The organism is Gillisia hiemivivida (assembly GCF_007997295.1).
Lineage (GTDB): Bacteria > Bacteroidota > Bacteroidia > Flavobacteriales > Flavobacteriaceae > Gillisia > Gillisia hiemivivida.
This window is the reverse complement of the sequence record NZ_VORY01000002.1, coordinates 115,344-173,014: the sequence shown is the minus strand read 5'-3', so window position 1 is coordinate 173,014 and position 57,671 is coordinate 115,344. Positions and strand designations below refer to the sequence as shown.

The following is a 57,671-nucleotide window of genomic DNA, read 5'->3' as shown; positions in this document are numbered from 1 at the left end:
ATTCTATTTAGAAATTCTGGTGCAAAAGCTTTCTTCAATGCATTTTGAATTACACTTCTTGCATTATCATCTATTTGAGATTTTTGTGAAGCAGTTCCAAAACCAACTCCTTGCCCAAAATCTTTAAGTTTACGAGACCCAATATTAGAAGTCATTATTATAATGGTATTTCTAAAGTCGATCTTTCTTCCTAAACTATCCGTAAGGTATCCATCATCTAATACTTGTAAAAGCATATTGAAAACGTCTGGATGGGCTTTTTCTACTTCATCCAACAGGATAACTGCATAAGGCTTACGTCTTACTTTTTCAGTTAACTGTCCACCTTCTTCATAACCAATGTATCCAGGAGGTGCACCAATTAATCTTGAAATAGCAAATTTCTCCATATACTCACTCATATCAATTCTTATGAGGGTATCGTCGTTATCAAAAAGTTCTCTTGCAAGTACTTTAGCAAGTTGTGTCTTACCTACTCCTGTTTGACCTAGGAAAATAAAGGAGCCAATTGGCTTATTAGGATCTTTTAGACCAGCCCTATTTCGTTGAATAGCCTTTACAACTTTGTTAACTGCATCATCCTGACCTATCACTTTTCCTTTTATACGATTTGGCAGTTCTGCAAGTTTAGTTATTTCTGTTTGTGCTATTCTGTTTACTGGAACACCAGTCATCATAGAAACCACATCTGCAACATGATCTTCTGTCACAATTTCTTTATGCTTTTTAGACTCTTCTTCCCATTTTTCTTGAGCAATACTAAGCTGCTTTTCAAGATTTTTCTCGTCGTCCCTTAGTTTTGCAGCTTCTTCGTACTTCTGTTTCTTAACAACAGCATTTTTCTCTTCTCGAACCGCTTCTAACTTTTGTTCCAGATCTAAAATTTGCTTCGGCACTTCAATATTAGTAATATGAACACGAGCACCAGCTTCATCTAGAGCATCTATAGCTTTGTCTGGAAGGAATCTATCTGTAATATATCTGTTAGTTAATTTTACGCAGGCATTAATTGCTTCTGGAGTATAATTAACATTATGGTGTTCTTCGTATTTGCCTTTAATGTTGTTTAGGATCTCTAAAGTCTCATCTACAGTGGTAGGTTCCACAATAACTTTTTGGAACCTTCTTTCTAAGGCACCATCTTTTTCGATATATTGTCTATATTCATCTAGCGTAGTGGCACCAACACATTGTATTTCACCTCTTGCTAAGGCTGGTTTAAACATGTTACTTGCATCTAAACTTCCTGTTGCTCCACCTGCGCCTACAATGGTATGAATTTCATCTATAAAAAGAATAATATCATCATTCTTTTCAAGTTCGTTCATTACAGCTTTCATGCGCTCTTCGAATTGTCCTCTATATTTTGTTCCTGCAACTATACTTGCAAGGTCAAGAGTTACCACACGCTTATCAAAAAGTATTCTAGACACTTTTCGTTGCACAATTCTCAATGCTAAGCCTTCAGCGATTGCAGATTTTCCAACACCAGGTTCTCCAATTAAAAGAGGGTTGTTTTTCTTACGTCTACTAAGGATCTGACTAACTCGTTCTATCTCTTTCTCTCTACCAACAACCGGGTCTAATTTATCTAACTCTGCCATAGCAGTAAGATCTCTTCCGAAATTATCTAAAACAGGGGTTTTAGATTTCTTGTTGGTTTTTCCAGCGTTGCTAAAAGGATTGTCCTTGGTAGCATCATCGGCATTCGCATCTTCATCTGAAAATGACTCTGCTCTTGGAGCTTCTAGATAATCGTCATCATTTGTAATCATATATTTAAATTGATCTTTGACTCCATCATAATCAATCTTTAATTTATTTAAAAGTTTGGTTGTAGGGTCATTTTCATTTCTTAGAATGCACAATAATAAATGTGCCGTATTTATAGAGGTGCTTTGAAAAAGCTTAGCCTCCAAAAATGTAGTTTTTAAAGCCCGCTCTGCTTGTCTAGTTAGGTGTAAATTCTTTTTTTCATTAGAAATCCCTAAAGATTCTGGGTTTGCAGGGCTTAATATCTCTACTTTTCGTCTTAAATGACTCAAGTCTATATCTAGGGCATTCAATATGTTTATGGCTTTACCATCTCCATCTCGCAATAGCCCTAGCATTAAATGTTCTGTACCAATAAAGTCGTGACCTAGCCTAAGAGCTTCTTCTTTGCTATAGGCAATCACATCCTTTACTTTGGGAGAAAAATTATCATCCATCTTATTTCCTTTCTCTAAATTATTTATTAACAACATATCAGGTAGTTCAAAAATTATACCTATTAAGTAATATGTCGCTAGCTAATTGACAAAATTACTTTCAATAATCAAAATATAAGATAGCTAACTTATTAACGAAGCTGCGCTAATTTTTTGTTAATAAAATTTATACAAAGCCTTGTCAATAGTGCTCAAAACAACTGCGAAATCCGTAAATTGGCACGTTATATTTTCAAACTAAATTAAAATATTTAATATGGCTGAAGGAGAAAAGTTAATTCCTATCAACATTGAAGATGAAATGAAGTCGGCTTATATCGATTATTCGATGTCGGTCATTGTGTCACGTGCTTTACCTGATGTTCGTGACGGATTAAAACCTGTTCATAGAAGGGTTTTGTTCGGCATGCATGAATTAGGAATTAGAGCTACTGGGTCTCACAAGAAATCTGCAAGAATTGTAGGGGAAGTATTAGGTAAGTATCACCCACACGGGGATACTTCTGTATACGATGCTATGGTGCGTATGGCTCAAGAATGGAGTTTACGATATATGCTTGTAGATGGTCAAGGTAACTTTGGATCTATAGATGGTGATAGTCCTGCAGCAATGCGTTATACTGAAGCCAGAATGCGTAAGATCGCTGAGGATATGTTGGCAGACATAGACAAAGAGACTGTAGACCACCGATTGAATTTTGATGATACTTTAGAAGAGCCTACCGTATTGCCTACGCGAGTTCCCAATTTATTGATAAATGGAGCGAGTGGAATTGCAGTAGGGATGGCAACCAATATGCCTCCTCATAATCTATCTGAAGTTATTGATGGTACGGTTGCGTACATTGAGAACAATGATATTGATATAGATGAGTTAATTACTCATATAAAAGCACCAGATTTCCCGACGGGAGGTATTATATATGGTTACGATGGTGTTCGTGAAGCCTTTAAAACGGGTAGAGGTAGAGTGATGATGCGTGCAAAATCTACTTTGGAAGAGGTTCAAGGTAAGGAAGCGATCATTGTAACAGAGATTCCATATCAGGTGAACAAGGCCGATATGATCAAGAAAACCGCCGATCTTGTTAATGAGAAGAAGATCGAAGGGATTTCTACTATCCGAGATGAATCAGATAGAAATGGAATGCGTATCGTTTATATTCTTAAGCGTGATGCGATTCCAAATATTGTATTAAATACACTTTTTAAGCATACCTCACTTCAAACCAGTTTCAGCGTTAATAATATTGCCTTGGTAAAAGGTCGACCTGAAATGTTGAATTTGAAGGATATGATCGTTCATTTTGTGGAGCACCGTCATGAAGTTGTTGTAAGACGTACTCAGTATGAGTTGCGCAAAGCTGAAGAGAGAGCACACATTTTAGAAGGATTAATTATTGCTTCGGACAATATAGATGAAGTGATTGCTTTAATTAGATCATCTAGTAATGGAGAAGAAGCTCGATCTAAATTGATTGAGCGTTTTAGTTTATCTGAACTTCAGGCAAAAGCAATCGTAGAAATGCGATTGAGACAACTTACAGGTCTGGAACAAGATAAATTACGTTCAGAATATGATGAGATCATTAAAACTATTGAAGACCTTAAGGATATTCTTGATAGAAAAGATCGTCGTATGCAGGTTATTACAGATGAGTTGTTGGAGATCAAGAGCAAATATGGAGATGAGCGTAGATCTGTTATAGAATATGCAGGTGGAGATCTTAGTATAGAAGATATGATACCAGATGAACAAGTGGTAATTACTATATCTCATGCAGGTTATATTAAAAGGACATCACTTACAGAATACAAAACTCAGAATAGAGGAGGAGTAGGTCAAAAAGGATCTACCACTAGAAACGAAGATTTCCTAGAACATTTGTTTACAGGAACCAATCATCAATACATGATCTTCTTTACTCAGAAAGGGAAATGTTATTGGATGCGTGTTTATGAAATTCCTGAAGGAAGTAAAACATCTAAGGGTAGAGCTATTCAGAATTTAATAAATATTGAACCAGACGATAAGGTGAAAGCATTTATTAATACTCAAGACCTCAAAGATGAAGAGTATATAAATAGTCACTTTGTGATCATGGCTACCAAGAAAGGTCAGGTTAAGAAAACTTCTTTAGAGCAATACTCTAGACCTAGAATAAACGGTATTAATGCAATTACCATTCGCGAAGATGATGAGCTTTTAGAAGCTAAGCTTACTACAGGAAACAGCCATGTTATGTTGGCAATTAAAAGTGGTAAAGCCATTAGATTTGAGGAAGAAAAAACCAGACCAATGGGGAGAAATGCCTCAGGGGTTAGAGGTATTACTTTAGCTAGTGATGATGATGAAGTTATTGGTATGATCGCTGTAAACGAAATGGATACTGATATTTTAGTAGTTTCTGCCAATGGTTATGGAAAACGTTCAAAACTTGATGACTATCGAATTACAAATCGTGGTGGTAAGGGAGTGAAAACAATTTCAGTAACAGAAAAGACCGGGGAATTAGTAGCTATTAAGAACGTAAGTGATAGCGATGATCTTATGATCATTAATAGATCTGGACTTGCTATTAGAATGAGTGTAGATAATCTAAGAGTTATGGGTAGAGCTACACAAGGGGTTCGACTTATTAATCTTAAAAGTAATGATGCTATTGCGGCGGTTGCCAAAGTAATGAAGGATGATGAAGAAGTAGTAGAATTACTTGAAGAGCTGACAGATACTGATATCAGTGATGAAAATTCTGATGGCACAACTATTGCAGACAATAATGAAGATGAATAACTAACAAAAATCTAAATTAGAATGAAAAAGAATATTTTATCAATAGGCTTATCTTTACTTTCAGTAGTTGCGATAGCCCAGAAAAAAGAAGTTCGCGATGCCGGTAAGGCGATTGAAAAAGGAAGTTATGCGGAAGCAAAATCTTTATTAACTGAAGCAGAATCTATGTTAGGTGATGCTAATGATAATGTTAAAGAAGACTTTTACGTTTATAAAGGTCAAGCATATTTAGGCACAGGAGAAGGAACTTCTGTAAAAGACCTTATGACTGCTTCAGAAGCTTTCAAAAAAGCTGAAGAGTTAGGAAATGCGGAAGCTGCTGCTCAAGGTTTAGCTGGTATTACTAATAGTTTAATCCAAAGTGCAATCAATGATCAGAATGCTGAGAAATATGATATGGCTGCAGAGAAACTTTATGCAGGATATCAATTGAACCCTAAGGATACCTTATATCTATATTTTGCGGCTTCTAATGCAGTAACTGCAAAAAATTATGATACAGCTCTTAAATACTATGAAGATCTTAAAGATCTAGGATATACAGGTATTGAAACCGAATATTTAGCAATTAATAAGACTACCGGTGAAGAAGAGGCTATGCCAAAAACACAACGCGACTTAATGGTTAAAACTGGTGAGTATATCAATCCAGAAGATAGAGTTGCACCTTCTAAAGCAGGAGAGATCACTAAGAATATCGCTTTAATATATATTGAGCAAGGTAGAGAAGAAGAGGCAGTTAGCGCATTAGAAGCTGCAAAAGAGGCTAATCCTGACGACACTTCATTAATGCAAACCGAAGCGGATATGTATTACAGAATGGGTAAAAAGGATAAGTATAAAGAACTTATGGAACAAATTGTTGCTAAAGACCCAACTAATGGTAATCTATATTACAACTTAGGAGTTACGGCTTTTGAAATGGGAGATAGTGATGGGGCAATTGCTTATTACGAAAAAGCTTTAAAATATAATCCAGAGATGACTGAAGCTCGTTTAAATATTGCTGCTGCAATATTAGCTAACGAAGCTAAAATTGTTGAAGAGATGAATACCTTAGGAATGAGCAAGGCTGATACTAAGAAATATGATGAGCTTGCTGAAAAACGTAAAGATGTTTACAGAAAAGCACTTCCATATTTAGAAACAGTAATGGAAAATGATGCTGAGAATATAGAAGCTATTAGAACTACTATGAATATCTACTATCAATTAGGAGAAAATGAAAAAGCAGATGCATTAAAAGCAAAATTATCTGCTCAAGAAAATAAATAAGAATTTATATTCTGCATAAAAAAAGGCTGTCATAATTGACAGCCTTTTTTTATGCTTAAGTTTTTAGACACTTTAAAAGTTTGCAGATATTGCAGGGAATAAATAATGACACTTTATGGCGCACCTCATCCTGAATTTATTTCAGGATCTCATTTAGATTTTAAAATGAAACATATATAGTTTTTGAAGCAGCTTATAACAATGTGAAATTAAAATGAGATTCTAGAATACACCTTATCAATAGCCTAAGATGTTTAAATGATCTTTTTAATTACTCTCAGTTGATGCGTATGCCTTTTCAATTCAGTATTAAAAATACCAGAGTGATCTATTCTATCTATTCTTACTTTTCCATTTACATGGATAATATAATTATCATGCATAATAATACCCACATGAGTGATCTTCCCCTCAGAATTATCGAAAAAGGCAAGATCTCCAGGTTCACTTTCCTCTATAAAACTTAAGGCTTCTCCTTGTGCAGCTTGTTGGGAGGCATCTCTTAATAAAGAATAACCATTAAGCATATAAACCATTTGGGTAAGCCCACTACAATCTATTCCAAAAGGAGTTTTCCCACCCCACATATAAGGTGCGTTGAGGTACAAAAGCGCAGTTTTTACCAAATTGGTTTTTTCTTTTATTCCGGAAATACTACTACCATCAAAAGTATTTTTAAGTGGCTTATTACTATTAAGTACAGATCCTAAAGCTATGGTTGTAAGACCTTCAGATTCATCTGTAAGGAATTCGATGAGGTCTGCGGAATACCTTCTTTCTTCAGAAGAAAGATCAAAATAAATTGATTCTTCTACCTTAATAAATTGTCGGTTATCTATCCAACCTTCGTAAGAATCGAAAGCAATACGAATTCGGCTCCATTTACCGCGTTCTTCAAGGACTTTAAAATATTCCCCATACAAGAGCTGGGTAACCATTTCGGAAGCATCGGCCGGTTGGATTCTAACCGGCACAATACTTAAGTTGCATATTCCGTATTGCATTAATTAAAGCTTGCTAATTTAACTTAGTCTCTCTGAATTACAATTGCAGATGCTCCACCACCTCCGTTGCAAATTGCAGCAGCTCCGGTTTTAGCGTTATTCTGTTCTAAAACATTCAGTAGAGTTATAATGATTCTAACCCCAGAACATCCAAGAGGATGTCCCAAAGAAACAGCTCCACCATTTACATTGGTATTTTTATCTGTAAGACCTAAGATCTTCATATTTGCCAATCCAACAACGGCAAAAGCTTCGTTAAATTCAAAAAAGTCTACATCATCTTGAGAAATACCAGCTTTGGCTAGTGCTTTTGGAAGTGCTTTTGAAGGTGCAGTTGTAAACCATTTTGGTTCATGTGCTGCATCTGCAAAGCTCTTAATGCTCGCTAATACTTTTAATCCTAATTCATCTGCTTTTTCACGGCTCATTAAGACAACTGCTCCAGCTCCATCATTAATAGTTGACGCATTTGCTGCTGTAACAGTCCCATCTTTAGAAAATGCAGGACGTAAAGAAGAGATCTTATCCATTCTTACATTCTTGAATTCTTCATCTTCTTTTATTACTATAGGATCTCCTTTTCTTTGTGGAACTTCTACAGGAACAACTTCATTATCATATTTCCCATCTTTCCACGCTTTAGCAGATCTCTCATAAGATTGAACTGCAAAAGCATCCTGATCTTCTCTACTAAAATTATGCTCTGTAGCACAAAGATCGGCACATGTTCCCATGGCATTGTGATCGTAAGCATCTACCAATCCATCTTTTTGCATTCCATCTATCATAGTAGCTGGACCAAATTTATGTCCAGATCTTAAATGCATATAATGTGGTATCAAACTCATATTTTCCATTCCACCTGCCACAATAATATCGGCATCACCTAACATAATGGCTTGTGCTCCTTGCATTACTGCTTTCATTCCGCTAGCACACACTTTATTTATAGTAGTACATGGTACGGTATCCGGAATTCCGGCACCTAAGGCAGCTTGCCTAGCTGGAGCTTGTCCAACTCCGGCTTGCACCACATTTCCCATTAATACTTCTTCAACCATTTCTGGCTTTAAGCCTATTTTATTTAAAGCTCCCTGAATTGCGATAGAACCTAACTTTGTGGCTGATACTGTAGATAATCCACCTAGGAAACTTCCTATTGGTGTTCTTGCAGCGCTTACAATTACTACTTCCTTATTCATAACTTAAAATTTTAATTTTCTCTTGATGCGAATTTAGTGATTTTATCAAGAACAAACCAAGGCTTCTAGGTGCACCATGTTTTTTTACTACATTTGAAAAATAGTATCAAAATACATGAAGAATTTCGTAAACAACTTTTACAAAAATCAGGCTTTATTCTACAAGATTTTTCTATTTATAGTCACGGCGTTTTTAATTGTTTATCTTCTTCCAAAGGGAGGCAAATTTAAATACGAGATCACTAAAGGCAAGCCGTGGCAATATGAAAATTTATATGCGCCATTTGATTTTGCTATCTTAAAAAGCGATGCTGAAATAGTTAAAGAAAAGCTTCAGATAAACACTAACCATATTCCTTATTACACGGTTAATGGAAATGTGTTAGATCAAGTGAAGTCTAAAGTCCCAGAACAGTTAAAGAAAACTTTTACAGATAGTATTTTAAAAAGAAAAGGAAGGCTGTTGTCTGATTTTATTGAAAAGGCCTTAGATGATATATATGAATATGGAGTTTTACTTGAAGCCAAACCAGGCGATGTGAACAAATTGGTCTATTTGAAGAGAGGGAACGAAGCTTTTGAAGTTAACTATGATAAATTATTGCTTCAAGATGAAATTCGCCCATATCTGAATGTTCAAATTAACCAGAGTAGTTTATCTTCTTTAAAGCCAGAATTATTAGAATTCTTTTATAATACTATAAAACCAAATGTTACTTACGATGCCAAACTTACTCAGAAGGAACTGGATAGTAAATTAGGTTCCATTTCTTATACCAGAGGAAGTATAGAAAGAGGCACTATCATAATTTCTAAAGGGGAAATAGTAGAAGGTGAAACTTTAGACATTTTAACTTCGCTTAAATCTGAATATGAATCTCAAGTATGGAGTGATTCCAGTTATAATTGGATCTTATTTGGTTACAGTATCTTAGTTTGTCTCGCTTTGCTGATGCTACTATTGTTTATAAGGAGAAATAGAAGAGATATTTTTGATAACAATGTAAAGGTTTCATTTATTTTCTTCAATATTTTTTTGATGGTGTTTCTAACCACACTAGTTGTAAATTTTGAAGCGAAATACGTCTATATTGTTCCGCTTTGTATACTGCCATTAACCTTAAAAGCTTTTTTTGATTCCAGATTGGGTTTATTCACCCATGTAATTACTGTTCTTATTTTAGGTTTTGTAGTTCCCAATAGCTACGAATATATGTTCCTTCAGATCATCGCTGGGATAGTAACTATACTTACGGTTTCAGAATTGTATAAAAGAGCTAATTTGTTTATTTCAGTAGGGCAAATAACCTTTATTTATATCCTTGTTTATTTTGCTTTTACTATTATTCAGGAGGGAAATATACAGGACCTCAATTCTGAAATGTTCCTTACTTTTATTTTAGGCGGATTGGCAACCTTGTTCGTGCAGCCGCTTATTTATATATATGAAAAACTCTTCGGATTGGTTTCAGACATGTCACTTTTAGAATTATCTGATACCAATTCTAAACTTCTTAAGGAATTAGCAGAGAAGGCACCTGGGACTTTTCATCATTCTCTGAATGTTGCAAACTTGGCTGAAGCTGCTGCAAATGAAATTGGAGCAAACGCTATGTTGGCTAGGGTAGGAGCCTTGTATCATGATATTGGTAAAATGGAAAACCCTACTTATTTTTCTGAAAACCAAACCAGTTCTGTGAATTCTCATGACGAACTATCTCCAGCAGAAAGTGCTGAAGTAATTATAGATCATGTGATACATGGAATTGAAATAGCCAGAAAAAACAATCTCCCAGATAGGGTTATAGATTTTATTAGAACCCATCATGGAACTTCTTTGGTGTATTTCTTTTATATGAAAGAAAAGGAAATGAACGATAAGGTTTCTACATTAGATTTTAGATACCCTGGTCCAATTCCTTTTAGTAAAGAGACTGCAATTTTAATGATGTGTGATAGTGTAGAAGCAGCTAGTAAAAGTTTAAAGGAGCCAACCGCTGCTAAAATCGATGATTTTGTAGAAAGGATCATCAATAAGCAAATGGATGAAGCTCAGTTCTTAAATGCAAATATCACCTTTAAAGAGATCCAGCTAATTAAAAAGATATTAAAACAAAAACTCAAGAATATTTTTCATTTAAGAATAGAATATCCGGAATAGCTAGCTAGCGTACTTCAATAATTTCTATTTCCTTTTCATTTAACATAAAAGTGTCACCGGCTTTTTTACCTTTTATTTTTTCATAAATAGGAGCTTCAGTAGAAATCACATAGACACTACTGCCATCTTCCATTTTGATTTCTCCTAAGGCACAGGCAATAAAATAATATCTTTTTTCAGTTTCGATAATGCTCCCAAATTTTATTGATTCACTGTAGTGTTCCCTATCTATTTTAGTGAGAGTGAGTTTCATTGTTTGAGCAGTATCTAGGTATTTGGCATACTTTTCAAAGTCACCTAATAATTCTCCTTTACTTCCTTCTTCATCATAATCTGTATGTACATCATTCGCTACCATAGATTCTTTTATAGTATCCATTTCTGCTTTGTAACGTTGTATTTGCTTGTTCACAGCATCCAAGCAATTATTGAATAATTGGGTTTTATTTGGTATCATTTTTATAGTTTTAATTAAAAGTAAGTATCAGGTTTTAACTGATATAATTATTTGCAAAATTTTAATAAATAGCTGAACTTTCATTGTTTATAATTATAAGTCTGTAAGCTTATATTGATACTTTATAAGTCTGCAGACTAATATTTTACATTTATAAGGTTTCAGACTAATAAAATTTATATATTTGAAGTTATGATAGCAGTTTTAACAGCAGATTTGATAGATTCTTCTCTTTATGAAGAAAAAGTGCTACAAGAAGTACTAGATACTCTTAAGCAAGAGTTCGAAGCCATTACACAGGAATATAAGCAAGAGGAGGTACGGCTTCAGATATATAGGGGAGATAGTTTTCAAGGAATTATTAAAAATCCTGAAGATGCCCTCAAAATAGCACTACAAATTAAAACAGCCATAAACAGAATTCATTTCAAGGAAACGCTTAAGAATAAAGCATATTCTAAAATAGCCGATTTTAAGATAGCCATTGGAATTGGAGAGCAAGACTTAGAACGAGAAGCAATTTCTGAATCTAATGGTCCCGCTTTTCAATTTTCGGGACGCAGTTTAGATGAAATGAAAACTGAAAACAGAAAAACTAAATTAAAGACAGATTCTGAAGAGATAAATGACGAGTTTAACACCTCTTTATTGCTATTAGATACCATTACTGATAAATGGAGTACAGCATCTGCCGAGGTGGTTTACTATCTTTTAAAAGATCTTAAAGAACGGGAAGTGGCTGCAGCCATCAATATTAGTCAGTCTGCCGTAAATCAACGTAAAAAGGCAGCAGGTTGGGATGCGATTTCAGTTTTATTAGATAGGTATAGAGCCGTGATCACAAATAATTTAGTAAACAGAAGATAATATGCTCATTTTAATACAATTACTACTGGCCCATCTCTTAACAGATTTTGTATTACAACCAAATAGTTGGATAAAACATAAAAGAAAGTATAAGGTAAAATCTTATTTTTTGATTATCCATGTTTTGCTAGCAGGAGTATTAACAGTACTTTTTCTTCAGAAATTGGAATGGTGGTATATTGGATTAATTATTAGTAGCACCCATTTTTTAATAGATTGGTGGAAACTAAATCAGAAAAAAGATAACCTCAAGTTTTTTATTCTAGATCAGCTCTTTCATTTAATAATAATAGTGGGGGTATGGCTATACCTAATAAATGGATTTTCTAATATTCTCCCATTTCTAAAAGAAATTTTTAATTCTATAACTCTACTAGCAATTATTGGAGTTTATATATTTGTGATCTTTCCAGCGGGTTTCTTAATAGGAAAAGCAACCAAGAAATGGCAAAACGAAATTAAAGAAACCAATAATAAGAACAGTCTAGATGATGCCGGACGATACATTGGTATTTTTGAACGGATCCTGGTACTCACCTTTATTCTAACCAATAATTTCTCTGCAATAGGATTTTTGATCGCTGCCAAGTCCATCTTGAGATTTAGCGATAAATCTGAAACCGGAGCTCGAAAGCAAACAGAATATGTGCTTATAGGAACTTTAATAAGCTTTACAATAACTATCCTTTTAGGACTGTTAGTACGCCATTTCTTGTTCTAGTAGTTGGATATTGCTAAACATTCGTTCTTTAACAATATTCATCATCCTCTTATTTAAAGCAGAAGAATTTTCTATATAAAGTAAATATTCTTCCACAGTAAATTGGCCAATAACGATACCTTTTAGGTTATTTCTGAATTTGATATCCCTCTGAATAGCATTTTCAATAAAACTCAATTTCTTTTCCACAGAATATGCGTGAAAACTGTTTTTGTGTTTCTTAATGTAGTTCCTGAATACTTCTACAAAAAGTTCGTTTTGAAGTTTAATAACTGGGCGGAGCGTTTTGTTTTGGAATTGTTCCTCCAGACTCATTTTTTCTGAAACTCTTGCCGATGGAATTTCTGGTCTAAGACGAGGCAATTCATTATCTCGATGATTCATAGTTTTTAAGTTTATTAAATTTAATTAAAATAAATGCTGTTTTTTTAATTGCTTAGTCAACTTTTGAACCGATTTATAAACAAATACACAGTTAAAAGTCTCTTAATCGCTTATTCCTTTGCTTGGTTATTTTTTATCTTTAATCAAATTGAAAAAAAAGTTATGATTGTATCCAGAAACCCCTATAATGGTGAGGAAGTAGCCAGTATCAAAGAATTTACCAAGAAAGATATAGATGAAGCATTAGATGTTGCTGATAAGAGATTCCAAAGCTGGAAACAAACTTCATTCAGTGAGCGCTCTAAATTAATGATGGCTGCAGCAGCAGAACTAAAAAAGAATAAGCAGGAATACGCCGAAACCATTACTTTAGAAATGGGAAAGCCAATTACTCAGGCAATTGCAGAAGTTGAAAAATGTGCTTGGGTGTGTGAATATTATGCTGAAAATGCAGAAAGGCATTTATCCAAAGAAACTATTAAAACAGATGCCAGAAAGAGCTATACTTCTTTTGAACCCATAGGAATTGTTTTGGCTGTAATGCCTTGGAATTATCCTTTTTGGCAAGTATTTAGGTTTGCAGCTCCTGCATTAATGGCAGGGAATATCGGAGTATTAAAACACGCCAGTAATGTGATGCAATCTGGAGAAAATATTCAGAAGATATTTGAACGCGCAGGTTTTCCAAAGGGATGCTTTCAAAATTTACCAATCGGCAGTAATAAAGTAGAAGATATAATCAGAGATAAAAGAGTTAAAGCGGTTACATTAACAGGAAGTAAACCCGCAGGTAGTTCTGTGGCTTCAGTAGCAGGAGAAGAGATAAAAAAATCTGTTTTAGAGTTAGGAGGTAGCAATGCATTAGTAGTTTTTAAAGATGCCGATATTAAAAAAACGGTAGCTACTTGTGTACAAGCCAGATATCAGAATACAGGACAAAGTTGTATTGCGGGAAAAAGACTTTTATTACAAGATTCTATTGCAGAAGAGTTTTTGGAGCTTTTCTCCAAGCAGGTAAGAGAGTTGAAAAGTGGAGATCCTATGGATGAGAAGACTTATATTGGAGTCTTAGCACGCGAAGATCTTGCAGAAGATCTTGAGAAACAAGTGTCAGAATCTGTAAAACAAGGAGCAAAGATTCATTTAGGAGGTGTTAGAAATGGTACTTATTACGAGCCAACAATTTTAACGGGTGTTACTAAAGAAATGACGGTGTTCAAAGAAGAGACTTTTGGACCTGTAATTTCTGTAACTATATTTAAAGATGAAAAAAAGGCTGTAGAACTGGTGAATTCATCAGATTTTGGATTGGGAGTGTCGGTATTTACAGAAGACCTAGAATTCGCTGAAAAGATATGTCCTCAATTTGATGATGGAGCAGTGTTTATAAATGAGCTGGTAAAAAGCGACCCCAGATTGCCTTTTGGAGGAACCAAAATATCCGGGTACGGGAGAGAGTTGTCTATTCATGGAATAAGAGAATTTGTAAATAAGAAAACAGTTTATATTAAGTAATCAGGACAAAGAGTCCTTAGAATATTTAATTTTAAAAATTCAAACCGGAATTCGTATGTGTTATAAGGGAAGTATAGCGGCTGAGGAGAGGAGAATAGAGGATAGGATCTCTAGAAATTTCAAAAAGAAGGTCCAATATACTCCGTCCTATAATATAAATGCTTTCGCGAATCCCAAGGTATATATTGTTGCCCAAGATGAACCCAATGTAATTAAGGAAGCTATTTGGGGATTGGTTCCAGATTGGAAAAAAAACGACTCTCAAGGATTTTTAAGCGGAAAACAATATACCAATAATGCAAGGGGAGAAGATTTATATGAAACCAAATCTTTTAAAGATCACGTGATCAATGAACGATGTTGGATCTTGTTTGATGGTTTTTTTGAGCCTCATTATTATTCTTCGAAAATTCAACAACCTTATTTCTGTTATATTCCTGATGGGAACTCTGTTTTTGATAGGGAAATACTAACTATAGCTGGAATATATTCCAAAATCCATGATGATTATTATGTGAGTTTAGTAACTACCGAAGCAAATAATTTCTTTGCTGAAATTCATAATAAACAGAAACGAATGCCCTTAGTACTTGATCCTCGTTTACGGGAAGAATGGATATTGATGGATCAGTCTAAAAGTGTGATTTCTGATTTGGTAAAAAAGGGATTTATAAGTGATGAGTTTCGTGCTCATCCAGTATCAAATCAATTATATAAGGGAAGTAACGATGAATCAACAATACAAGCAGTAGAACCATTTCAATCGACTTCTTTATTTAATCCCTCATTGAGTGTTTAATTCCCTGAGACCTGCCCCGAGGTTCTTGATTTAACCAGCTATGCTAAACACAAATTAATCTAAATGAGACAAGAAATAGCAATTACTGTAGATACAGTAATACTTAAGGATTTACTATCTTCAGCCAGAATTCTATTAATTAAACGGAAGAACGACCCTTTTAAAAATAGCTGGGCTTTGCCTGGCGGTTTTCTTGAAGAAACCGAAAATTTAAAAGAAGGAGCAAAACGAGAATTACTGGAAGAAACAGGATTAGAAGTAGAAGTTTTAAATCAACTGAAAACCTACGGCGATTTGAATCGGGATCCACGGGGCAGAACAATTTCAATTGCCTTTATTGGCAAACTAAATAAAGAAGTTAAAATAAAAGCGGGGGATGATGCCAAAGAAGCAGATTGGTTTAGTTTAGATGAACTACCAGAACTAGCTTTTGATCATTCCAAGATTATTGAAGATGCAAAGAAGTATCTTCAGGATTATAATTTATAAAAAAAATAATATGAGATTTCATACTAGAAAATGGGTAAAACCACAAGATCTTAATCCTAATGCTTCCTTATTTGGGGGTAGATTGTTAGAGTGGATAGACGAAGAATGTGCCCTATATTCTATTATTCAACTAGAAAACCCAAAAGTAGTTACCAAATTCATGAGTGAAATTAATTTTCAAAGTTCAGCAGTTCAGGGTGATATTATTGAAATTGGGATAGATGTAGTGAAATTTGGCAATGCCTCTTTAACCTTGCGTTGTGAGGTGCGTAATAAGATGACAAGAGAAACGATAATTTCTATCGAAAATATTGTTATGGTTAGCTTGGATAAAAATGGAAAACCACAAGCTCACGGGAAGTCTGAGATCGAGTTTGTAAAAGACAGGCTTAAGGATTAGTCTTTTTTATCTCCAATTTTATCTTTTGGTGGATTGGAAAGTCTTATTGGAAGATCCACATCTTTATTACCTCCATAGATCTTGATCTCTTGAATATCTGCAGGCATATAATATCCATTGTCTTCCAAAGCTTCTTTTACAGCTCTAACTACATTTCCTTTGGTTATAAGTGCCATTCTTCTAAAATCGAACGTATCTACCCAAAAGAACACTTTTAGATTAACAGTGCTTGTAGCTAATTCGTCTTCAATCACAAAATTTATATGCTCTTCATCTTCAATAACATTGGGTTGTTTTCTCAAAGCCTCCATTACGGTTTTCTTGGCTCCTTCAATATTATCCTCATAAGCAATTCCAATTACAAAACTCCATCTAAAGAATCCATCTTCCGTGTAATTTGTTACAGGCTTGGTTAAAACATCACTATTTGGGATATATACATCTTTTCCATCGAAGGTTTTTAGCTTGGTGTATCTAAATTCCAAGGTTTTTACCTTTCCAATGTTTTCTCCAATTTCCACGGTATCGTGAACATTAAATGGTCTATTAAAAGCTAGTATAACCCCAGCTATAAAATTCTCTCCAATATCCTTAAATGCGAAACCAAATATTATTGCACTAGCACCAGCAGCAGTAAGAATAGCGGTGGCTATACCACCTAAACCGGCTACTCTCAAAGCCAACATTATAGCAATAATGAGTGCTATAATTTTAATTGTTTTCCCTAAGAATTTGCTCATTAAAGGATCGTTTGTACGTTTTGAGATCCTTGTTCTAGCAAAATTCCCGATCCAAGACCCTATTAAAACCCCTAAGATTATAATTAATAATCCCAATCCGATTCCCGGCAATTGCGCAATTAAACCATCATAAAAGTGAGTGAATGATTCCTGTAAGCTTAAGGTGTTTTTAGTACTTTCTTGCATTTATTATAGAATTAAATGGCTTATGCTATCAATTAGGGATTGAAGTTAATAAAAAAACCACATTCATTTATTTTTTCAAATAAGTGAATGTGGTCAATTTGTTATAAAAGAGATTATTCCCCGTTCTTTTTCTTCTCTTTTTGTTCTTCCTTAGCGTCCTTAATTTGGTCGTTCGCATTTTCCAATTGACCTTCAGTTGGTTTCTCGGATTCTTGTTCTTCGGCATCCTTTGGTTCAAGACTTAATTCCACATAAAACGGAAGGTGATCTGAATCTATATCTTTTCCTTTTTCAAGTTTAATTACTTTAAACTCTTCAGAAACAAAGAATTGATCTAGGGGCCATTTCATTATAAAACTGGTAGCATCAAAAGTGTTATAAAAACCTCTTCCAACCCTCACATCCAAAAGGGTGCTTACCTTTCTGAATAATTTGCTGCTTCCAGACCAAGCAACATCATTAAAATCTCCAGCTATAATTACTGGCATTTTGCGATTTAAGGCCTTTTTAGCAACTATCATCATTTCTCCATCTCTATCTGTAGAATTTGGATTTTCCTGTGGCATAGGTGGTGTAGGGTGAATTGCATACAACATGATCTCCTTACCAGACCTCAATTTAACTATAGTTTGAATTGAAGGAATACTATCATCTACCAAAAACTTTTTCTGTGGATTTTTTAATTTAAGCTTAGAATATAAAAGCATCCCATAAGTATTATCTATCGGAATTTCTACTTTATACTTATACTTGGAAACCACATCTGCAACATCATTCATCCAACGAGTATCTGTTTCAGTAAGAAGAATAATATCTGGATCTATTGTTTTGATTTCTTCAATCAAAAGATTTGGATTCGTATTCTTTTGCAATACGTTAGCTGCATAAAATTTAAATGCATTTTCATTGTCAATAGTGTTTTCTGCTTCCCCAACTTCATAAGAAGTGTGGGGTAAATAGGGATATACTTTGTATAACTGAAAAACAAAACAGGCAAGCAAAACACTAACAAAAACATAATCCTTTATCCATTTTACATCAAACCTCATAAAATAAACAACCAAAGCCACAAAAGTAAGTATGGTTAATTGCGTATGTGGATAATCGAACATTCTAATCCACCAGAAATCTGCCGCAGCGATTGGTATTAGTGTTAACAAGATGGCAAATAGGCCAAAACCTTGTAAGAAGGGTTTTAATTTCATTAGTTAGTTTAGATGTTTGGTTGTACTTGTTTATTGGTAGTTGTATTCTGATGCATATTATTTGCTAAAAACTTTAGATCATCTCCAGAAGGGGCTTCAAAAAGTTGAAGACCAAAATAGGGTAATGCTGCGATTAAATGATCAAAAATATCGGCAGCAATATATTCATAATTTTCCCAACGTTTATCACTACTAAAACATAGGATCTCTAAGGGAATTCCCTGAGGAGTTGGAGATAAGTGTCTAACCATTAGATATAATTCTTTATTTATACCCGGATGATCATGTAAATACGCATCGGCATATTTTCTAAAAATCCCTAAATTAGTTTGATTTCTTCCGTTTATAGGAAGCGTGGTGTCTACATTATTTTTTTTGTTGTATTTATTTACTTCCTTTTGGCGATGTTCCAAATAAGGGGCAATAAGAGTAATTGATTTAAGTTTCTCTAGATCTTCTAAAGTCACAAATTTCACGGAATTTTGTTTGATATTGATAGCTCGCTTTATACGTCTACCAGGTGATTCTAGCATTCCTCGCCAGTTTTGAAAAGAATCTGCAATTAAACTATAAGTTGGAATTGTGGTAAAAGTATTATCAAAATTCTGTACACGAACTGTTGCAAGATTAATTTCGGTTACATCTCCATCTGCTCCATATTTACTAAAGGTAATCCAGTCTCCAATACGCACAATATCATTTACTGAAACCTGAATAGACGCAACAAATCCCATGATTGTATCCTTAAAGATCAATAAGATAACTGCAGATGCAGCACCTAAAGAGATAGCAAAATTAATAACAGATTTCCCTGTTATTTCAGAAAAAACAAACATAATACCCACGATCCAAATAAAGATCATAAGTACCTGCATGTAACTATCTAGGGGTTTATCAAAATATTCTTCTCTGGTCTTTAGATAATTCTTACTGGTACGAAGTAAACTCCTAAAAATCCAAACCACCAAAATTATTATATAGAGGTTGGTTAAGAAAATGACAACTTTTAAGACGAATTGATGATCTATAAGAATAACAGGAATAGTAGCATAGACGACGAGAATAGGAATAATTCTCCCTACATATTTTGGGAAATTACTCTTAATTAAGAAATCATCGAAAGTGGTTTTAGTTTTATTGGTAAAGGCTTTAAAAGATTCTATTACAAATCTTCTTAAGATATAATTTATAAAATGGACTAACCCAAAAAGGATGAGAAGATTTATTGCTAGATTTAAATAACCCGCTGCAACAGTATTCATTCCTTGATCAATAAAATAACTTTCAAGAAAGCAGCTAATAGGTTTTATATCAAAAATGTCTTTAAACATATTATAAATACTTTTTTTCTATATAGAACGGACCAAAAGGAATTACCGAACAAGCAACTGCAAGTAGTAAGGTTTTAAATTTCCAATCCAATATATTATAAACTATTACTGCGCCCACAAGGTAGGATATAAAAAGGATTCCGTGAGCCATTCCAACCACTTCAACCATTTGAGGACGATTAAACAAATACTTTAATGGCATCGCTATAAAAAGTAATAATAAAAAAGAAAGTCCTTCTAAGATACTTACCCATTTAAAAACTTTGATTTGAATATGTTCATTCATTAATTTGAATTTTTGCAAAGATAAATTTAATACTTAGAGTAGGTAAAAAATACTTTCATTAAATAGCTATTGAAAGGATTAGCTTGTTAAAACTCTACCAAAAATTCTCAGGAATTTTATTTAAAGATGCTTCTTTTTTTACAATTTGACTATTTTGCGGGGAATTAGAAAAAGAAAAAATGAAATCTAAAATATTAGTTACCGGCGGACTTGGGTTTATTGGCTCACATACGGTAGTTGCACTTCAGCAGCAAGGTTTTGAGGTTGTTATAATAGATAATCTGTCAAACTCTTCTCTAGATGTGCTAGCGGGAATCACTAAAATTACCCAGATTACTCCGGAGTTCGAAAATATTGATCTTCGGAATAAAGAAGCTGTGATCGATTTTTTTGAAAAATATCAGGATATATCTGGAGTAATTCATTTTGCAGCTTCCAAAGCGGTGGGCGAAAGTGTGGAGAATCCGTTGTTATATTATGAGAATAATCTATCAACCTTAATCTATATTTTACAGCAGTTAAGTAAAAAAGATAAAGCGAGCTTCATATTTAGTTCTTCATGTACAGTATATGGTCAAGCCGATAGTTTGCCGATCAATGAAAATGCAATGATCAAAAAGGCGATGTCTCCTTATGGTAATACCAAACAGATTGGGGAAGAGATAATTATGGACACCTGTAAGGTTTATCCAAGCTTAAAAGCGATCTCTCTCAGATATTTTAATCCTATAGGAGCTCATCCAAGCACAGAAATAGGAGAGTTGCCTATAGGTACACCTCAGAACCTTGTTCCTTTCATAACGCAAACTGCCATTGGAAAAAGAGAACAACTTTCAGTTTTCGGAAATGATTATCCTACCAGTGATGGTACATGTGTACGGGATTATATTCATGTGGTGGATCTTGCCAAAGCACATGTGGTAGCACTTAAAAAGTTGATGGATGAAGCTTTAGATAAAAATTATGATGTTTTCAATCTGGGAACTGGAAAAGGAAATTCTGTTCTGGAAGTTATAGAATCTTTTGAGAGATCTACCGGTAAAAAATTACCTTATAAAATTGTTGATAGAAGAGAAGGAGATATTACTGCAGCTTACGCAGATACTAATAAAGCAAATACAGGATTAAACTGGAGAGCAGAACATACTTTAGATGAAGCTTTGGAAAGTGCTTGGAAATGGGAGAAAAAAGTCTTTAAAAATGAAGAGTAGGAAATAAATTTAGCTCTTTAGATAACAAAAAAGCCACTTAATTATAAGTGGCTTTTTTGTTTTTCTATTTACCATTTACATAAAAGGCATGAATAACTCCTGGTATCCAACCTAAAGCAGTAAGTAGTAGACTAATTAAAAAAGTAACTCCTAGACCGTGTTTTAAGAAAACGGCTAATGGTGGTAATAGTATATTTAAAATAATAGTAATTAAAGACATAATATATGTTTTTTGATTTAAATCGAAATTAACTAATCTCTTATAAAGACTACTATTTATGAATTTGGTTTAGCTATAAATTAACTAATTATAACTTAAGCTTAAGAATACTTAATCTGAATTAGAAAAGGTATCTTTGCAAATTCAAATAAGAATTATGAGTTTTACTGCAATTGGTGTATCCAAAGATATTGATAAGGGATTAAATGAATTAGGGATAATTACACCTACTAAAATCCAAATGGCTGCAATTCCTGTATTATCTGTAGAGAATATAGATTTTGTAGGTCAGGCACAAACAGGAACAGGTAAAACTGCTGCATTTGGTTTACCATTGTTGGCAAGAGTAGATACCAGTAAAGATTATATTCAGGCACTTGTTTTAGCACCTACCAGAGAATTAGGACAGCAAATTGCAAAACAGCTATTTAAATTCACTAAATATTCTGAACAGGTTTTTACTGAAGCGGTATATGGTGGTGAAAAGATAGATATTCAAATAAACAGATTAAATAGACCAACCCATATAGTAGTTGCCACTCCGGGGAGACTTATAGATCTTATGAATCGAAAGGCTTTGGATATTTCTAAAATAAGCACTTTAGTTCTAGATGAAGCAGATGAAATGCTGAGTATGGGGTTTAAGGATGATCTTACTAAGATTTTAAGTAAAACAAAAGGGGATCGAAATGTTTGGTTATTTTCTGCTACTATCCCAAAAGAATTAAATGAAATTATAGAAAACTATGTGTCCAAGGATGCATTAAGAATTTCAATAGATAAAAATGATTCTGTTAATACAGGAATTGTACACCAGTATGTTTCTGGAGATGATAATAATAAATTAGATACGTTGGCTTCTTTCCTTAAATCTCAAGGAAAACAAAGAGGTATAATTTTCACAAAAACTAAAGTAGCCGCCAAGGTACTTGCAAAGCAGCTTCATGCTAAGAATCATGAAGTTGGTTTATTGGAAGGAGATATGCATCAAAAAGACAGGGATAAGGTAATGCGTGCTTTTAAAAATAAAAGTTTACGATTATTGGTTTCTACGGATGTTGCAGCCAGAGGTATAGATGTAGACAATTTAGCTTTTGTAGTTCATTATCAATTACCAGATCAAACCGAATATTACACGCATAGAAGTGGTAGAACTGCCCGTGCAGGTAATACCGGGGTTTCTTTAGTATTAGTCAATCCCAAAGAAGCCAGAAAAATATTTGAACTGGAAAAGGAACTTGGTATTAAATTCACCAAAATAAAATAAGAAGATTAATTGAACCGTCTATATTTTGCTAGCATAAAGGTAAATATGGCGTAAGCTATTAATCCTGCAGCAACAATCCCTAATAACCAAGAGCCATACGAGGAATCTTCTAGAAAGGAGAATACATCTGTAGTAGTTTTTATTTTATCTGGATCGGAGGATATTGCCGCTTTAACACTAAAGAAACCGATTATAAGGAATATAACTCCCCGAGAAGCTAATCCTAAATATGCGGAATTATAAATAGTTTTTCTACGTTTTTCTTCACTTAGAGCCTTGGAACTAAAGTACTTTTCAAATTTATCTTTATTAACCTTTGTAAATTGATATATACCGATTCCAATTAAAATCACACCAACAATCCCTAATGCAATCAATCCGAAATCCGATGCTAGGAGGCTGGTCTTCTTACCAGAACCTCCGGAACCTGAAGATGATCCAAATCCACTTATTAGGGCTAAAACCCCAAAACCTAGATACAACAAACCGCTAATAAAAAATCCTGCTCGTTTGATCTTCCCTTTTTTCTGATTTCCAATATTTTCAGGATCCTTAATGCTTTGGAATATGCGCCAAAATGAATAGCATAATAATCCTAATCCAATGATTATTAAAAGTATATTTCCAAAGGTCTGTTTTTCTAAAAAATCCAATACCTGTAATTTTCCTGATTTTTGACCGCCCATATCAATCGCTGCTAAAAAAGTTAACACCCCAATTATGGCATAAATGATTCCTTTTGCAACAAGCCCGGTTCGAGCTATTTTTTTGATATTATTATTCATGATATTTTTAGTTGGTGCTTAAATATATCAGAAAATATAGAATGCTCGAGGACCTTTATAATATAATTATGATTTTAAAGAAATTGTGTGGTAGACTATAGGTTCTATCCTTAGGAATTAATTATAAGGTGCTAGAGTATTTCAAATCCTAGAAGCTGCGATATTTAGCAGAAAGAAACATATAAATTGCATAGCAAATAAAACCAAGGGCTACTACTCCTAATAGAAAAGACCCCCAAAAGGAGGTTTCGATAAAAGAGAATACATCTGAGGTGTTTTTAATTTCATTAAGATTGGCAGTAATAGCACCTTTTAAGGCAAAATAACCAATAATTAAAAAAATCACTGCCCTTGCAGACATTCCCATGTAGGCAGAGTTCTTTATAATTTTTCTTTTCTTCTCGTCTGTCATAGATTCCAGGTCGAATTTTCTATTGAAATTTGTCTTGAATAATCTAGTGATCTGATAGACTCCTCTCCCAACGAATATTAAGCCGACCCCAGCCAAAACCCATAAGCCAGCTTCTGTAGTTAATATACTGGAATGCTTCATCTCAGAATTTTCTGTAGATCCACCCGCTATTAAAACCGAAAGTCCAGCTAAACTTACATAGGTGATTCCACTTATAAATAAAGCGAAACGTTGACCTTTATTCTTACTTTTACCATGCCTTTTTTGAGGGTCTAAAAAGGCTTGTGCAAATCTCCAAATAGCATAGCAGATAAGGCCAAATGACAATAAGATTAATAAAGTACTACCTAATTCCTGTTTTTTAATAAAACCCAAAGCTTCTTCTTTCCCTGCTTTTTGTCCGCCTAATTTTATAGCAGCCATAAAAGTGAGAATACCTGTTATTAAATAGATTAGCCCTTTAGCAATGTACCCAGTTCTAGCAATATTTTTTAAAGCACTCATCAAATTTAAAATGAATTAAAGATCATAATTTCGAGAAAAGGAAATTCAGATTAATTTAAGAAGAAATCAAATTACGAACACATAAATTTTAAACCATTTCGAAGATCACTAAAGCATATGCATAGAATCTTACAAATCTTAATAAACCGTACATAAGAAAGCTCAAAAAAGGGAATCGGATAATTCCTGCAGCAATACTTGTCATTGCGAAAGGTATAGGAAGTAAGGCTCCAACAATTATTAAAAAACCACCCCATTTCCGGGTGTTTTTAATGTGTTTTGCCATATTGGTTTTGATCTGTTTATGTACCACTGGAATTTTAGTGATTCCAACACCAATAAAATAAGAAACAATCCCACCCATATATGATGCCGCTGCCAATAAAGATAAATAGAAAATAGGGAATTCAGACTTTCCTGCCCAAGCAATAAATAACTCTGGAGGGATAATTCCAAGTAAAGATTCTGAAGCAAAGAATACGCCAAGAATACCAATTGGAGAATATGTTTCTGTAACTGTAACTAGTAATTTATCAAGATCAAGGACAAAATAATCCACGGCAAAAATAGCTGCGATAAAAAGGAGTATTGGGATAATGGCCTTTTTTACACTTTTGGCTACAAACCTATAAAAACCGGTATAACTATAATACTGATGAAGTAAACGCGCTCGCGATTTCTTTTTAGATTTCGCTTCCTTTTTCATTCATTGTTAATTTAATTAGGATATTAAAATGCTATTATAAAAACAGTTTAATCCCTCATTGAGGGTTTAATTCCCCGAGGCTTGCCTCGAATTTTTAGAAGTATTTTCCTCCCGAACCATCGGGACATACCTCGTCGGCTTGCACTGAGGCTCTTGATTTACTTTTATAATAGCACTCAAATTCAATTAATTATCTTCAGCAAATTCAGCTAAGGCACTACTGTATTCACGTAGATCGCTCACATTATTTTTTATTGAAGTGTCATGCATCAAGGATAAAAGATAATCTAAACTTTCTTGTGGGGAAGATTCAATAGCTGTAGCCTGATCTTCATTCTCCTCTAATGGTTCATCATCAGGAATAGGAATTTCAAAAGAATTTGTAGCTTCAAGATGTTCAAAGGCTAAACGGATCACTTTTGCTAAAAGAGGGTTTTCTTCTTCAATGGCAAAAGGTCTTAATTGTTTTAGATCCTCTACAAGTGTATTAATAACTAATCCGTTACGCATTAAATCGCGTTGAATTTTATCTATTAGTTTTTGAGCTTTTGGATTTTTCAACTTATATAAATTTTGTGTTATTGTCAAATTCTAAGACCCTATATCAGCTTATTCTAAAGGCTTTTTTGGGTTGATCGCAAAGTTACTGCTTTAAAGTTTTTTTGAAACCATTTTGGCTAATATTTATAAAAGATTTTACGAGGTTATTTAAAGTGTTCATTCATAGATAGCTCGCTTTATTTCTATTAATAATTAACAATTATTTAGTCTATGATATTTTTAGTAGCAATCTATGTTTAGTAGTTTTAAACTTATTCTAAAAAACACTGAAAATGGAAAATGATAAACAGAAAGTAGCATTAATAACAGGAGGAAGTAAAGGAATAGGTTTTGGAGTAGCAGAAGCTTTATTAAAACTTGGAATGAGGGTAGCTATTACGAGTAGAAAATTGGATTCCGCAGAGAAGGCGGCTACAGAGTTGAAAAAAACAGGAAGTGGAGAGGTCTTAGCTTTAGAAGCAGATGTTAGAGAATACAAAAGTCAAGAAAAGGCAGTTAAGAAAGTGATTGATACTTGGGGCCAACTTGATGTGTTGGTAGCAAATGCAGGTGTAGGTCATTTTGCTCCCATAGAGGAGTTGAGTATAGAAGATTGGCAAGCAACCATAGATACCAACTTAACAGGTGTGTTTTATAGCATAAAGTCTAGTATAGAAGGTTTAAAAAAATCTGAAGGATATATTATTACCATTTCAAGTCTGGCAGGCACAAATTTCTTCGCTGGAGGAACTGCGTATAATGCAAGTAAATTTGGGGTAACAGGATTTACTCAAGCCGCCATGTTAGATCTAAGAAAACACGGAATTAAAGTTAGTACCATAATGCCGGGATCTGTAGCAACTCATTTTAATGATCATGAGCCAAGTAAAGAAGATGCGTGGAAAATTCAAAAAGAGGATATTGGAGAGCTGGTTGTAGATTTATTAAAAATGAATCCTAGAAGTTTACCTAGTAAAATTGAAGTACGCCCATCGATGCCCCCAAAATCTTAGTTTTAAAATATTCTGAATTGGGATAAAAACAATTCACAAATAGAAAATTTAAAGAATACCTGCCGAATTTATTTAGCAGGTATTTTTTTATTGTATATCCGTTTATTGTCCTAAAAGTATCTCGTCACCCTGAGACCCTATTCAAAAACTTTGAAAAACGGCGATATTGACGTTCCAAAGCAGCGCTTTGAAATCTTTTTCCGCAGTATAAGTTTTGTTTTGCGTTAAAAAATCTTGAAGCCTTGGCAAATGCTTAAACGAGTTACTATTGACGTAATTCCAAGAATATGGAATGCACTCCCTCTCGAAAGATTTTGGGAATTAAATAAAGATTTGTTTAATTTTTAAGATTGTTCATTTTTTTGTTTGTCCAAAAAAACGAACCAAAAAAAGGACACTTTTTTGTAGGTGTTTCCAAATACGCTAACGCATAATTGGAACCGTACTTCCACGGCTAAATTTTCTCCAAGGCTTCGAAAATTTTACGCCGTGGAAGTACTACACTTGCAAAAAAGAAGTTCTTAAGAACATAAATCTACTAAAAACCATAATACGTCAAAAACCTACGCTAGATAAACTTTTTTATCACGGGTCTCAGCATGGCGGAAGTGAAAATCAGTATCGTCACCCTGAACTTGTTTCAGGGTCTCTTATTCGGAGTAATTTTCAAAATACGTCAATGGTAATTTATTTCAGGGTTTCTGTTGATTATATTTATATACAGTATTATGAGATTCTGAAACTCCCGAAGTATCGAGAAAGAATGACGTCTTTTGTCAGTTTAGGATACTTTACGGACAAATACTTTTTTTTAAGCTTTAGATCATATAGTTAAAGATAAGCTAAACCTTCAAATGGATTACTTATTAGCTCCTCCCTTTTTGTAACTTATTGAATAAAAAAAAATAATTATGAGTATTAAAGGAAAAACAATTATTATTACGGGAGCCTCAAGCGGAATAGGGGAAGCAACGGCGTTGAAACTTTCTAAAGAAGGAGCAAATGTAGTATTAACAGCGCGTAGGGAAGACAAATTAAAAGAACTAAAAAAGAAAATAGAAGCTAAGAAGGATCATGGAAAAGCATTAGTAATAACGGCTGATGTCACAAAAAAGCAAGATTATAAAAAGATAATTGAAGGCACTTTGAAAGAATTTAAAAGCATAGATGTGATTATTAATAATGCAGGCTTAATGCCATTATCGTATATAAAAAATTTACATACAGATGAATGGGATAAGATGATCGATGTAAACATTAAAGGTGTTCTAAATGGTGTAGCAGCTGTATTGCCAAGCATGATGGAACAAAAAAGTGGACATATTATTAATATTTCCTCAAGTGCAGCTAGAAAATATTACCCAGGAGGTGCGGTTTATTGCGCAACCAAATCTGCAGTAAAAATGTTTTCTGAAGGATTACGTCAAGAATTAGCTCCAACTTATGGAATTAAGGTGACTTCCATAGAACCAGGATTTGTTTCAACAGAACTTACAGAAACAATTACCGATGAAGAAATCAAAAAAGAGCTTATGCCAATGGTTAAGGATCTTACTACTTTAGAAGCGGAGGATATTGCAGAGGCTATTTATTATGCGTTGTCTCAGCCTGATAGAGCTAATATAAATGATGTTTATATTATGCCAACCGAGCAAAAAGAGTAACAAATACTTAAATTCAAAAATTAAAGATGCTGTGCGATTAATAGTTCTCACAGCATTTTTTTGTTTGATCATTTTATTGAATAAGCACTGATTTTTTAATCTCAAAATAGTTGAATTTATTTGGTTTTATTTTGAGGATAATTCGTTGATATTTAGTAATTTAAATAAGCCTTAATTTAAATGTTACATTATGAAAATAAAGCTACTATTTTTGTCCTCGCTCTTTTTGATGGCAAGTTTTTGCGAGAGAAATGACCTTCCCAAGGATAAGGTTTCTGTTGAAAATGAAACATTTATTTATCTTTATTTTAAAACTGAGCAGGATTGTTTAGATGCACAAACAACAGATTTTTTTATTAACTGCCACTCCGAAATAAAATTCTTGGAAAATGGTTTAGCAGAAATAACTCTTACAGATATTATTTGGCGTGGAGAATATACTGTTAAGAAGAAAAATATCATTGTGACTTTTGAGGATAATCTTGAAGTGCCTGAAGGAACCTTAGTCTTTCAGATCATAAATAAATCCAAAATAAAAAGATTAGATGATGATACAATATGGAAAAAAATGACAGGAGATTCTATTTGGGATTGAGTAAAATTTAAAATTTCAATTAGTATTTAAAATGAATTTCAATTGTTCTTATAAAATTATCAAATAATAGTTTCAACTTCGTTTACATATTAGTATTGTCTGGGAAAAAAAATCAGGATTTCGGTGAGGCTAGAAGTAACGCGGATTAAGACTGTTTTCAATGTTTAGGAGCTTGCTATTGGAATACAGAATTATTTTTCCTTTTTGAAAAATCTATACAGATTAAAATATTGATTTTCAATTAGTTGGAATAAAGTCTTGCGTCTTGAATCTAGCAGCGCAGAGATCTTATATCTTTTGTCGGACGACAATGTTTACATATTTATAAAATGGAGTTTTTTCAGAAAAGTTTAACGCTCTCCATAGCTTTTGCCGTTACCTTTGTATTTCAAAATTTTAACTAGAATTTGAATTATTTGAAGATTAATTTTAAAGAATCCTATAAGGAGTCTATTCTTTTCTTAAAAAGCACCGACTTTACCAAGGCTATAATTCTTGCTTTGGGAATTGTTGTTCCTATTGGCATTGGTATTTATGTGGGTTATTTTGAAATTGGTCTTGCCTTGGCTCTAGGAGCCTTATTAAGTTCTCCAAGTGATGTTACAGGAAGTTTTCGAAATAGAAATTTCGGAATTCTCTTATCCGCAGTGTTTGCGGTAATTGCTAGTTTAATTGGGGGGCTTTTAGATCCATTAGATTGGATTACAATTCCAATTTTAGGCGTGATCATGTTCGCGTTCTCTTATTTTGCGGTCTATGGGTTTAGAGCCTCGCTGATAAGTTTTTCAGGATTATTTGCTCTTGTACTTAGTTTTGCAAATATTTCCAATGTGCTAGAATTTTATGAGCGAGCACTTTTCATAGGTTTAGGTGGAATTTGGTATTTGTTTTTAACAGTATTTTATCATAAGATTAATCCAAAGGCAGAAACTGAACAATTTCTATCGCAAGGTTTAGAGCTTACATCAAAATATCTGGAAATTCGAGGAAAATTATGGGATTCTAATTCCAATAGAGAGGAACTACAAAAAAGAATCTTGGAGCTTCAAGCAGATCTGAATGTGAATCATGAAAAATTGAGGGAGATCCTAATTACTTCTCGAAAATCATCTGGAAGCTCAAATTTTGAACGTAAGCGTTTACTGATCTTTATTCAGCTTATAGATATTTTAGAATTAGCGATGGCTAATCCTGTAGATTATGAAAAGATGGATGAGATCCTTTCTAAGCATCCAGAAAAAAGGCAATTATTTCAAACTTTGACTTTTGAAATGGCTTCAAGAATGAAGCATATTTCGGACTTCTTATTACAATCCAAAAAATTAAATAACACTAATTTACTTGAAGAATATCTTCATAAAATAAAAGAACATATAGAAGAGGTTTCAGCTTCAGAAGAAATTGGAGCTTTAGAAAGCTCAATTTTGCTTAAAAATTTATACGGTTATCAATGTAAACAAGTAGAAAAGATCGTTAAGGTAGAACGTGTCTTAAGTAATAAGGATTTTAAGGATTTAAGCTTTGTAAAAAGTGTAGATGCTCAACGCTTTATATCCCATCAGGAATATGACCTCAATATACTGAGTGAAAATTTTAGTTTAAAGTCAGCAATTTTCAAACATTCATTAAGGCTTGCCCTTGTTGTAATGGTTGGTTTCACTATTGGGGCCTATTTTTCTTTACAAAATGCCTATTGGATACTGCTTACAATTATAGTTATAATGCGTCCTAATTACGGGCTTACTAAAGAACGATCTAAACAGCGTATTTTAGGGACATTAATTGGTGGGGCAATTGCAACAGGTATTGTATTATTAATTCAGGACACTAAAGTATATGCTGTTTTGGGAATATTGAGTTTGATAATAGCCTTTTCAATGGTTCAAAGGAATTATAAGACTTCTGCAACCTTTATAACATTAAGTGTGGTTTTTATTTATGCACTTTTAAAACCAGATGTACTTAATGTTATTCAGTATAGAATAATAGATACTATAATAGGAGCTGGTTTGGCGGCGATAGGAAATGCAATACTTTGGCCTTCTTGGGAGTATTTCAGCATTAATTCAGTTATTGGGGAAAGTTTAAAAGCAAATAAAGAATATCTGTTTTCTATACAAAAGTATTATCAAGAGAAAGGATCGGTTCCCACGTCTTATAAATTGTCTAGAAAGAGAGCTTTTTTAGCTAGTGGAAATTTAAGTACTGCCTTCCAAAGGATGACTCAAGAACCAAAATCCAAACAAATGCATTTGGATAAATTTTATGAAGTAGTGGTTTTAAATCATACATTTCTTTCCTCTCTTGCCTCTATGGGTACCTATATTCAAAACCATCCAACTACGAAGGCTTCCACTTATTTTAATGATTATATAGAAGGAATATCACATAATTTAAATATTGCAAATGGTCTTATTACTGAAAAGGGATATGCTGAAACTTTAGATTCTGCCAATAGAATTGAAGCACAGCATTATTTTGATCATCGCTTTGAATCATTGAATAGCACTTCTGAAGATACAGATGGCAATAATAAATTAAAGTATATTAGTAATACAGAGCAGTTACAAGAGGCTCAATTAATTACCTCTCAATTAAAATGGTTATATTCCTTAAGCGAAAAGATAATTAAAAGGGTCTCAATAATTGAGTTAGCAAAAGAATAGAAATATAGTTTGAGCCGTCATTGAGGGTTAATTTCCCGTATTGATAACAATCGGGATAACTAGAATTTTGAAATGTATTTTCCTCCCAAGCCATTAGGACATAACTCTAGGATTTGCCTTGAGGCTCTTGATTCAATATAATGCCCAAAACAAAAAGCCACCTGCTTAAAGTGGCTTCCAAAATTAATTAGAATCTTTCATCTAATTAATGCTTAGGCTGTTGTGTTTTCTTCTGATCCTGTTTTTTTGGTTCAGATTTTTTTTGATCTTGTTTTGCTGGTCCCTTTTGAGGATTTTGTGATTGTGCCATGATTATATATTTAGTATGATTAATACACTAATTTACAGAAATTTAAGCGACAGTGTTTTTCCCTTAATATATTTTTAACGTGTATAAAAAGTTAAATTTCCGGGTTATTATTTTAAGAGTTTCCCTTAACATAGATCTATAATTCTTCATTAATAAATCCATAACTTTGGTATTAATCGGCACAAATAATAATGCCTTTCTATAAAGCATTATTCTTACTATTCAGGATTTAAAAATTATGAAGAGAGAGACTATTATTGAAAAAATTCAGGAACAAAAGCAATTTCCACATTTGAAGTATGCTATTCGTGAAAAATCTGAAGCATTCACCCATAAATTATTCTATACTTTATTTGATGAAGCAACCCCGGTGGAAAAGAATATAAACCAGCTTGAACTAGATTTTCAAGAATTGGTAGATCTTGTTTGTTGGGAACCGGGAAAACCTTGCAAAGAAATATGGCAGTCCTATTTAGAGAAATTACCAGAGATCTTGGAGAAATTAAATAAGGATGCAAATGCAATTATGAGAAATGACCCTGCAGCGAATTCTATTGAGGAGGTTTATCTGGCTTACCCAGGATTCTTTGCAATCGCTATTTATAGGCTAAGTCATGAGCTCAATAAATTCGGATTACCTCTGGTTCCACGACTAATGTCTGAATGCGCACATAGACAAACTGGAACAGACATTAATCCCGGAGCTCATATAGGAGTTCCTTTTTTTATAGATCATGCAACAGGAGTTGTTATTGGCGAGACTACTATTATTAAGAATAACGTAAAAATATATCAAGGGGTAACTTTAGGTGCGCTCTCTGTTCACAGAGATCTTAGAAATATAAAGAGACATCCTACAATTGAAGAAAATGTGACCATCTATGCAAACGCAACAATTTTAGGAGGAGAAACGGTAATTGGAGCAAATAGTATTATTGGAGGAAATGTTTGGTTAACAGCTTCAGTACCTTCAAATTCTATGGTATCTCATAATCCTCAAATCAAAATTAAAAATTCAGTAAAAAATGAATAATTCAATATTAGGTTTAATTGGTAATACGCCATTGGTTAAGTCGGAAACCTTAATCAAAAACCCTAAGGTTAGTCTTTTTTTAAAATTGGAAGGGCAAAACCCAGGAGGTAGTGTGAAGGACCGTGCTGCGTATAATATGATAAAAAGTGCTTTGGAGCGGGGAGACATCAACAAAGAGTCTAAGCTTATTGAGGCTACAAGTGGGAATACTGGAATCGCTCTAGCAATGATAGCTGGAATCTTTAAACTTGACATAGAACTGGTAATGCCAGAGAACTCTACGATTGAGCGGGTACAAACGATGAGAGCCTATGGCGCAAAAGTTACTTTAACTGATGCAGATGGAGGTATAGAAAATGCCAGAGATTATGCAGAAGAGAAATCGAAGACCGGTGATTATTATATGATTAATCAATTCGCTAATAACGACAATTGGAAAGCACATTATAAAACCACAGGGCCTGAAATTTGGAGAGATACCAATAATGAAGTAACTCACTTTGTTTCTTCAATGGGAACCACAGGAACTATTATGGGTACTTCAACTTTTTTGAAAGAGCAAAATGATGGTATTCAAATAGTGGGTGTACAGCCCACGGATAATTCTAGAATTCCCGGGATAAGAAAATGGCCTAAAGAATATTTACCAAAAATATTTAATCCCAAAAAAGTAGACAGGGTTATAGAGGTGAGTGATGTTGAAGCAAAAATAATGACCCAACGACTGGCTAAAGATGAAGGGATATTTGCAGGAATGAGTAGTGGAGGTTCTGCTAGTGCAGCGGTAAGATTGTGTGAAGAATTAGAAGAAGGAGTTGTAGTAAGTATTGTTTGTGACCGTGGAGATCGCTATTTATCATCAGATCTATTTATGTAAAAAATCAAGGAACTTGATGGTTTATCAAGTTCCTTGAATCCTCTTGTCATTTCTATAAAAGAATCCCGTTTTTTAAATATTTAGCTTAACACTAGCTAAACCTGCATCTGATGTAGAACCTGGAACAACTTTTATGTTTTTTAATTTGTTATTATTTGCAAGTTTAATTTTATAGAATTCTTTATCAATTCTATCAAATCTTCCACTGGCAACATATTTATTACTCACCATGGTCCATCCTTGATTCTGTGTATAAACTTGTCTTCTTATATCTAATGGTAAGGTTTTGTTACTAAACTTTTGATAGGTGTTTACTAACTCACCCTCAATATTATAAGTAGCCTCTAAATAGCCTTTTTTACTTTTGAAGGTCACTAAAAACTCATAAAAATCATCTGAACCTTCAAGGGATGACAATAAGCCTTTAAAATCAAAATTTTGTTTCATGAACTGAATTGGATTTTTTGAAAATTCTCCGTTATATTTTTCTTTAACTGTAAAACTTAGAGAATTTAAATCAGAATCTACAACAATAGCATCGGGATTATAGCTTATACGCGCTTCACCCAATTGGATCACTTCTTGTGCCTGCATTGCACCCATACTTAAAAGCAGAATTACAAATAAAAGCATTGTTTTCATGATAATATATTTAAGTTATTTATACTATAAAGATATTGTGAGGGTTTTTTATTTACTAGCACATAAGTAGCATTCAATTTTTTTCTTTTCTAATTGTCTTGTTTTGTTGCAGTGAGTAGTTTTCAAATAAATCAGGTTAGGTGGTTTCCGCTATGCTGAAACCAGTGATAAAAATTTATCTAGTCTAGGAAATTGAGGTGTTTTATTGAATTTCTGACTGAAGGTAGCAATACTAATATTGAAGCCAAGGATTCACGAATATTTTCAAGGATATTTTTAATATTTAATTTGTGAATTAGTGGCCATTTATTGCTGAGGTATACTTGTTAAATATTACCAATTTTAGAAAAACAGGTAAATACTAACTTTTTTCAGCATCTCATTTATTTTGAGATGAGACCCTGAAATTATTCTGATAGTCATTGGAACATTGGAACGCAGCTATTTCAAAAAGGTTAATTGATTATTGGACTTAAAATAGATATATAATATTTTTTACGTTATTTTATATAATGGCTTTGGAAATTTGTCTTCTTTTTTGCTTGACTTGAACTAACAATCGTATTTCGATCATAGATATTTGTAGCAGGCTAGTACCTCCCGAAATCATTATTTGAGGTATGGGATGGATCATTGTTCACTTGAGTTTTATATCAAATAATAAATATTGATACATCTGCCTTGGGGACTTTGGAGGAAGATCTGCCATTTGTTACCATTATCTGTATCGGGATTATAGCTCCAGAAATCTGAAAACACTGTCACCTTAACTAACCAATGGCGTAAATAGATCTTCCAAATCTTCGATATATATTATTTTGAATCGAAAACACCTCAGATGCTACGCTATAAAAAACCGGATAATTTTTTTTAGGCTGAAAGGGTTTTAAGATTTTTTCAGAAAAGCCTTTTTTCTAAGTGGTATTAGCAAACTTCGCAATTTATATTTTACGTTCATTATGGCTTATTATGTTGGAGTAATTCAATCTTGCATGTTAATAATAAAATCGGGCTTTAAATGAGAAGGACTTTGTAAATTGATTGTGTTGAAGCCTCAATAACAAAGTCTTTTTAGTCTTTATTCAATTAAAAAACGAGTAATTAATTTACGGTAATATTGCGTTCCTCAGAAATTAATGTCCCGTCTGCGGCGAAACCCTCTATACGAACTCTTAGATCCTCCTGCCCCAATTTTGGAGCCTGGAATTCAATTTTTCCCTCGTCGTTAGTTAGCACAGTTGGAATCCAATGTACAAGTCCGAAATTTTTAAACCCCCGATCACTAGTACTATAATAAAAGCTGTTTTCAAATGGTTTTTGTATAGCAAATCCGTTCACTACCTGGAAGGGAACCACCCCATCTTTTGCAGCCGTTACATATCCGGCCTTGGTATATATTTTTACGATCCCAATATTATTTCGAACGGAAGCAACAATTGCCTGGGCATTGATATAGACTTCGGCTACCTCGTACATGCGCATCACCGAAAGAATACTGAGATCAAACAGCTGTATATTATTAAGGTAAACTATTGGGGTGACCCTTGCCGAACTGATTGTGCTGGATTGCCTACTGAAGATAGACACTCTACCTTGACTGTTTTCAACCGTAAAAGTACTGTTAGCCTCAATAAATTGGAGTACATCTCTGTACATGGACTCATCTCGTTCACTCACTTTAAATGCCGTAAGGTTTCTATTCCCTGAATCATTTTGATGTTCAAATTGTTCTACCTTTCGACCCTGCAGTTCTACTTCATCCAATTGCACAAATTCTTCAGCAAAAGCAGGAAGCGCGAAGGTTTTTTTCTCTACTAACTCATTGCAGCTAACCAATTTGGGCTGGAAGGCATGGACGTATTTTCCCTTTCCGTTTATAACTTCTGGAAAGACGCTGGTTTTTACAAGCATGTTTCTCTTGTCATAGACCCCTAAATTAATCCAAGAAGAATCTGCCAGAATAAGATTGTCAAAATAAAATTCGCGGTTTTTGTTCGCTTTGGTAGCTTCATCAATATCTGAAGTAACAGAAAATAACTGAATACGGTGATCTTCAAAATTCTTAAGTGTTGGATTCAGACTACCTTTAATTTGAACCCCCAAGTCAAATTTATAAGTATCTACGGGCGCATTGGTCATAATGTTTTTCCAGGTATATTTCCCCGATTTTTGATTCAGCAGAAAAAGGTCCAGCTCATAATGCTCAGCTTTTGTCGGATTGCTGAACACATAATTATTATGCCATACTTTTTCATTGACGTAGGGATGTAGCAAGAAGGAGCTAAAAATACCACTGCTCTCCCTAGACGCTATAGATTCCCCGGGCAAGACCGAAATGCTCAAATTCATATTATTTCCAGGTGCCCCGGAAATAGTGACAGAATCTTTGGCGTGTTTGGTCACCTTTAATGCTGCCTCAGTATTTTGCTCAATGGGTTGAAAAATCAGTCTTTCTGCCAGTTGATTCAGTTTCCCGTCTACCAGCCGAAGGGTGTTAACGCCTTCAGAGAGTTCAGCATTAGAAAAGACGAGCTGCTGTTTTAAAGTTTCAGGATCCAGTTTTACATCAAAAATTGCGCTATTGTCATCTTGATGTACCACTAGATAAATATCCTCCCCATTGAGAGTGCGCATAGTTTCTTTATTGCTGCTCAAATTTACTAGGGTCTTACCTGGCAAAGAATAATTGTTCACATCCAGTGCAAATCCGCGGGTCTGTGCCTTGGGAAGTGGTTTTTCAAAGCCCTTCCCATCAAAATTATAACGTAGGATATATTGCTCCTCTCCCCAGGGAAGATCAAATTTTCCATAACCCGACTTATCGATAAAAACTTTTTTAACCTGTTCTCCTTTGGAATTAAATATTCCGGCTTCGGTAACACTTGTCACCTGGTTGTTGCAATCCTGAATTCTTATTCCCAGCACACTGCTAGTTCCCTGCACAAGTTGTCCACCTTCAGGGTGAAATGCTACCACGGGAGAACCTGCAGGCGTATCTACACCGGCAAATTCTGAATCTTTTTTGTTGAGGATTTGTATTTTCTGAATAAATGCTTCACTTTCAGCAAAATTATTCATCCAGTTGGTGTAAACCTGTATATAATAGGTGCCCGATTTCAACGATGAATCGGCCTCAAAATTTCCTGAAAAGGATCCATTTTGTGCATATACCAATTGATCTTTGATTTTTGTTCCATTTTCCCCAATAAGACTTAAAAATACATTGGTAGTAACTTTAAATGGGGTTTTGGTTTTCCTGTTGTACACGTAACCCTTGAACCAGATATCTTCAGAGGTAAAGAAAACATCCTTGTTGAATTGCACATGAATGTTTTCCCTATCCATAAGAAAGTAGTTGTTGATATTGTTGGAAATCAATTCTTTGGAAGTTTTGTTTGCCTGAGAAAAGGAGGGCATGCTAGCCATTAAAAAGGCGGATAATAGAAAGCCGTAAAAGACAGAATTCTTTAATTTCATTATTTTAATATAATATCATGAATAAATATAAATTTTCTGTAGGGATCGTGGACGAATCTACAAAAAAACATACCATTTTAAGGATATTTTATGATAAAAGCGAGTTAAGGTCTAGTACACAGATGGTAAGTAGTGTAAATTTAAAAGATTAAATGTGTGACTGCGAGAGTAATGCAATTCAAATCCAAATACGGCTAGAACCAGTATACTATTGTTAAGCAATTTAAAAATAGGATAAACCCAGTTTTATGAGAGGTCTCGGTTCCGCAGCTACCTTAAAAAGGTGTCGGAAAATAAATATCATTATGAAACGTAATTATCTTTCTCATAGGAAAAACGAAAATTCATTTAAATAATGTAGCCTCAAACAGCATCCAATTTTTGACAATTCAGTATCTGAATCAGAAGACAAAGACACCGCGCTTCCATTTTGTTTATTGTGTGGGTATATAGATAGTATTATGGAAATATCCACTTTTTAAAAGAACAAAATAATACTATTCAAATAGTAGGTTTAAATCCTACAGACAATTCTAGAATCCCGGGGATAAGTAAATGGCTAAGGGAATATCTTCCGAAGAATTTCGATCCTAAAAAAGGTAAATCGTATCCCGGTGGTTGGAGATTTGGAGGCCATAGTCAGGGGATAAAGAGTGCTAAAGGATAAAGGTGTTTTTGCTGATAAGTAGTGGTGGTGGTGTAATTGAAGCTGTTAGAATTTGTGAAGAAGTGGAAGAGGTAATTATGTTTGCAATCCTAGAGATAGGTATTTGTCTACAGTTCTGTTTTTATAAAAACATCAAGGAACTTGACGGTTTATCAAGTTCCTTGAGTCTTACATATTATAAAATTTATATTTATAAAAGGGCATCATTTTTCTAGCTAATTGAAAACAAACTAGTTACTAGCAACTCCTAAGATTGTAATACCAGGTACTATTTTTACTCTACGAGATTTGTTTCCATTTTCAAGTTTAATCTTGTAAATTTCTTTGTCAATTCTATCGCTATTACCGCTGGCTATATATTTATTTCCAGCCATAGTCCAACCTTTATTTTCTAAATAAAGCTGGTTTCTTAAAACAATAGGCAAGGCCTTGTCCACAAATCTTTGGTGAGTTCCTTTCAACTCTCCCTCGCTTGTATAAACAGCTTCTAAATAACCTTTAGCACTTTTAAAAGTAACTATAAATTCATCAAAATCATCTCTGTTTTCAACCGAAGTTAATAAACCTTTAAAATCAAAATTTTGTTTCATAAACTGAATAGGATTCTTAGAAAATTCTCCTATGTAGTTTTCTTTAACAGTAAAACCGACAGAATATAAATCGGAATTTACTACTATAGCATTGGGATTATAGCTTATACGCGCTTCACCCAATTGGATCACTTCTTGTGCCTGCATTGCACCCATACTTAATAGCAGAAATACAAATAAAAGCATAGTTTTCATAATATAAATATTTAAATTAATACTATATCAAAGGTAAAGGAGATAAAGCCATTCTACTATGTCCTAAGTAGCACAATCTTATTTTATAATTGTCTATAAATGAATTTTAAGCTGATAAAATTAATAAGGATTATACTTTTTCTTGTCTGCCATTATTCTAATAAGTGTTTTTAAATCTTTTATCTCCATTTTTTTTCTAGAGATCTTAAGTGATCCATTTTCTTTGAGCTCTTGAAGGTGCCTATTTACTACCGCTCTTGTAGATCCTATTAGATTAGCAATTTCCTTATTTGGAAGATCATTGATCAACTCCAGGTTTTGCGATTCTTCATTTACGTTTCTAAGTAAAAGATTAAGTAATCGGGTTGAAATATCGGCAAAGGTGATATCGGAAACAAAATTTTCTAAGAGTCTTAAATGCCTACCCGCATAAGGCAGGATTTGTTTATAGTTTTCAGGATTTTCATCCAACCATTTTCGAAGATCTTCCATAGGTGCGCAAATAACCTTTGCTTTGTCTAAACACTCATAATATACCGTATGTTTATTACCATCCAGAAGGCAAAAGAGGTCAAAAATATCACATTTGGTGAGTAAGAATAAGGTAATTTCTTTACCATTCCAATCATCTACCTGATACATTTTAATCCTTCCTGAGAGTATAATATAAAAGTGATAGGATAATTTTTCAGCACTAAGAATACATGTGTTTTTTGGCCAAGTCTCCTTATGGAAGAGCGACAGAAAAGAATCAATTGAATCTGGATGCATATTCTTTATTAATGCACAATCCTTCAATTTTTCTCTGTAATCTGCCAATCTTTTTTCTTTCCTTTCCATAATTTTAATTGTTAATTACATCAGGGGAAAGGGGAGTGAAGGCATTATCCAAGTGGATATTTAAGTGAGAATGAGATTATCCATGGGGAGTGGATATCTTTAAAATATCCTTGGTTTTCAAAATCTTATCAAAAATAATGAATATTTGCATTTTCAGGAAGTAAAAAAGATAAAACTTAAATATGCCTAAACATTTTAGTATAACCTAAAAATCTGCTATTTTTGCAAACTTGCTGAAATCAAAAATATGGCTGTTGAAACGTTTGGACTTGAAGAAAAAAAGAATGATAAAGTACTTTATGACTACCAACAGGTAGATATAGATAAGATTTTTAATGTAATAGATACCCATCCTAATCATTATAATTTATTATACCAACTCCCAACCGGCGGTGGGAAAACGGTTATATTTTCTTCTATTGTTAGAGAGTTTATCCAACGTACTAATAAAAAAGTCTTGATTCTAACTCATAGAATTGAGTTGTGCAAGCAGACCTCTAAAATGCTTTCGGAGTTTGGGGTGCTAAATAAAATAATTAACAGTAAAGTAAAAGAACTTCCAGATCAAGAAGATTATATGTGCTTTGTGGCTATGGTAGAAACACTAAATAACAGGCTACATGATGAAAAATTGGAAATTCAGGACATAGGATTGGTTATTATAGATGAAGCGCATTACAATTCATTTAGAAAATTATTTAAATTTTTTGAAAAGTGTTTTATTCTAGGAGTGACAGCCACTCCTTTAAGCTCTAACATTAAACTTCCTATGAAGGATAATTATAGAGAACTTATTGTAGGAGATTCTATTGGCTCATTAATAGGAAAAGGTTTTTTGGCTAAAGCAAAGGTATTTAGTTACGATGTAGGTTTGCAGTCACTTAAAGTAGGGATCAACGGAGATTATACAGTTAAATCTTCTGAAGAGCTTTACTCCAATATGAGCATGCAGGAAAAACTCTTGAATGCCTATTTGGATAAATCCAGAAATAAAAAGACTCTTATTTTTAATAATGGGATCAATACCTCTAAAGAAGTATATGAAACTTTTAGAAATGCTGGGTTTCCTATAAGACATCTTGACAACACTACGAGCAAGCAGGACAGGAAGGATATCTTAAAATGGTTTAAACATACTCCAGAGGCCATTGTAACTTCAGTTAGTATCCTAACTACAGGATTTGATGAACCTTCCGTAGAAACCATTATTTTAAACAGAGCAACAAAGTCGCTAACCCTTTACTTTCAAATGATAGGACGTGGTTCTAGAATTTTGAAAAATAAATCTGAATTCAATGTAATAGATCTTGGTAATAATGTAGTAAGATTTGGACATTGGAGTGCACCAGTAGACTGGAAACAGCTTTTTAGATCTCCAGATTTTTATTTTGAGAATTTACTAAGCGATGAAGAAATTGAGCGTGAATTTAAATATGTAATGCCTCCTGAAATGAGAGAGCAATTTCAGCAATCTGAAATTGTAGATTTTGATGTGGAAGCTGCATATGATGTTGTAATTCGAAAAGGTCTTAGGTCTAAAGCTGTTTTGGAATGGTCTATGGATCAACATGTGAAAATGTGCGTAGAGAATAGCGAGGATGTTTTTGATGCACGAATTCTTGCAAAAGAATTAAAGGACGATATTTCTTCTAGAATAAAACAATATTCCTATTGTATTAGTAAAAGCACGAAAAATTATAGGGACTGGTTAGAAGAAGATTATGCAAGAAAATTGCGTCAACAAATAAATTCGGAATTCTAAGATTAAAAAAAGTAATTTGAATTCATAAAAAACACCCCTAAAATTGACGTCAATTTTATGGGTGTTTTTTATGGCTATTTTGAACTACAACTTATAAGTATTTCATTCAAATATTCCACATTCAATGGTTTTGGATGAAAAGCGTTAATTTTTTTTGTTTATCTCGTTTAGAGTCCAATGACTATTATCCTATATGAATTGGTCCCGTCACCCTAAACTTGGTTCAGGGTCTCATTCCTATATAAATGAGATGTTGAAACTCCCGACTATTCGGGACAACATGACGGAAATAATCTGTAATTAATTGAAAAAATATTTACTGGAACAAAAGGGGACATACAAATATTTTTTATCAATATTTTCATCAGATGGCTTTAGCTATTGTAAAATGGAAGGTAATTGGAGGTTGTTAGCGTTTAATTTTTATAAGTTTACCATCAGATTCCACTTTATATAATGAAAAATATATTCCTCTCGACGACCCATCTTCCTTAATAGAAATATTTCCACAAACCCCTTGATAATATTTAACATTAAATAAGCGATTTCTTAGCCAATCTACTTGAGATTCATTCTCAGTTTTATCTTCATTAATCGATTTAACTTCATTTATTACAATGTTCATAGCATCGTATGCCTGCATAGGAGGCCAAATAGAAAAAGGTTCTTCTCCAAATCTCTTTTTATAGTTTTGCAAGAATTCATTTGCTAAAATATAATTTCCATCTAGAGGAGTGAAAAAAGTACATTCGGTACCAATTATTGCACCTTCAGAATTTTTGTAAAAATCAGGATCCAATAACGTGGTTGAACCAAAGAACAGAGCGTCTATTCCCATGTCTCTTGCTTGTTTCATAGCAAGACCTAATTTCTTATAGCCAAAGAAAATATAAGCTTCTGTCCCTTCTTCCTTTGCTGTTCTTAAAATATCAGTAAAATCTTTTTGATCTTTATCTATTATAATGATCTTGTTTTCTACTCCATTTTCTGTTAAGACCTCTTTCACAGAATTAGCAGCGATGCTCATAAAATCGTTAGGAAATTGTAGAATTATGGCCTTTTTTAACCCAAGTTCTATAATTCGTACTCCAACTATTTTATTAGATTCTTCTGTGGACTTAGCAATTTTGAAAGTGTTTTTATTTAGTGAGGAAAGAAGTTTGTCGTTATTTAGTGGATTAACAGCTATAACACCATCTTCCATAATTCTGTCTTGTATTGCAATTGTACCATCTGTATTACTAATAAAAACAATATCTATATTATGTTCTTTTCTAAGCTTTTCATACAATGGTAAAGCCAGATCTTTCTCCCATTTATCATCTTCAACAAATAAATTGATCTTTGGTTGAGACTCGCTTTTGTTGGAATTATATCGTTCTACAGCAATTGTCATTGCTTGAGAAGGGCCTACACCCAGATCTGTTGCCAGAGTAGTTAGTGGGGCAATAAAACCTATATTAATTTCTTTAACTTCAGGATTGTCACAACTTGTAAAAGCTGTTATACAAATCATAAATAATACTACTAGCTTCTTCTTAAACAACATGATATTTATAATTAATATTAAAAAAACAATTTTATATTCCTAACCATACCCTAAGGACTAATCTTATGCGGGCGGAAAGATATTAATTCTACTTTCTGCAATGCTATATAATTCACGAATAATTCTGACTAGTAATAGATACTCTTTAACCCACAGAAAAGATAATTTACTGGTATCTGAATATTTAAAATCCTGATCGGCAAACCAGCGATATAAATTCTGTTATTAAATTTTTCTTGAAAAACATAAGCTTATGTGCGTGTTCTATAATTGTGGTATTTCTTATTCGCCATAGGTAATATAAGTCTGGCAAATAATGACTTCTTATCTTATTATAAATCGATTAAGTTTTGTTTTTATTGGTTAAAGTATAAAGGAAATGATCTTTTTGTTAAAATTAAGATTTAATATTTATCATCAAAATTAAAATGGGGTCTTTGAAAAAATATTGAAATATATCAAGATCTTCTATAAATTATTATACTTATTTCTTCTGGTTATTACAGTTGGAGGAAACTATATAATGATTACATGTAAGTGTATATAGAAGTAACAAAACACCTAGCTATTCTCATTATTTCAAAATTAGAATCAAGGCTTGGGATTCCCCTTTTAATTTAATTTTTCTTGTAATTCTTTCCATGATTGAGGGGCCAAGATCATTTCGGGTATTGTTGTTTTCTTAGATGCAGAATACTCCAAAATATAAGTCGCTCTTTCTTTTAGTATTGGATGAGTACTAACCCAGGATAAAGCTTCCTGTAATTCATTTTCTTTTGTGTAGAGTTTATAAAGAAAATTTGCAAATGGCTCTGTATCTATTTTTGAATTTATCAAGTAGTCCACTGCTTTTAGATCTGCTTCTTTTTCTAAATCTCTGTCAAAAGCTGAAGATGACAATAATTTTGCAGTTTGAGAGATGATCTCTGTACTCCCATTTCCTGTGGTCATAGAAATTAATACTGAAAGACCTATTTCATTAATAAGTTTTCTCATTACATGATTAAGTTCTATATGAGCTAATTCATGACCAATAATACCGCTCAACTCCTCTGGATTGTCCGAAGCTAAGATAAGACCACTATAAATAATTAGATGCCCGTTTGGCAGGGCAAAAGCGTTTACTTCCTCCTTGTTAAGAATATGAACTTTGATATGCTCACGATCAATTTTATTCCTAGAACAAATTTTAACTACTAAACTATCAATAGTTTTATTTACAAAAGCATCCTTGTTTTCTACTTCGTTACTTTTAAAAACATCCCAGTAAAGTTCACCTATTTTTATTTCTGTTTTCGCAGTTGCTTTATCAATTTCTAGCAAATCAATCCAATCAATCTGATTCAATAAAACCCAAGACGAAAGAAAAATAGTTAAGCCTACAAGGCCTTGCGTAATTACTTTTTTCATTTTTTAGTTTTACAAATTAGATTGGTGATACTACCATAGAAGAACCATTCAATATGAATTCCTTTTCTGGTTTGGATAGCTGTATAAATGGTAGCTACAAATTCGGTTGAATTAAAAAGCAGCACTAAAATTATGTAGGCTACATAATTATTGGTTATCCCTTCCGAACCAAAAACTATGGAAAGGGTCCACCAAAATGCAACACTATTTAAAGGAAGCATGGAGAATTGAGAAAGTAATGCTTGAGTACAATGCCAACGCACAAAATAGGAGCTCTTTCTATTTACTAAATAAAAAATCCCCGTTGCTAATAAATTAATAATAGGTAAAGGTAAACCTGCAATTAAGGCGATTAAGGACATAAGATAGCTATTAGAAGCTTTCTCTGATTCATGATCTCCAGGACCATAACTAAAACTCATTTCTTTTATCATAATCCTTTGGTGATGTTCCAAATCCAGTTTAGCATTACTAATAAAATAAAAACAACCAGTACTTTAGGCTTTTTAAGATAATTTTCTATTTGCCTATAAAAAGCAAAAAGACTGTGTCTTTTAGTAATCAGATCAAAAATGACCCAAAGTGGAGCTAATATCATAATTAAGGCCACTACCAATCCTAGAGGATTTATAAAAATAGATCCTAAAAAGTCTCCCTTAGCTAATGAAATGACAGATCTTGTAGAACCACATGACGGACAGGGAACACCTGTTACATGTTTTATTAAACATACTTCAATTGAACTATTAAGCGAATAAAGGCTATTAATAATCCAAATATATCCCGCAATACAGGATATAAGCAATATAGTATAGAGCTTATTCCTATTTAGGGACATTATAGGATGCGTTGAAGGTTGTCCATGTTTTTCTCTCTTGTAGCTTCCATAATAAGGAACCAATCTATAATTGCCCATAATCCTAAGCCACCACAGGTTAGAAGTTTACCTATACCAAGCCCTGTATCCCCAATCAAAAATCTATCGATACCTAAACTACCAGCAACCAATGAAACGATTAGGCTTATGGTTGGATCTTTAAATTGTAATGTTTGTACTATTCCCCACTTTGAATCATCCATTTGCAAGAGCTTATCTCTTACTTGAATAACCTGATGGCTTTCAAAATACTTACTATTGGCAATGATAAACATGTCTACTTTCTGTGAATCCATTAAATATGTGTTGGGTTATTAATTTGACAATAGCTTTCTCAACAAGTTCTTTTCGATGCATATATTTTAAAAGCATATTCTTAAGACGAATGAAAAAATGATATAGAATTCTATTTTTTTTGTGTAGGGAAGTGCGAAGCTAAAATTATTTTTCAAAAAGCACTTAAAATATTGAAATATATTTAACGTATTATTAAGAAATTTACTTCCTGTCCTTGTTGATGAGTTAATACTGCTATCTATATTTCTCTATCTTCGCAACAAAATAATCCATTTGCAGCCAAAACGCTTTTATTACCTTATAAAAATTCAATATTTAGGATATCGTTTACACGGATGGCAACGCCAGCCCGGTTTTAAAACCATAGAAGGTCTTATTAAGAAAACATTTAAATTTATTCTTCCAGATCGTAGGTTTAAGATTCTTGGTTCTAGCCGAACAGATGCAATGGTATCTGCCAACGAATCTGCTTTCGAGTTGTTTTTAGAAGAGGAACCTCTAGAAGATCTTCCGGAATTTCTAAAATTATTGAATAAGAACTTACCTCCAGATATTAAAGCTTTAGAAATTCAGGAAGTAGATGGGAAGTTCAATATTATTCAGGATTCAAAACAGAAGGAATATCACTATCTATTTTCCTTTGGTGACAAGAACCATCCTTTTTGCGCACCGCTTATGACCAATTTGCAAGATACCTTAGATATAGAATTAATGAAGGAAGGTGCGAAGCTTTTTGAAGGCTTGCATCACTTTCAGAATTTCTGCGTTCGCTCCTCTGGTAAGAGTTTATATGAAAGGGATGTAGTGTTTTCTGAAATACAAGAAAACTCCATTTACACCGCCAATTTCTTTCCAGAAAAAAGCTATGTTCTTGTAGTTAAAGGAAGTGGTTTTTTAAGATACCAAATAAGGTTAATGATGGGAACGCTTATTCAACTTGGAAAAGGTGAATTAGGCTTAAAGGACATAGAAAGAAGTTTGAAAGCAGATTTAGATAACCAAATGACCTATATAGCACCTGCTTCTGGATTAATTCTACACAAAATAGAATTTATATAATTTCTTAGTTCTCTTCTTTTTCTAAGATCGTTAATGCAAATTTAATAGTCCAGTAATCTAAGGCCTCATCAAAGTATTCGTAATAGGTTTTCAAACCTTTGGGATCTTCAATTTCATCTTTAGCTTTTCTTACTGCATCCACATCAGCTTTAGAAATTAATTGCAATAGATCTATTTTTTCACCTTCCTCATAAAGTTTTATAAGATGAGAATAAATGGTAGAAGGCGCCAATTTTCTGGACACAGAGATCTCTTCTACACTAAGTCCATCCGTGTAAAGTTGTAGTGTTTCTTTATGTGAGTTGCCAGATTTTTTAGGTTTCTTCTTAAAGCGTTTCTCTTTATTGAAAGCTATGATCTCTTTAATGAATTGATATCCATAATCCTCCATTTTCTTTCTCCCAACTCCATTTATTTGGATAAAATCTTCATCGGTCATTGGGCGTTCTTTTTCCATTTCCTTTAAAGTAGCATCATTAAAAATAAGATATGCTGGAATTCCTTCTTCTTGTGCGAGACCTAATCTCAGTTGACGAAGTTTTTCGAAAAGACTATTGTCTTTAGTTTTAGTTGTTTTAGATTGTTCTGCCTGAATTTCTTTCTGATCCAGATTTTTTGCTAACTCTAATTTGCCTCCATTGAATAAGATATCCTTGGCCATTGGAGTTAGCTGAAGATGGTTATGAAGATGAAAAGCGATCTCTACATACCCAAGATTGATAAGCTGAATTATATAAAGTTGCCAATCTTTCCAAGAAATATCTTTTCCAATTCCATAAGTTTTTAACTCCTGATAGCCTTTTCCTAAGACTCCCTCATTCTGCGCACCTCTAAGTACATCTATCAATACAGTTATAGGTTCTTTTCCTTTTAGGCGATAAATACACGAAAGCGCCTTTTGAGCGATTAAGGTTCCATCCATAAACTGTGGTGGGTTCCTACAGATATCACAATTGCCGCAATCCTCTTTTTTTAACTCGCCAAAATAGCTTAGTAAAATTTTTCTTCTACAGGTAAGTGCTTCAGAATATTGTTTCATTCGGTCCAGTTTGGCCATTTGAACTGCTTCATTTTTTGCGTTAGCAGCAAATTTTTGAAGCTGGATCACATCTGCATAACTATGAAAAAGCATGGTTTCTGAAGGCAATCCATCTCGCCCTGCACGGCCGATCTCCTGATAATAACCTTCCAGATTTTTTGGCATATTATAATGGATCACCCAGCGAATATTGGATTTGTCGATCCCCATCCCAAAAGCTATAGTTGCGCAAATAACCTGTTGTTTATCATTTATAAAATCCTCCTGAATTCTACTTCGCTCTAAATGGCTTAAACCTGCATGATATGCTTCGGCTTTTAAACCATTCGCTTTTAACTTAGCTGCAACGTCTTCAGTATTCTTTCGGCTTAAACAATATATTATTCCACTTTCATTTTTTCGACCTTCAGTAAACTGAAGAATTTGTTCCAGTCGCTTTGTTCCAGGCCGCACTTCCAGGGAAAGATTCTTTCTGTCAAAAGAGGCTACATGTATTTTTGCATCAGGAATATTTAACTGTTGGCAAATATCTTTTCTCGTTGCTTTATCTGCAGTGGCGGTTAAGGCAATAACAGGAGTAGAGGGGAAGCGTTTTTTTAAATAACCTAATTGAGTATAGGCAGGCCTAAAATCATGGCCCCAACTAGAGATACAATGCGCTTCATCTATGGCAATTAAACTCACTTTTCCATCTGTAAGAAATCTGTCTACAAACTGTAAACTTTCTGGAGCAACGTAAAGTAATTTCAGTTCGTTTTTTTCAACGTCAGCAATAATTTGCTGCTGTTCGGTTTCAGACTGACTGCTGTTTAAATATGCTGCAGCAATCCCGTTTACTTTTAGGCCATCTACTTGATCTTTCATTAGAGCGATTAAAGGAGAGATCACAAGGGTGATATTTGGCAAAAGGATTCCCGGCAACTGATAGCAAATAGATTTACCACCACCAGTTGGCATGATCACTACATTGTCTTTCCCTTTAAAAACGGCATCTATAATTTTCTTCTGAAGAGGACGAAAGCTATCGAACCCAAAATATTCCTTTAACGCACCAAAAAGTTGCTTTTCTTCCATGTGGCAAAAATAGGAGATAGGTTTAAGTATTCCGAAGTAGAATCGCAAAACTTAGCCTAAAAAGTTCGAGAAACACTTTAAACGAAAAACTTTGTTATTTTTATGCAAACTTTCAATTTATGGCAAAACGACATAGGCACCTACAGCGAAGACCTAAATCTACCAATGCACTTAATAAAGCTCCAGGAACCGTTGCTTATGTTGGTAGAAAGGAATCCGCAGAAATTAAAGTGGAGGTTATAGACTACAATAAAGTAAACTACGAACGGTTTATTTTTGATAATGTGGAAGCCACGTTTAAATTTGAAAATGAGGAAAAAATTACTTGGATAAATGTAGATGGTTTAAGTAATACTGCTGAAATTGAAAAGCTAGGGAAATATTACAAACTTCATCCCCTTATCATTGAGGATATTGTAAATACTAATCAGCGCCCTAAAATTGATGAATATCAGGACTACTTATTTATCGTTGCCAAAATGTTATACCATAAGGAAAATGGCATTTTAGAACATGAGCATATTAGTATTGTTATAGGGAAAGATCACGTTCTAACATTCCAAGAAGCAGATGGCGACGTGTTTAATGCTGTTCGGGAACGCTTAACCAACTCTAAAGGTCGATTAAGAAACAGTGGGCCAGATTATCTTGTATTTGCGCTTTTGGATGCTATTATAGATAATTATTTTGTAGTTATTGAAGAGATAAGCGATAAAATAGAAACTTTAGAGGAGCAATTATTTACTGCTCAACCTAACGATGATATTACTTTTGAGATTCAGGAACTAAAAAGAACAGTGCTCAGGATTCGGAGAGCAGTATTTCCTTTGAGAGAAGTAATTAGTAGGTTGGAGAAAATAGATAGTACACTCATTCAGGAAAAAACACTGAACTATATTCGGGACTTGTACGATCATATCATCCAAGTTTCAGAGAATATTGAGATCTACAGAGAAATGACTTGGGGGTTAATGGATATGTATATGACTACCATTAGCAATAAAATGAACGAAGTAATGAAAGTGTTAACCATTATGGCGTCCATATTTATTCCTTTAACCTTTATGGCGGGTATCTACGGAATGAATTTCGAGTATATGCCAGAATTACAATGGAAATACAGTTATTATGTGCTTTGGGGTTTTATGATCTTGGTTTTTATAGGAATGATCTTATATTTTAAAAGAAAGAAGTGGTTGTAAAATAAAAACCCCTTGCTTTTACAAGGGGTTTAAGTAGAGTTATATAGTATAAATACTAGTTTTATATTTCAAAATTGGCAATAGATCTGCACAACCTAAAAAAGTGTTTTGGTATAAAATAAAAACTATTTATTCGTATTTAATTCTATCTCATCAAAAATCTTATTCACTCTTTCACGTACTAGTTCTCTATCAGCTGGATTATCTATTTCTTCTAAAGCGTCTTTCAAATTATCTATTGCCTCTTCCACGTCATCAGCAGCATCACCGATATCATCGGAAGCATCTTCTAAATCATCTGAACGATTTTCAAGTTTATCTTCGAGATTGTCGAGTTTAGTTTCATCCTTGCAAGAAGTAAAACCTGTTGTAACTAAAATTGCAATTGCTAAACTTAAAAATGTTTTTTTCATAATTGTGGTTTAAATTATATGTTATATTTAATACCTTTTAAAGATATCGATATTAGCGAATAACCCAAGCGCCTAATGACTTTTATTTTATGATATCTTTGCTTTTTAACATTAATTGAATATTATTAATATTGTTTATTATTTTTTTAACGATTCTACTGCTTGCAAATCTGGTCCTCAGTTATCAAAATTATATCTTGGGGTAGTATTTATTGTTTGAGGTGAATCAAAGGCCTCAGCTTAATTAGTTAATATTATTTCACAATGAAAAGAATTTTCTTAGGCAGTTTATGTATGCTACTTTTTTTATCTTCCTGTAAGAACGAAACAAAAGATGAACAAAAAGCTGATGTAGCTGTTAATTCCACCTCCACAATGAATACAATTTATATTGGAACCTACACTAAAAAAGAGGGCCATGTAAATGGTCAGGCTGAAGGAATTTATTTGGTTTATCAAAAGCCTGAGACCGGAGCTTTGGAAATGGGTGAAACTGTTGCCAGTGTAGTTAATCCTTCCTTTGTGAAAACCTCGGGTGACAATAAATATCTTTATGCGGTGAGTGAACTTGGTCCAGATGATGGGCCGGCGGGATTGATCTATTCCTATAAAATTAATGAAGATCACAGCTTGGAGCAAACAGGAAGTATTTCTACTGAAAGTTTTGCGCCTTGCTATATTGCAGAAGATCAATCTGGCCGCTTTGTATTTGTTGCCAATTATGTAGGAGGAGTGGTGATGATGTATGAGAAAAATGCTGATGGAAGTCTGAAAAAGCTGCAGAAGATCAGCCTTGAAAATCCTGAAAGATCCAATCCACATTCGGTGAATATATCTTCAAATAATAAATTTGTTTATATCACAGACCTTGGTAATGATCGTATTTGGATTTTTGATCTGGATCCCGATTCAAAATCATTAAAATCAAACAAAACAACTTTCATTCAACTTGCTGAAGGATCAGGACCAAGACACTTTGCTTTTTCCAAATCGAATGATTATGCCTATACTATCAATGAGCTCAACGGAAGTATAAGTACGTTTAAAATAGAGCAAAGTGGAAAGCTAACCCACCTCAAGGATATTTCTTCCTTACCTGAAGACTTTAAAGGAGAAAATTCTGCAGCAGACATACATGTACATCCTTCAGGTGACTTTCTATATGTATCTAACCGGGGGCATAACAGTATTGCAGCATTTCTTATAAACCAAAAAACAGGTACCCTGCAGAATATAGGTTTTACTAATACCCAGGGGGCTACTCCAAGAAATTTCGCCATCTCTCCAGATGGAACATTTTTGTATGTAGCCAATCAGGATTCCAACGATCTTGTAAGTTTTAAGATTGATATAGAAACTGGTAAATTAACCGAAACAGGTAAAAAATTGGCAGTCATGACCCCAGTATGTATTGAATTTTTAAATTGATTAAATTTGTTTTTATTGTCCGTTTAGTGTCATAAATTGTTAAAAGACGTCATCCTATGTTTGTAAATAGGATTTATTGAGTTTTCCCCAAAATAAGAGACCCTGAAACCAGTTCAGGGTGACGATACTGATATTAAATTCCGTCATCTGAACTCGTTTCAGCATCTTTACTACGTCAATATCCTACGCTAGATCATTTTTTATCACAGGTCTCAGGGTGTTACTATTCTATCATCTTAGAAGCATGTCTATTTTCACTTTCCACTAACTTAACAGCTGATCAAAATCTGGCGATATCTGGGTATGAAAAGCTTAAATCGTGACAGCAAGATTTGGTGCTCTTGCAGGAACCGAGCGGGAAAATTCTATAGTTATCAAATACTTAATTCAATTCATGGAATAGAACTTATCCTGGTAGAATCAATAAAGGTTAGTGACATTACTAACCCTTATTGATTTTTTAAGATGAACCATTTTTATTTTACTTCCTCAATAACAAAAAAGCCATCATTCCCTTGAGATTGGTATAGTGGCATAAATATTCGTGCATCCCATTCACTTTTTATTTTCTTGCCATTTTGTAAAGCTATAAGATCTCCTTTATATATTTTCTGAAAATTATTAAATCCAGATTTCATTTTGAAGGTATCATTTTCTTCAAGTCCGTGTCTATAGATTATTCTAAAGGTTTTTTGATCTGGTGCATTTTTCACTGAAAACTTTTCTACACATAAAGGATATTCGGGGATTTGGGTAAGGTCTAAATCACAAGCTTCCTTCAGTGCAAGCCACATCATACCTTCATGATTTTCGGTAGAATTTTTATTAGTATGTTGGCCCGCTTCAAAAGTAAAACCTGTTAAACCTATTCTACTTAAATAGTGATCGATCGCCCCATATACAATGTCACTAAATCCTTGAACTATATAGGTAGGGAAATTTTGCGCCCATTTGTTATTGTCGTTTACCAATTGAACCGAAACATAGGGCAAACTATCTGAAGAGGTCGTATGGCAATCCATAAAATAGCGTTTGGAATATTCAGCTTCTGGGAATTGCTCTAAAACCTCAATTATTTCTAGCGTTTCCCGCTGCTCACTTGTCTCTTTTTTATTTTGGATTATATTGTCTTCTGTCCAAGTCCTATTTAAATCCTCGTCTATATAACGAACATCTCTCTCTAGGGCTAACTTATTTCCTAAAACCCCAACGATACATCCATTTATTTTTGGTTTAATATTCTCTAAAGCCGTAAATACTCGCCTTAATGCTTCTACCCCAGAAGGCTCATTACCATGAACCGCCGCAGTTATAAATAATAATGCTCCTTTGTTTCCACTTGAATATTTCCCTATTATTCTGGAGTTGTTTTCCATAGTTCAATGTTTTAATCCCTCATTAAGGGTTTAATTCCCCCGAGGCTTGCCCGAAACATTCAGGCGGGCTTGCCTCGAGGTTCTTGATTTAGGCCATAGTAGCTAATTCCCTATTGGAAATTGTATTACCATATAATCTTTTATATTCCACTTTTTTCTCGATAGACTCCACAATTACATCACTAAAATCTGGTAAACCAATATCTTTAAAATGATCCAATCCACCTGGACTTAAGACATTGATCTCAATTAATTTATCTTTTACTATGTCTAAACCAACAAAAAATAATCCGTCTCTAATTAATTTTGGAGCTGTAATATCTATAATCTTTTTTATAGCATCTGTTAATGGACTGCTATCTGCAGAAGCTCCTAAGGCGAAATTACTTCTAAACTCACCTTTTCCCGCAACACGACGAATTATACCATAATTACCATCTTTTTCCATTACCCGACCATTCATGAGTAAAACACGAACATCTCCATCTTTAACTGCAGGAAGAAATTCCTGAGCAATTACATATCCTTGTTGTGTTATATTTTCGATTATCTGATTCAGGTTTTTTTCATTTTTATCTATTAAATACACATCTTTTCCTCCAGAACCTTCCAGTGGTTTCAAAACCATTTTCTTCTTATGCTTCTCAAAGAAATCTAAAATATCTTCCTTTTTTCTTGTAATTAAAGAAGCTGGTTTAATACTACTTGGAAGCTCTTCAAAATAAAGCTTATCTATAAATGCATTGGATAGGGCATAAGCATCATTTAAAACTAAGACTCCCTCTTGTTGTATCATTCTTCCAAAAGCAACTCCCGCTTGTTCTGCCCATTGTCTGGAACTCCCTTCTTCTGTAGGATTATTTCTTATAAACAATACATCAAGATCTTTTGCAACAATAGTCTTCTTTTTAGCCTTCTCACTTTGCAATAACTCCAAATATTCTTCCGGAGATTTTGGATCTACATTTTTGGATAGAGAAACACTATTTATACTTATTGCTTCGTCATGTTTAAAGTTGAAATCCCCAACTCCCATCATATGTACTTCATGTTTTCTTTTTAAAGCTTCAAACATAATATATACTGTGGTACCACAGGTTTCTGTATCAATACCATTTACTACAAAACATATTTTCATTTGGTTATCATTTGCGAGATAGGTAGCCCGTCTCTGATTAATTTAATTCTTTTAGCTGATTCTTCATTTAGGAGATAGCTTGGGCGTAACGTGCCAGTTTTAAGCACTTTTCTATCTGTTAGTTCTTCTATGATCTTAGTGTGTTTCAAAGCAAATTTTCCAGTTAGTAAAGATTCATAATCGCCACCTTCCTGCAAGTATTTTCTTAGGTCTACCAATCCTTTCAAGTAAATAATATCTTTCAAAAAACCACCTCCTTGCATAATTCTGGAAGTGATATTAAAAGCTCTTTCCGGAGAAAAATCGTAAGTAAGAGTAAGTAGCCTAAAGATCTCTTGAAAATCGCCTCCTTGTTTAACTGCCTCTCCAGCTATCACTCTTCCCGCAAGTGTTCTAAGCCTATTTGGAGTAAGTGCATCCACAAGATATTCAGACATTACAGCCAATCCTTCTTGTAGCGGATCATAATCTGCCAGTCCTATACTTAGTTGTTTCAAGGGTTGTTGTAGACCATTATGATAGGTAAGCACATGTGTTCCTACTTCATGCTGGATAAGACCCTTGGCATCAATTTCACTTAATTTATAATCTTCTGGAATATAAAGTTCCCCTTGAGAAACCATCATAATATTCACATCTTTGCGAATGTGTACTTTGCATTTAAAATTTTCATCTTGATTTCTGAAGAAATCAAATTCTTTTCTGGCGAGACTACTAAAAGCTTTGCAATCCAAGGTTTGATCGGTTTCAGTATATGCTACTTCAGGTATTTTTTCAAGAATTTGTTTTGCCTCGCTAAATAAATGAGGATTTATTCCTTGGTATAACCTCACACTGTCATATAGGAAATTCTTAGTACCCCTCTCGCTTAACATTGTAATTTGCTGATCTAGCTCCTCTCTTTTTTCTCTGAAGAGATAAGACATTGCAGGATCGTCTATATCTTCGATCTTGAGATTGTAAAGTTTACGCTTAAGGACATCTGGATCTATTGGGAGCAATCTGTAATGATAATCCAATAATTTCTTGTACTTACTTTCAATAAAAGTCTCCTTAATTTCATGAATATTTATTGGAGAGACCAGCCACAAAAATTGAAATGAATTTTCAATGTCTGCGAGTTTTTTATCGATCTCGAAAACTTTCTCTTTTAAATATTTTCTTCCAAGCGCATTAAAACTAGCTACACCACACGAAGTTTGTACCCTGATGTAATCAAAAATAGCAATGTGTACCGCTCTATTTATAAAATCTCTGAAATTTCTGAAGAATACAGGATAGGTTTTAAAAGTTTCATCCCGGTAAATAGGAGGGATTTCGAGACCCAGTACCAGCGCTCCACATTGTTTGGCTTCCTCAATACTTAAAAGCTCTTTTTCGCCCTTCGCTTGTCTATGGGTGGTGTCTTTGATTTCAGTTTTTAAGTATAGTCCAGAAAATGTTGAATTTATAGAATCCAATTCTTCTTTAAGTACTTTAAGAGTTGTGGGTAATTTCTTTTCTGGACCTTTTAGAATAAAACTTGTACTAGTTTGTTCTCCAGAATATAGCTCTAGTAATAAGTAAGATTTGAATTTTGTCGACAATAAATTAGATAGTTCAAATAACAATTTTTGATACCCAGTAAAATCTGACGTGCCAATTATTAAATATGATGATTCACTAATGACCATTCTATGAGTTTCTGGATCATTTGGTATCTGCCGGTAAATAATTAAATAGGGTAGTTCTTTCTCTATATGCAAAATCCCTCCTCCGGGAAGAGATGCATTAATTTCAATTTCATTTTCAACTATTGTTAATATGAGCTTAATCGATTTTTCTGATAATTCTGATATTTCGGTTAAGTCTGAGTTCATAAATTAGTAAGATTTAATTATTTAAAAACTCGAAACCTATTGTTTACAAGGTCTACAACGAATTAAATAAAAATTATATTCTTAAATTTATAAATTAATCGAAGCTTATTACTGAAATAGGTCCACTTTGACATTTATTTAAGAGAGTTCAAACTTTTAGAGGAATTGAAACGGCTCAAAGATTGACACTAAGTTATTGGTAAAAAAAGAGTAGAAGATTAAGTTTGAAATAACAGAATAAACAGGCTTGATCCCTAAACATTGTGATATTGGACAGAAGAAAAATTAAAACTAAAAAAGCCCTTGTAAAAACAAGGGCTTTTAATTACAAAGTGATCGCGCCAGGATTCGAACCTGGGACCGCCTGCTTAGAAGGCGGTGAATTTTCAAACACTTAAGCAAAATATATAATCTAAAATATTGGTTATCAATATTTTAGTAAATTTTGTACTCGTTTAATCACATTTGTGTTCAGGAATATGTGTGCGTAAAGTGTGCGTAATTTTAGCTAAATTTATATTATTAAAAGAGTTTGAAATGGCAAAAGCAAGACTGATTCTCGACACCCGATCTAAGTCCAAAAGTACGAATGAAGGCCTATTTCCAATTGTAATTAGAATTTTTCACAAGAAACCTAGGATGATTCGACTTTCTTATAGTACTTCGAGAGCAGGATGGGATGATAAAAGTATGGCACTTAAAAAATCGGTTGCTGCAAATAAAGATTTGGATTGTGATGTAATCAACACCTCAATTTATAACAAATTACATATAGCAAAATCTACTATTAACAAACTTGGAGAGACTATAAATATTATTTCCGTTGATACATTGGTAGAGAATATTAAAATGTCCTGGGATGAGCAACTTGATTCTAAAATCAAAAAAGATTTATCTAATGAAATTAGATTGGATGAATGGGGACAAATTCTGATAAATCGAAAATTG

At 33.6% G+C, this 57,671-nt stretch carries 51 protein-coding genes (2 of these 51 cut by a window edge); 23 read left to right on the top strand and 28 right to left on the bottom strand.

The annotated features are described in order from the left end of the window. Window positions 1–2,210, bottom strand: partial view of an ATP-dependent Clp protease ATP-binding subunit gene (locus ES724_RS03020; protein ID WP_146929939.1) — the 5' portion only. 340 nt of this gene lie to the left of the window's left edge; only the first 2,210 of its 2,550 coding nucleotides appear in the window; it begins with the start codon at window positions 2,208–2,210; the stop codon falls past the left edge of the window. A 256-nt stretch (window positions 2,211–2,466) separates the two neighbouring features. Between ES724_RS03020 and gyrA the strand changes: the two genes are divergently transcribed. Continuing rightward, a complete protein-coding gene (gyrA, locus tag ES724_RS03015) occupies window positions 2,467–5,004 on the top strand; it encodes a DNA gyrase subunit A (protein WP_146929392.1) in 2,538 nt (845 codons plus the stop codon). A gap of 21 nt (window positions 5,005–5,025) precedes the next feature. Next, the gene (locus tag ES724_RS03010; RefSeq protein ID WP_146929390.1) at window positions 5,026–6,279 is read left to right on the top strand and encodes a tetratricopeptide repeat protein; all 1,254 of its coding nucleotides are present in this window, start codon (window positions 5,026–5,028) and stop codon (window positions 6,277–6,279) included. A gap of 254 nt (window positions 6,280–6,533) precedes the next feature. On the opposite strand, the gene ES724_RS03005 is transcribed toward ES724_RS03010, so the two are convergent. Both ES724_RS03005 and ES724_RS03000 read right to left on the bottom strand, forming a co-directional pair. Further along, entirely contained in the window at window positions 6,534–7,283 is a 750-nt protein-coding gene (locus tag ES724_RS03005; RefSeq protein ID WP_146929387.1) for a C40 family peptidase, read from the bottom strand. Between the two features lie 23 nt (window positions 7,284–7,306). After that, complete coding sequence (locus tag ES724_RS03000) at window positions 7,307–8,485, bottom strand: acetyl-CoA C-acyltransferase (RefSeq protein WP_146929384.1); 1,179 nt, start codon at window positions 8,483–8,485, stop codon at window positions 7,307–7,309. Between the two features lie 115 nt (window positions 8,486–8,600). Between ES724_RS03000 and ES724_RS02995 the strand changes: the two genes are divergently transcribed. Beyond that, on the top strand, window positions 8,601–10,646 hold the full coding sequence (locus ES724_RS02995; RefSeq protein ID WP_146929381.1) for an HD family phosphohydrolase: 2,046 nt from the start codon (window positions 8,601–8,603) through the stop codon (window positions 10,644–10,646). Window positions 10,647–10,650: 4 nt separating this feature from the next. Here ES724_RS02995 and ES724_RS02990 read toward each other — a convergent pair whose 3' ends face one another. After that, window positions 10,651–11,103: a transcription elongation factor gene (locus ES724_RS02990; protein ID WP_170249842.1), complete on the bottom strand. Its 453-nt coding sequence runs from the start codon at window positions 11,101–11,103 to the stop codon at window positions 10,651–10,653. Between the two features lie 192 nt (window positions 11,104–11,295). Between ES724_RS02990 and ES724_RS02985 the strand changes: the two genes are divergently transcribed. Next, entirely contained in the window at window positions 11,296–11,970 is a 675-nt protein-coding gene (locus tag ES724_RS02985; RefSeq protein ID WP_146929375.1) for a SatD family protein, read from the top strand. 1 nt (window position 11,971) lies between these two features. Beyond that, complete coding sequence (locus ES724_RS02980) at window positions 11,972–12,691, top strand: DUF3307 domain-containing protein (RefSeq protein ID WP_146929372.1); 720 nt, start codon at window positions 11,972–11,974, stop codon at window positions 12,689–12,691. Here ES724_RS02980 and ES724_RS02975 read toward each other — a convergent pair. Continuing rightward, entirely contained in the window at window positions 12,668–13,075 is a 408-nt protein-coding gene (locus ES724_RS02975) for a hypothetical protein (protein WP_026838437.1), read from the bottom strand. The two genes, ES724_RS02980 and ES724_RS02975, sit on opposite strands and share 24 nt — an antisense overlap. 162 nt (window positions 13,076–13,237) lie before the next feature. On the opposite strand from ES724_RS02975, the gene ES724_RS02970 reads away from it, so the two are divergent. From ES724_RS02970 to ES724_RS02955, 4 genes are all read left to right on the top strand, one after another. Continuing rightward, window positions 13,238–14,590 (top strand): NAD-dependent succinate-semialdehyde dehydrogenase, encoded by a 1,353-nt coding sequence (locus ES724_RS02970; protein ID WP_146929369.1) that lies wholly within the window; start codon window positions 13,238–13,240, stop codon window positions 14,588–14,590. Between the two features lie 55 nt (window positions 14,591–14,645). After that, window positions 14,646–15,389, top strand: a complete 744-nt coding sequence (locus tag ES724_RS02965) for an SOS response-associated peptidase (protein ID WP_146929366.1) — start codon at window positions 14,646–14,648, stop codon at window positions 15,387–15,389. Between the two features lie 63 nt (window positions 15,390–15,452). Beyond that, window positions 15,453–15,878, top strand: a complete 426-nt coding sequence (locus ES724_RS02960; RefSeq protein WP_146929363.1) for an NUDIX domain-containing protein — start codon at window positions 15,453–15,455, stop codon at window positions 15,876–15,878. A 10-nt stretch (window positions 15,879–15,888) separates the two neighbouring features. Then, window positions 15,889–16,278, top strand: coding sequence for an acyl-CoA thioesterase (locus tag ES724_RS02955; protein WP_026838441.1), 390 nt, complete (start codon window positions 15,889–15,891; stop codon window positions 16,276–16,278). On the opposite strand, the gene ES724_RS02950 is transcribed toward ES724_RS02955, so the two are convergent. The 4 genes from ES724_RS02950 to ES724_RS02935 all read right to left on the bottom strand — a co-directional run bounded on the left by ES724_RS02950 (window position 16,275) and on the right by ES724_RS02935 (window position 20,026). After that, a complete protein-coding gene (locus tag ES724_RS02950; RefSeq protein WP_146929360.1) occupies window positions 16,275–17,204 on the bottom strand; it encodes a mechanosensitive ion channel family protein in 930 nt (309 codons plus the stop codon). The two genes, ES724_RS02955 and ES724_RS02950, sit on opposite strands and share 4 nt — an antisense overlap. 113 nt (window positions 17,205–17,317) lie before the next feature. Continuing rightward, window positions 17,318–18,409: an endonuclease/exonuclease/phosphatase family protein gene (locus tag ES724_RS02945; RefSeq protein WP_146929357.1), complete on the bottom strand. Its 1,092-nt coding sequence runs from the start codon at window positions 18,407–18,409 to the stop codon at window positions 17,318–17,320. A gap of 8 nt (window positions 18,410–18,417) precedes the next feature. Then, window positions 18,418–19,740, bottom strand: a complete 1,323-nt coding sequence (locus ES724_RS02940; RefSeq protein WP_146929354.1) for a mechanosensitive ion channel family protein — start codon at window positions 19,738–19,740, stop codon at window positions 18,418–18,420. A 1-nt stretch (window position 19,741) separates the two neighbouring features. Then, entirely contained in the window at window positions 19,742–20,026 is a 285-nt protein-coding gene (locus ES724_RS02935) for a DUF3817 domain-containing protein (RefSeq protein WP_146929351.1), read from the bottom strand. A 179-nt stretch (window positions 20,027–20,205) separates the two neighbouring features. Between ES724_RS02935 and galE the strand changes: the two genes are divergently transcribed. Then, window positions 20,206–21,237, top strand: a complete 1,032-nt coding sequence (gene galE / locus ES724_RS02930; protein ID WP_146929348.1) for a UDP-glucose 4-epimerase GalE — start codon at window positions 20,206–20,208, stop codon at window positions 21,235–21,237. A gap of 64 nt (window positions 21,238–21,301) precedes the next feature. On the opposite strand, the gene ES724_RS02925 is transcribed toward galE, so the two are convergent. Further along, a complete protein-coding gene (locus ES724_RS02925; protein WP_026838447.1) occupies window positions 21,302–21,457 on the bottom strand; it encodes a YqaE/Pmp3 family membrane protein in 156 nt (51 codons plus the stop codon). A gap of 157 nt (window positions 21,458–21,614) precedes the next feature. On the opposite strand from ES724_RS02925, the gene ES724_RS02920 reads away from it, so the two are divergent. Then, the gene (locus ES724_RS02920) at window positions 21,615–22,724 is read left to right on the top strand and encodes a DEAD/DEAH box helicase (RefSeq protein WP_146929346.1); all 1,110 of its coding nucleotides are present in this window, start codon (window positions 21,615–21,617) and stop codon (window positions 22,722–22,724) included. 5 nt (window positions 22,725–22,729) lie between these two features. Here ES724_RS02920 and ES724_RS02915 read toward each other — a convergent pair whose 3' ends face one another. The 4 genes from ES724_RS02915 to ES724_RS02900 all read right to left on the bottom strand — a co-directional run bounded on the left by ES724_RS02915 (window position 22,730) and on the right by ES724_RS02900 (window position 25,692). Beyond that, window positions 22,730–23,509, bottom strand: coding sequence for a DUF1206 domain-containing protein (locus ES724_RS02915; protein WP_146929343.1), 780 nt, complete (start codon window positions 23,507–23,509; stop codon window positions 22,730–22,732). A gap of 148 nt (window positions 23,510–23,657) precedes the next feature. Then, window positions 23,658–24,425, bottom strand: a complete 768-nt coding sequence (locus ES724_RS02910) for a DUF1206 domain-containing protein (RefSeq protein WP_146929340.1) — start codon at window positions 24,423–24,425, stop codon at window positions 23,658–23,660. Window positions 24,426–24,513: 88 nt separating this feature from the next. Further along, window positions 24,514–25,131 carry a YqaA family protein gene (locus tag ES724_RS02905; RefSeq protein WP_146929338.1) on the bottom strand — a complete coding sequence of 206 codons (618 nt, stop codon included), beginning with the start codon at window positions 25,129–25,131 and terminating at the stop codon, window positions 24,514–24,516. A gap of 186 nt (window positions 25,132–25,317) precedes the next feature. Then, window positions 25,318–25,692, bottom strand: coding sequence for a hypothetical protein (locus ES724_RS02900; protein WP_146929335.1), 375 nt, complete (start codon window positions 25,690–25,692; stop codon window positions 25,318–25,320). Between the two features lie 272 nt (window positions 25,693–25,964). On the opposite strand from ES724_RS02900, the gene ES724_RS02895 reads away from it, so the two are divergent. The 6 genes from ES724_RS02895 (at window position 25,965) to cysM (ending at window position 33,829) form a co-directional block, all read left to right on the top strand. Then, entirely contained in the window at window positions 25,965–26,684 is a 720-nt protein-coding gene (locus ES724_RS02895; protein WP_146929332.1) for an SDR family oxidoreductase, read from the top strand. A 911-nt stretch (window positions 26,685–27,595) separates the two neighbouring features. Further along, entirely contained in the window at window positions 27,596–28,348 is a 753-nt protein-coding gene (locus ES724_RS02890; RefSeq protein ID WP_146929329.1) for an SDR family oxidoreductase, read from the top strand. Window positions 28,349–28,538: 190 nt separating this feature from the next. Continuing rightward, window positions 28,539–28,943, top strand: a complete 405-nt coding sequence (locus ES724_RS02885; protein ID WP_146929326.1) for a hypothetical protein — start codon at window positions 28,539–28,541, stop codon at window positions 28,941–28,943. Window positions 28,944–29,359: 416 nt separating this feature from the next. Beyond that, a complete protein-coding gene (locus ES724_RS02880; RefSeq protein ID WP_246136810.1) occupies window positions 29,360–31,609 on the top strand; it encodes an FUSC family protein in 2,250 nt (749 codons plus the stop codon). A gap of 548 nt (window positions 31,610–32,157) precedes the next feature. Then, window positions 32,158–32,952 carry a serine O-acetyltransferase gene (locus ES724_RS02875; RefSeq protein WP_146929323.1) on the top strand — a complete coding sequence of 265 codons (795 nt, stop codon included), beginning with the start codon at window positions 32,158–32,160 and terminating at the stop codon, window positions 32,950–32,952. After that, on the top strand, window positions 32,945–33,829 hold the full coding sequence (cysM, locus tag ES724_RS02870; RefSeq protein ID WP_146929320.1) for a cysteine synthase CysM: 885 nt from the start codon (window positions 32,945–32,947) through the stop codon (window positions 33,827–33,829). Before ES724_RS02875 ends, cysM begins: the two co-directional genes overlap by 8 nt. Window positions 33,830–33,901: 72 nt before the next feature. Here the strand turns inward: cysM and ES724_RS02865 are convergent, their stop codons facing one another. Next, window positions 33,902–34,471 carry a hypothetical protein gene (locus ES724_RS02865; protein ID WP_146929317.1) on the bottom strand — a complete coding sequence of 190 codons (570 nt, stop codon included), beginning with the start codon at window positions 34,469–34,471 and terminating at the stop codon, window positions 33,902–33,904. Window positions 34,472–35,572: 1,101 nt separating this feature from the next. Beyond that, complete coding sequence (locus ES724_RS02860; protein ID WP_146929314.1) at window positions 35,573–37,948, bottom strand: hypothetical protein; 2,376 nt, start codon at window positions 37,946–37,948, stop codon at window positions 35,573–35,575. Between the two features lie 17 nt (window positions 37,949–37,965). Here ES724_RS02860 and ES724_RS16875 point away from each other — a divergent pair, with 17 nt between their 5' ends. Then, the gene (locus tag ES724_RS16875) at window positions 37,966–38,100 is read left to right on the top strand and encodes a hypothetical protein (protein ID WP_262712791.1); all 135 of its coding nucleotides are present in this window, start codon (window positions 37,966–37,968) and stop codon (window positions 38,098–38,100) included. Window positions 38,101–38,845: 745 nt separating this feature from the next. On the opposite strand, the gene ES724_RS02855 is transcribed toward ES724_RS16875, so the two are convergent. Both ES724_RS02855 and ES724_RS02850 read right to left on the bottom strand, forming a co-directional pair. Continuing rightward, window positions 38,846–39,400 carry a hypothetical protein gene (locus ES724_RS02855; protein ID WP_146929311.1) on the bottom strand — a complete coding sequence of 185 codons (555 nt, stop codon included), beginning with the start codon at window positions 39,398–39,400 and terminating at the stop codon, window positions 38,846–38,848. 120 nt (window positions 39,401–39,520) lie between these two features. Continuing rightward, window positions 39,521–40,240 (bottom strand): Crp/Fnr family transcriptional regulator, encoded by a 720-nt coding sequence (locus ES724_RS02850; RefSeq protein ID WP_146929308.1) that lies wholly within the window; start codon window positions 40,238–40,240, stop codon window positions 39,521–39,523. A gap of 247 nt (window positions 40,241–40,487) precedes the next feature. On the opposite strand from ES724_RS02850, the gene ES724_RS02845 reads away from it, so the two are divergent. Then, window positions 40,488–42,002, top strand: coding sequence for a DEAD/DEAH box helicase (locus tag ES724_RS02845; RefSeq protein ID WP_026838459.1), 1,515 nt, complete (start codon window positions 40,488–40,490; stop codon window positions 42,000–42,002). 409 nt (window positions 42,003–42,411) lie between these two features. Here the strand turns inward: ES724_RS02845 and ES724_RS02840 are convergent, their stop codons facing one another. The 5 genes from ES724_RS02840 to ES724_RS02820 form a co-directional block, all read right to left on the bottom strand. Next, entirely contained in the window at window positions 42,412–43,518 is a 1,107-nt protein-coding gene (locus tag ES724_RS02840; protein ID WP_170249841.1) for an ABC transporter substrate-binding protein, read from the bottom strand. Between the two features lie 645 nt (window positions 43,519–44,163). Further along, entirely contained in the window at window positions 44,164–44,961 is a 798-nt protein-coding gene (locus ES724_RS02835; RefSeq protein ID WP_146929303.1) for a M48 family metallopeptidase, read from the bottom strand. Further along, on the bottom strand, window positions 44,958–45,395 hold the full coding sequence (locus ES724_RS02830) for a DUF4870 domain-containing protein (protein WP_146929300.1): 438 nt from the start codon (window positions 45,393–45,395) through the stop codon (window positions 44,958–44,960). Before ES724_RS02830 ends, ES724_RS02835 begins: the two co-directional genes overlap by 4 nt. Beyond that, window positions 45,392–45,799 (bottom strand): DUF2752 domain-containing protein, encoded by a 408-nt coding sequence (locus ES724_RS16985; RefSeq protein ID WP_146929297.1) that lies wholly within the window; start codon window positions 45,797–45,799, stop codon window positions 45,392–45,394. The genes ES724_RS02830 and ES724_RS16985 overlap by 4 nt, the downstream gene beginning before the upstream one ends. After that, window positions 45,799–46,134, bottom strand: coding sequence for a TM2 domain-containing protein (locus ES724_RS02820; RefSeq protein ID WP_146929294.1), 336 nt, complete (start codon window positions 46,132–46,134; stop codon window positions 45,799–45,801). Before ES724_RS02820 ends, ES724_RS16985 begins: the two co-directional genes overlap by 1 nt. A 274-nt stretch (window positions 46,135–46,408) precedes the next feature. Between ES724_RS02820 and ES724_RS02815 the strand changes: the two genes are divergently transcribed. Continuing rightward, entirely contained in the window at window positions 46,409–47,194 is a 786-nt protein-coding gene (locus tag ES724_RS02815) for a tRNA pseudouridine synthase A (protein ID WP_146929291.1), read from the top strand. A 4-nt stretch (window positions 47,195–47,198) separates the two neighbouring features. On the opposite strand, the gene recQ is transcribed toward ES724_RS02815, so the two are convergent. Next, window positions 47,199–49,307: a DNA helicase RecQ gene (gene recQ / locus ES724_RS02810; protein WP_146929288.1), complete on the bottom strand. Its 2,109-nt coding sequence runs from the start codon at window positions 49,305–49,307 to the stop codon at window positions 47,199–47,201. A gap of 119 nt (window positions 49,308–49,426) precedes the next feature. On the opposite strand from recQ, the gene corA reads away from it, so the two are divergent. After that, window positions 49,427–50,509, top strand: coding sequence for a magnesium/cobalt transporter CorA (gene corA, locus ES724_RS02805; protein WP_146929285.1), 1,083 nt, complete (start codon window positions 49,427–49,429; stop codon window positions 50,507–50,509). 125 nt (window positions 50,510–50,634) lie between these two features. Here corA and ES724_RS02800 read toward each other — a convergent pair whose 3' ends face one another. Continuing rightward, window positions 50,635–50,922, bottom strand: coding sequence for a hypothetical protein (locus ES724_RS02800; protein WP_146929282.1), 288 nt, complete (start codon window positions 50,920–50,922; stop codon window positions 50,635–50,637). Window positions 50,923–51,186: 264 nt separating this feature from the next. On the opposite strand from ES724_RS02800, the gene ES724_RS02795 reads away from it, so the two are divergent. After that, entirely contained in the window at window positions 51,187–52,350 is a 1,164-nt protein-coding gene (locus ES724_RS02795; RefSeq protein WP_146929279.1) for a lactonase family protein, read from the top strand. Window positions 52,351–52,826: 476 nt separating this feature from the next. Here the strand turns inward: ES724_RS02795 and ES724_RS02790 are convergent, their stop codons facing one another. From ES724_RS02790 to ES724_RS02780, 3 genes are all read right to left on the bottom strand, one after another. Then, window positions 52,827–53,726, bottom strand: coding sequence for a M14 family metallopeptidase (locus tag ES724_RS02790; RefSeq protein ID WP_146929276.1), 900 nt, complete (start codon window positions 53,724–53,726; stop codon window positions 52,827–52,829). Between the two features lie 88 nt (window positions 53,727–53,814). After that, the gene (locus ES724_RS02785; RefSeq protein WP_146929273.1) at window positions 53,815–54,864 is read right to left on the bottom strand and encodes a glutathione synthetase; all 1,050 of its coding nucleotides are present in this window, start codon (window positions 54,862–54,864) and stop codon (window positions 53,815–53,817) included. Further along, window positions 54,861–56,723 carry a flavohemoglobin expression-modulating QEGLA motif protein gene (locus ES724_RS02780; RefSeq protein WP_146929270.1) on the bottom strand — a complete coding sequence of 621 codons (1,863 nt, stop codon included), beginning with the start codon at window positions 56,721–56,723 and terminating at the stop codon, window positions 54,861–54,863. The genes ES724_RS02785 and ES724_RS02780 overlap by 4 nt, the downstream gene beginning before the upstream one ends. A gap of 537 nt (window positions 56,724–57,260) precedes the next feature. On the opposite strand from ES724_RS02780, the gene ES724_RS02775 reads away from it, so the two are divergent. Beyond that, window positions 57,261–57,671, top strand: the beginning of a protein-coding gene (locus tag ES724_RS02775; protein ID WP_146929267.1) for a tyrosine-type recombinase/integrase. The gene runs 846 nt beyond the window's last position; 411 of the gene's 1,257 nt are visible here — the first part of the coding sequence; the start codon lies at window positions 57,261–57,263; its stop codon lies beyond the right edge, outside the window.

Coding starts and splice junctions, on each gene's coding strand:
- ES724_RS02850 (WP_146929308.1), bottom strand. CDS start 40,240: ATGGAAAGGAAAGAAAAAAGATTGGCAGATTACAGAGAAAAATTGAAG.
- ES724_RS02835 (WP_146929303.1), bottom strand. CDS start 44,961: ATGAAAAAAGTAATTACGCAAGGCCTTGTAGGCTTAACTATTTTTCTT.
- ES724_RS03000 (WP_146929384.1), bottom strand. CDS start 8,485: ATGAATAAGGAAGTAGTAATTGTAAGCGCTGCAAGAACACCAATAGGA.
- ES724_RS02975 (WP_026838437.1), bottom strand. CDS start 13,075: ATGAATCATCGAGATAATGAATTGCCTCGTCTTAGACCAGAAATTCCA.
- ES724_RS02895 (WP_146929332.1), top strand. CDS start 25,965: ATGGAAAATGATAAACAGAAAGTAGCATTAATAACAGGAGGAAGTAAA.
- ES724_RS02790 (WP_146929276.1), bottom strand. CDS start 53,726: ATGGAAAACAACTCCAGAATAATAGGGAAATATTCAAGTGGAAACAAA.
- ES724_RS02800 (WP_146929282.1), bottom strand. CDS start 50,922: ATGAAAAAAACATTTTTAAGTTTAGCAATTGCAATTTTAGTTACAACA.
- ES724_RS02935 (WP_146929351.1), bottom strand. CDS start 20,026: ATGAATGAACATATTCAAATCAAAGTTTTTAAATGGGTAAGTATCTTA.
- ES724_RS02920 (WP_146929346.1), top strand. CDS start 21,615: ATGAGTTTTACTGCAATTGGTGTATCCAAAGATATTGATAAGGGATTA.
- ES724_RS02980 (WP_146929372.1), top strand. CDS start 11,972: ATGCTCATTTTAATACAATTACTACTGGCCCATCTCTTAACAGATTTT.
- ES724_RS02925 (WP_026838447.1), bottom strand. CDS start 21,457: ATGTCTTTAATTACTATTATTTTAAATATACTATTACCACCATTAGCC.
- corA (WP_146929285.1), top strand. CDS start 49,427: ATGGCAAAACGACATAGGCACCTACAGCGAAGACCTAAATCTACCAAT.
- ES724_RS02960 (WP_146929363.1), top strand. CDS start 15,453: ATGAGACAAGAAATAGCAATTACTGTAGATACAGTAATACTTAAGGAT.
- ES724_RS03005 (WP_146929387.1), bottom strand. CDS start 7,283: ATGCAATACGGAATATGCAACTTAAGTATTGTGCCGGTTAGAATCCAA.
- gyrA (WP_146929392.1), top strand. CDS start 2,467: ATGGCTGAAGGAGAAAAGTTAATTCCTATCAACATTGAAGATGAAATG.
- ES724_RS16985 (WP_146929297.1), bottom strand. CDS start 45,799: ATGTCCCTAAATAGGAATAAGCTCTATACTATATTGCTTATATCCTGT.
- ES724_RS02905 (WP_146929338.1), bottom strand. CDS start 25,131: ATGAAAAAGGAAGCGAAATCTAAAAAGAAATCGCGAGCGCGTTTACTT.
- ES724_RS02820 (WP_146929294.1), bottom strand. CDS start 46,134: ATGGATTCACAGAAAGTAGACATGTTTATCATTGCCAATAGTAAGTAT.
- ES724_RS02950 (WP_146929360.1), bottom strand. CDS start 17,204: ATGCAAGAAAGTACTAAAAACACCTTAAGCTTACAGGAATCATTCACT.
- ES724_RS02970 (WP_146929369.1), top strand. CDS start 13,238: ATGATTGTATCCAGAAACCCCTATAATGGTGAGGAAGTAGCCAGTATC.
- ES724_RS02845 (WP_026838459.1), top strand. CDS start 40,488: ATGGCTGTTGAAACGTTTGGACTTGAAGAAAAAAAGAATGATAAAGTA.
- ES724_RS02995 (WP_146929381.1), top strand. CDS start 8,601: ATGAAGAATTTCGTAAACAACTTTTACAAAAATCAGGCTTTATTCTAC.
- ES724_RS02840 (WP_170249841.1), bottom strand. CDS start 43,518: ATGATTTGTATAACAGCTTTTACAAGTTGTGACAATCCTGAAGTTAAA.
- ES724_RS02785 (WP_146929273.1), bottom strand. CDS start 54,864: ATGAAAATATGTTTTGTAGTAAATGGTATTGATACAGAAACCTGTGGT.
- ES724_RS02945 (WP_146929357.1), bottom strand. CDS start 18,409: ATGAAATTAAAACCCTTCTTACAAGGTTTTGGCCTATTTGCCATCTTG.
- ES724_RS03010 (WP_146929390.1), top strand. CDS start 5,026: ATGAAAAAGAATATTTTATCAATAGGCTTATCTTTACTTTCAGTAGTT.
- ES724_RS02860 (WP_146929314.1), bottom strand. CDS start 37,948: ATGAAATTAAAGAATTCTGTCTTTTACGGCTTTCTATTATCCGCCTTT.
- ES724_RS02875 (WP_146929323.1), top strand. CDS start 32,158: ATGAAGAGAGAGACTATTATTGAAAAAATTCAGGAACAAAAGCAATTT.
- ES724_RS02940 (WP_146929354.1), bottom strand. CDS start 19,740: ATGTTTAAAGACATTTTTGATATAAAACCTATTAGCTGCTTTCTTGAA.
- cysM (WP_146929320.1), top strand. CDS start 32,945: ATGAATAATTCAATATTAGGTTTAATTGGTAATACGCCATTGGTTAAG.
- ES724_RS02865 (WP_146929317.1), bottom strand. CDS start 34,471: ATGAAAACAATGCTTTTATTTGTAATTCTGCTTTTAAGTATGGGTGCA.
- galE (WP_146929348.1), top strand. CDS start 20,206: ATGAAATCTAAAATATTAGTTACCGGCGGACTTGGGTTTATTGGCTCA.
- ES724_RS02910 (WP_146929340.1), bottom strand. CDS start 24,425: ATGAGTGCTTTAAAAAATATTGCTAGAACTGGGTACATTGCTAAAGGG.
- ES724_RS02855 (WP_146929311.1), bottom strand. CDS start 39,400: ATGAAAACTATGCTTTTATTTGTATTTCTGCTATTAAGTATGGGTGCA.
- ES724_RS02890 (WP_146929329.1), top strand. CDS start 27,596: ATGAGTATTAAAGGAAAAACAATTATTATTACGGGAGCCTCAAGCGGA.
- ES724_RS02915 (WP_146929343.1), bottom strand. CDS start 23,509: ATGAATAATAATATCAAAAAAATAGCTCGAACCGGGCTTGTTGCAAAA.
- ES724_RS02965 (WP_146929366.1), top strand. CDS start 14,646: ATGTGTTATAAGGGAAGTATAGCGGCTGAGGAGAGGAGAATAGAGGAT.
- recQ (WP_146929288.1), bottom strand. CDS start 49,307: ATGGAAGAAAAGCAACTTTTTGGTGCGTTAAAGGAATATTTTGGGTTC.
- ES724_RS02795 (WP_146929279.1), top strand. CDS start 51,187: ATGAAAAGAATTTTCTTAGGCAGTTTATGTATGCTACTTTTTTTATCT.
- ES724_RS02830 (WP_146929300.1), bottom strand. CDS start 45,395: ATGATAAAAGAAATGAGTTTTAGTTATGGTCCTGGAGATCATGAATCA.
- ES724_RS02955 (WP_026838441.1), top strand. CDS start 15,889: ATGAGATTTCATACTAGAAAATGGGTAAAACCACAAGATCTTAATCCT.
- ES724_RS02985 (WP_146929375.1), top strand. CDS start 11,296: ATGATAGCAGTTTTAACAGCAGATTTGATAGATTCTTCTCTTTATGAA.
- ES724_RS02780 (WP_146929270.1), bottom strand. CDS start 56,723: ATGAACTCAGACTTAACCGAAATATCAGAATTATCAGAAAAATCGATT.
- ES724_RS02885 (WP_146929326.1), top strand. CDS start 28,539: ATGAAAATAAAGCTACTATTTTTGTCCTCGCTCTTTTTGATGGCAAGT.
- ES724_RS16875 (WP_262712791.1), top strand. CDS start 37,966: ATGAATAAATATAAATTTTCTGTAGGGATCGTGGACGAATCTACAAAA.
- ES724_RS02990 (WP_170249842.1), bottom strand. CDS start 11,103: ATGATACCAAATAAAACCCAATTATTCAATAATTGCTTGGATGCTGTG.